This is a genomic window from Gillisella terrae (genome assembly GCF_004801395.1).
Lineage (GTDB): Bacteria > Pseudomonadota > Alphaproteobacteria > Rhizobiales > Rhizobiaceae > Allorhizobium > Allorhizobium terrae.
In genome coordinates, this window is the sequence record NZ_SSOA01000002.1 from 230687 (window position 1) to 287831 (window position 57145).

Sequence of the window (57145 nt, forward strand, 5' to 3'; positions counted from 1 at the left end):
TTGCGTTTTGAAAACACCGACAATCAAAGGGTCAATTTAACGTGACTCCTTTGGACCGGCGCATCGTTAACACAGAGGTAAGGTTAAGCCGCCAAATCGTTAACATTCAGTAACCATATTACGCAAAGCGTACAAAAAACACTCACATTTGCGTTGTACCGATACCTTTGACGCAGCGATCAAAAAGATGCATTAAATACTCATCTTTTCCATTGGGAGCATAACACCTCCCTCGCCTGATCATGAGGAAAATGCCATGACATCCAGCCGTATCGAGACAGACACCTTTGGCCAAATTGAGGTGGCCAGTGACAAATACTGGGGCGCACAGGCCCAGCGCTCTCTTGGAAATTTCAAGATCGGCTGGGAGAAGCAGCCTTTGCCGGTAGTTCGTGCGCTGGGCATTGTGAAGCAAGCAGCAGCGCGCGCCAATATGGCCTTGGGGCAGCTCGATGCAAAGCTGGGCGAGGTCATCATTCAGGCCGCGCAAGAGGTGATCGACGGCAAGTTGAACGAGCACTTTCCGCTGGTGGTGTGGCAGACTGGCTCTGGCACGCAATCAAATATGAATGCCAATGAAGTGATCTCCAATCGGGCCATTGAATTGCTCGGCGGCGTGATGGGCTCAAAAAAGCCGGTTCATCCCAATGATCACGTCAATATGAGCCAATCCTCCAACGATACTTACCCCACCGCCATGCATATTGCTGCTGCGGAATACGTGACCCATCATCTGCTGCCGGGCTTGCGCCATCTGCATGACGCACTGGATGCCAAGGCCAAGGCCTTTGCCCATATCATCAAGATTGGCCGCACACACACACAGGATGCCACACCGCTGACCTTGGGGCAGGAATTTTCCGGCTATGCCGCGCAAGTGGCCTCCAGCATCAAGCGCATCGAACTCACCCTGCCCGGTCTGTATGAACTGGCACAAGGCGGCACCGCTGTTGGCACCGGGTTGAATGCCCCCATTGGCTTTGCCGAAAAAGTAGCGGAAGAAATCGCCAAGATCACCGGCCTGCCCTTTGTCACCGCCCCCAACAAGTTTGAAGCGCTGGCGGCGCATGATGCCATGGTGTTTGCCCATGGGGCCATCAATGCAGCCGCAGCCGCCTGCTTCAAGATTGCCAATGACATCCGCTTCCTTGGCTCCGGCCCGCGTGCTGGCCTTGGCGAATTGGCCCTGCCGGAAAACGAGCCGGGTTCCTCCATCATGCCGGGCAAGGTCAATCCGACCCAATCGGAAGCCATGACACAAGTGTGCGCCCATATCTTTGGCAACAATGCCGCCATTACCTTTGCGGGCAGCCAAGGCCATTTCGAACTGAATGTCTATAACCCGATGATGGCCTATAATTTCCTGCAATCGGTGCAATTGCTTGGTGATGCTGCGGTCTCGTTTACCGACAATTGCGTGGTGGGCATTGAAGCGCGGGAAGATAACATCAAAAAGGGTGTCGAAAACTCGCTGATGCTGGTCACAGCTCTCAACAGCAAGCTCGGTTATGATGCCTGCGCCAAGATTGCCAAAACCGCCCACAAGAATGGCACCACCTTGCGCGAAGAGGCGGTTGGCGGTGGCTATCTAACCAATGAAGAGTTTGATGAATATGTACGGCCGGAATTGATGATCGGGCCCAAATGATTTTTCTGTTTTGCAGTGCGGGCGATAATCCTGCACTGCAAACTCCACTTTAGAATCGTTTGCAAATCCACCTTCGCGGGACTAGACGGATGTTCGGAAAAATACCGATCCGGCAAGAAAGGTCCTTTGATGGCAGACGATCTCTTTCCCCTTGGCGCAGACAACACTCCCTATCGTAAGATTACCTCGGATTACGTCTCGGTTGAGACCTTCAAGGGGCAGGAAATCCTGACCGTTGAGCCGGAAGGCCTTCGGCTTTTGGCAGAAACCGCACTGTCGGACATCAACCACCTGCTGCGCCCCGGCCATTTGAAGCAATTGGCGTCTATTCTTGAAGATCCCGAAGCAACAGACAATGACCGCTTCGTCGCCTTTGACCTTCTGAAAAACGCCAATATTGCCGCAGGCGGCATTTTGCCCATGTGTCAGGACACGGGCACCGCGATTGTCATGGCCAAGAAGGGTCGCAAGGTCTGGACCGATGGCGGCGATTACGAAGCCCTGGCCGCTGGCGTGCGCGATGCCTATGAGCGCAAGAACCTGCGCTATTCGCAGCTTGCACCCCTCAAGATGTTTGAGGAAAAAAACACCAAAACCAACCTGCCCGCCCAGATCGACATTTATGAAGAAGGCGAGGACGCCTATAAGTTTTTGTTTATGGCCAAGGGCGGCGGCTCTGCCAACAAAACCTTCCTGTATCAGGGCACACCTTCGCTTCTCACCCATGATCGGATGATCGACTTCCTCAAGGAAAAGATCCTGACGCTGGGCACGGCAGCCTGTCCTCCCTATCATCTGGCCATCGTCATTGGCGGCCTTTCAGCCGAGATGAACCTGAAGACCGTCAAGCTGGCCTCGGCCCGCTATCTCGATAACCTTCCAACAGAGGGGTCCGAGAGCGGCCATGCGTTCCGCGATGTGGAGATGGAAAAGGAAATTCACAAGCTCACCCAGTCCATGGGCGTCGGCGCGCAGTTTGGTGGCAAGTATTTCTGTCATGACGTGCGGGTGATCCGCCTGCCGCGCCACGGCGCATCCTTGCCAATCGGTCTCGGCGTTTCCTGTTCCGCCGACCGTCAGGCGATGGGCAAGATCACCAAAGACGGCATTTTCATTGAGCAGCTTGAAACGGATCCATCGAAATACCTGCCGGAGATTGATGAGGCCGCCCTCTCCTCTTCCATGGTCAAGATTGACCTGAACCAGCCAATGAGTGCTGTTCTGGCTGAACTTGACAAGCATCCGGTGAAAACCCGGTTGTCGCTCACGGGCACCATCATCGTTGCCCGCGACCTGGCCCATTCGAAAATCCGCGAGCGGCTAGAAAAGGGCGAAGGCATGCCCGAATACATGAAAAACCATCCGGTTTATTATGCAGGCCCGGCCAAAACCCCGGAAGGCTTTGCTTCTGGCTCGTTTGGGCCAACAACCGCCGGCCGTATGGATAGTTATGTCGATCAGTTCCAGTCGTTTGGTGGCTCGATGATCATGCTGGCCAAGGGCAACCGCTCACGCGCGGTGCGCGAGGCCTGCAAGACACATGGCGGCTTCTACCTTGGCTCGATCGGCGGACCCGCCGCACGCCTTGCGCAGGACTGCATCAAGAAGGTCGAGGTATTGGAATATCCAGAACTTGGCATGGAAGCTGTGTGGAAAATCGAAGTGGAAGATTTTCCCGCCTTCATCGTAACAGACAACAAGGGCAACGACTTTTTCCAGGAATTCAATTTGGGATAAATCAAGAAAAAGCGAGCAGCCGCAGGTTGCTCGCTTTTTTCATTGCTAACTTGCCCAAAATAGCTTTATTGAAACCCTTGGATGTTTACGACGGGGCACTGCTCTTTATCAAATGTGCATAGAAGCAATGAAACACTTAAAATTTGCCAGATAACGTCCCACTTAAATTCATTCCAATTTAAGAAATTGTATAGTATAATGTATCATGTACTTGCATTCTTAAATAGTTATTGAATAAACTCTTAAGTTGAAATCGATTTAAGATTTTATGCAGCAGATTAAATTATTCAAAGCGTCCTATGTTCACCATAGATGGTGAGGGGCGCTTTGATCGTTATTTAATAATAATAACGAGTACTGGTCACTCTCGTGGGGGCGCGAATGAATACGACAACAACACCGAAGCCGCAGGGTCTCGATATCGCCGGGCAAATTACCTTTGCGATGCGCTCCATGGGCTTGCCACCTTTGCCGCGCAACTATGCCGTATTCTACGAAGCCTATATCGGCTCCAACCCTGCATTGACCCGCAAGCTCGCAGCTCTCGGCAGCCATGCCACGCAGGCCGATATTGACGTGATTGCCGAAGAGTTTTTCGGCCATAACTCCAACCGCATTATTGAGAACGCCCATTCGCGGCTGGTTTCAGAGCTGGACGGCCTTGTGCGCCTGATGAAGCAGGAGCAAAGCTCGCTCGAAACCTATAATAAGCTGCTGGACGAAACATCCCTTCGCATCAATGCCAAAAACACGGCCAGTGTTGATTTGCTGCGCAATGCCATTCAAATTCTGACACTGGCAACCGGCGACACATTGGCGCGAGGCGAAAAGACGGCGGAAAGTTTCAACCAGAAATCTCAGGAAATGGAAGCTGTACGCCGCGAGTTGGACGAGTACAAGCGCATAGCCAATACGGATTCGCTCACCCGCCTTGCCAATCGCCGCGCCTTTGATGAAAAGCTTGCCGGGCTTTTCAGTTTTCCGACCAATTTGTCAAAAGCAGCTCTTATCCTGATTGACGTCGACCATTTCAAACGGATCAATGACACCTATGGTCATCCCGTTGGTGATAAAATACTGGCAACCGTTGCCAGCGTCATTCGGGCCAATGCACCACGCGAGGCATTTGTAGCTCGCGCAGGCGGCGAGGAATTCGCCATTATCCTTGAAGGCTCCATTGACGAGGACATTCACACCCTGTGTGAGCGCATCCGCGTCAATCTGGAAAGCACACCCTTTCGCAACTCACGCACGGGCATCAACTATGGCCCGGTAACGGCATCTATTGGTTACTCGTCGGCGGCAGAATGCGAAGATTCGGGCGAGCTTTACAGCCGCAGCGACATCGCCCTCTATTGCGCAAAAAACTCCGGGCGCAACTGCACGCGCGAGTTTGAGGCCGGAATGCGCAAGGAATTCACCAAAAACTGGCTGCTCTACAAGTAATTTTGAGCATGTTTCACATCTTGTCAAGGCTCATGCTTGCTGTCGTTTGATGCCTCAAAAACGGCAACAAGCCGTTTGTCGGGTATGATCCACAGCAGCGCCACCAGCAGGAAAAGCCCGTAAGACAGAAAAGGCGAAACATAAGCAAGTCCCATTGCGATGAGATAGAGAACCGGCGACGCAACGCCCTTGAAATCGCGACCGAATGCCTGTTTGAATTTCTCCGGGTGCGCTGTGGTTATGCCTATTTGCCATTGAAGGATGTGATAAGCCAGCGCACACAGGGCAAAAACGGCACCGTACGCCATGATCGGCTCTGGTTGGAAGCTCTGTTTTCCCATCCATTCGGTAACAAACGGCGTCAGGGTCAACCAGAACAACAGGTGCATATTGGCCCACATGACTCCCGGTGTGACGCGGCTTGCCAGGGTCAGCAAATGATGATGATTGTTCCAATAAATCGCCACATAAACGAAACTCAGAGCATAGCCCAGCAAAAGCGGTAGTGACGGAATCAGCCCGGCAAAGCCAGCGTCGTCCGGCACTTTCAACTCCAACACCATGATGGTGATCACGATGGCCAGAACGCCATCGCTAAATGCTTCCAGCCGCCCTTTGTTCATCACAGCGTTCTCCCTATCAATGCCCCTATCAATGCTTGTCGCGTGACAGGTTCTTCACTTCCAGATCCTGCAGATAGGCGGCAAAAAGCTCATCGCCCTTCTGGCCGAGTTCGCGCAGGTATTTCCAGGTGAAAATCCCTGTGTCGTGGCCATCGTCAAAGGCAATTCGAACCGCATAATTGCCGGTTGCAACCAATTGAGCAATCTGCACATTGCGCTTGCCGGGCACGGTGATTTTCTGGCCGGGGCCATGGCCTTGCACTTCGGCGGAGGGCGAAAGAACCCTCAGCATTTCGGCAGGCAATGCAAAGCTCTCGCCATTGTCAAAAACCACCGTCAACACACGGCGATCGGATGACACTTTCAATTCATTTGGCCAAATCTCGGTCATTCCTCGATAGCTCCCAATGCAAACAGACGGTATGCGCTACACAGCGGCGCGCGCCATATATGGCGCACAAAGGACGCTGTAAGACTTTTAATGCACTGCATAATGCCTTAAATCGATTCCGACTTAAGGAATTATGCAGTAGACCGCAGACTGATGATGCGCAAGCGCCGCGACCAATGCAATGTGGCCGCCACCGCTTGACTATCCAGGGCTTCATCGCCAAATACTAAAGCGAATGAAGGAGATTACCGTGGATTATAAGCCCGGCCTTTTCAGCGCAGCGGACCCGATTGCCCAACAAGCGGGGTCCATGATTGACCCATTTGGTCGGGCCGTTACCTATCTTCGGGTTTCGGTCACAGACCGCTGTGACTTTCGCTGTACCTATTGCATGGCAGAAAACATGACATTCCTTCCCAAGAAGGATCTGCTGACCCTCGAAGAGCTGGATCGTCTCTGTTCGGCCTTCATTGCCAAGGGTGTGCGCAAGCTGCGCCTGACCGGCGGCGAACCCTTGGTGCGCAAAAACATCATGTTTTTGATCCGCAGTCTGTCGCGCCACTTGCAAAGCGGCGCGCTGGAAGAATTGACGCTGACCACCAATGGCTCACAGCTCGCTCGCTATGCCACCGAGCTGGCAGAAGCCGGTGTGAAGCGCATCAATGTATCGCTGGATACGCTTGATAAGGAAAAATTCCACACCGTCACCCGCTGGGGTGATCTGGACCGCGTACTCGATGGCATTGATGCCGCCTTGGCTGCCGGCATCAAAATCAAAATCAATGCCGTTGCACTGAAAGGCTTCAACGAAGCAGAAATTCCGCAGCTTTTGCGCTTTGCGCACGCCCGAGCCATGGATCTGACCTTGATTGAAACCATGCCGATGGGCGAAATCGATGAAGATCGGACGGATCAATACCTGCCGCTTTCCCGCGTGCGGCAAACACTGTCTGAACAGTTTACCCTGACCGATCTGGATTATAAGACAGGCGGCCCTGCCCGCTATGTGAAGGTCGAAGAAACCGGCGGCAAGCTTGGCTTTATCACACCGATGACCCATAATTTTTGCGAGAGCTGCAATCGGGTGCGGCTTACCTGCACAGGCACACTGTATATGTGCCTGGGTCAAGATGACGCCGCCGATCTGCGCACAGCCCTGCGCGCAAGCGATGACAATGCCTATCTCTCCACAGTGATTGACGAGGCAATCACCCGCAAACCCAAGGGGCATGATTTCATTATTGATCGCACCAGCCAGCGTCCCGCCGTGGCGCGCCACATGAGTGTGACAGGCGGATAAGGCAAATCAACCGCTTTGCAACCTGTCATTTTCTGCGTATGACATCATGCGCGCTTTGCGCAACCTTCCCTGTGCAGAAAGCATTTCTTCATGGCATTGACCCGAAACATGAAAGGCGCGTTGTTCATGGCATGCGCCATGGCCGGATTTACCATCAACGATGCCTTGGCCAAATCCGTCACGCAAATGGCAAGTGTCGGCCAAATCATGTTCATCCGCGGTGCCTTAGCGACATTGCTGATCTATATCGTCGCGCGCCGCGCCGGTGCCAGCATGTCTCTGCACGTTCTCAAAGACCCTTTGATTTTGACGCGCGTCATGTGCGAAATTCTGGGCTCCATCACCTATCTCACCGCGCTGTCGCTGATTCCGCTGGCCAATGCGGCCTCTATCCTGCAATCCCTGCCTTTGGCAGTCACTCTGGGAGCGGCGGTGTTTTTGCGTGAGCCGGTCGGCTGGCGTCGCTGGATGGCAATTCTGGTTGGCTTCCTTGGCGTGATGATCATCATTCGCCCAGGTGTGGAAGGCTTCACGCTGTCAGCGCTCTATGTGCTGGGCAGCGTGTTTTTCGCCGCCACCCGTGATCTGGTCACGACACGCATCAACATCACAACGCCGACCATTATTGTGACCTTGCTCACCGCCGCTGGAAACTCGCTGGCAGGATTGCTGCTGATTCCCATGCAAGGTGGCTGGCAGCCGGTGTCTCTGACCATGTTTACAGTCTTGCTGTTGGCGGCTGCCATGCTGTTTATCGGCTATCAAACCGTCATTCTGGCAATGCGCACCGGAGAAATCTCGTTTATCGCGCCCTTTCGCTATTCCAGTATGCTCTGGGCCATTGGCCTCGGCATTATCGTGTTTCAGGATTGGCCAGAGCCAATCATGCTGCTTGGCATGGCCATTGTCATGCTCTCAGGGCTTTACACATTCCACCGGGAGCGCCAGAAAAAAATCGCAGTGGAAGCATGATGACAGGTCGCAGCCGTTCCCATACGCTCCCCGGCGTGGTTCTCGCCGGAGGGCTCTCGCGCCGAATGGGGCAGAGCAAAGGGGCCGCTCTTTTAGCCGGTAAACCCATGCTGGACCACATCATTGCGCGGCTTTTACCACAAGTCTGCACCCTTGCCATCAACAGCAGCCACCTATCCCATCCCGATTTCCCAACCATTGCCGACTCGGTGGCAGACCAACCCGGCCCTCTGGCTGGAATTGCCCGCGCCATGCAGTTTGCCCAAAAAGTGCCAGATGCAAGCCATGTCCTGACGGTGCCAGTAGACACACCTTTCCTACCGCATGATCTGGCCACCACGCTGCTGGATGCGCTGCCAGGCAAAGAGACCGTCGTTCTGGCGCGCTCAAACGGGCGCGCGCATCCTGTCATTGGGCTTTGGCCCGTTACATTGGCAGAAGAGATCACCCTCTGGCTCAAAAATCCGCAAAACCGCAAGCTGATGGTCTTTTTGCAAACTCTGAATGTCGTCAGCGTCGATTTTGACGCGATTGAAACGGCGATTGGTCCGCTTGATCCATTTTTCAATGTCAACACGCCAGACGATCTCGCTCAGGCGGAACACTATCTCAAAGCCCTCCAATCATGACCCATCCCCGCATATTTGGCATTTCCGGCTGGAAAAACTCGGGCAAAACCGGTCTCACAGTCCGCCTAGTTGAAGAATTTACCCGACGCGGTTACACCGTCTCAACCATCAAACATGCCCACCACGATTTCGACATCGACAAGCAAGGTGCAGACAGCTACCGGCACCGGCAGGCAGGCGCACAGGAAGTGACCATCGTTTCGGGTGCACGGTTTGCGATTATGCACGAATTGCGCGGCGCAGCTGAGCCAACACTTGCCGATATTCTGCCACGGCTGGCACCGTGCGATTTGCTTCTGATTGAGGGCTACAAACACGAGCCGATTGCGAAAATCGAGGTCAGGCGGCGTGACGCAGCCAGGCAAACGCCCCTTTCAGAGCAAGATCCACATATCATGGCGATTGCCGCAGACCATGCAATCGACAGCAGCGCCATTCCCGTCTTCGACCTTGATGATACGGTTGCTATTGCCAACTTCATTGCACAGGCGGTGAACCTTCCTGAAATCCGCCCATGAAAAAGCCGCCGGATCACTCCGGCGGCGGATTGGCTACCATTTGGCTTACTGTACGGGGCGCACCAGAGGTGTGACACGACGAATGGTGACACGACGGTTCTGCTGTTCTGGCCCGTAGGTCATCACCTTCAAGAACTGCTCGCCATAGCCCTGCGTCACCATATTTTCCGGCGGAATACCGTAAACCTGAGTGAGGACATCAGCCACGGCCTGCGCTCTTCGATCGGAGAGAACAAGGTTCGATTCGGCTGAACCAACCGCATCCGTATGTCCTTCGATCAGGAAGGTTTCTGCCGGATTGTTGCGCAGCACCTTTGCCATGGCATCGGCCACTTTTTTCAACGTTCCAGCCTGGTTCATCGAAATATCCCAGCTGCCCGTGGCAAACGTGATCGTATCCAGGTCGATACGGCGCATCTTGTCACGGATACGGGCCGAGTTACGCACTTCATCGATGGTGTAAACCCGCTCCACTGGCTCAACCGGCGGCTGCTCGATAAAGTCGTAGTAATCGCGGTTTGGCTGACTGCCGACATCAACGATGTAATCATTCAGCGGAACACGCAGACGCATGGGTGGCAGGCTTGCACCCGGATCACGGTAGATCACCTCGCGGCTATCATCGGCTTCGTAGAGCGCCGGTGAGTAGAACAGCACGATTTCACGGCCATTAGCATCGATGCGTGAGCGCTGGATCAACTGACCATAACGGTTGCGCAAAGTGACAATGCGATCACCGTTTTTCTTGAACACCGTTTCGCGAATGCGCTGGTGATCCACCTGCTCGTAAATCACTGGGCGGCCATATTGCTCAAAGCGACGGTTATCATCACCGCGAACAACAATCTGCCCGTCATAGTCCATCACGCGGCGGTCATCGTCAAACTCCTGACCAACGCGCACATCTTCCGGATAGAGAAATTGCGGTGGCCGTTGCAGGCGGCGGCCCTGATATTGATCGATCGATTCGATCTCAATCGGCGGGCGCTTGCGGTTGCCGTAATACTCCTGTTGCGCCTGTTCGTCTGAGGTGGGCACTGCATAGTTCCATTGCTGAGCCGAGCGCTGACGAAGTTGCCGCAGTTGATCGTTGGTCATGCCCCGACGCCAATTGGCATCCTTGTCGCTGTCCAGCACAGGCGCGCCGTTATCAACCGGCAAGACGATCGTATCGTTGGATTGATCCGGCCGAGCGGCCAGAGCCTTCAAACGCTGCAATTCTTTCGGTGTGAAAGGTTGCTGCTCCTGAGAGAATTGCGGGCGCGCAGCTTCCGGCACCTGAGGGGGTTGGCCGGGCTGGCCCGGACGTCCGGGTTTGCCAACCACACCGCCTTTACCACCTTGGCCAGCTTGCCCACCTTGAGGAGGCTGATTTTGCTCACGCGATTGCACGGTGTTCAAAGGCGGCAATATTGCAGCAGGTGCCGCACTGCCTTTGGCCGCATCGCCGGGAGCCGGTGCCGGTGGCACTGGTGGCGGAGAGCCGGACGCTGCATTGGGAGCCGGTGGCACTGGCGGCGGTGCGGCTTGTCCCGCAGGCGCAGGTGTGTGAGCATCAGGCCCTGGCTGGCCCGGTTTAGCCGGTCTCTGCTTCACAGGCGCTTCACCGGCGGGAGCAGCAACCGGAGGGGGGGCTACCTTGTTTGGCTCGGCAGGCTGCTCGGCAGGTGCAGGTTGCGTCTTGGTGGGTGCCGCAGGTGCCGTCACGACAGGTGGCTTCTCACCGGGTTTTTCACCCGGCTTCTCCTCAGCCTTGGCCGGAGGTGCCTCTTGCTGTGAGGCAGCAGGTGGCTTTGGTTTCGGCACAGGTTTTTCAGCTGGCGTCTCCACGGGAGGTGCCAGTTCGGCGGGTGCAGGAGCCTTCTCGGCCTTTGGTGGCTCGGCGTCCTTGTGTTTACGCGCAGGCGCTGCGCCCTCAGGAGCCTGCTCTGGTGCCGCTTTCGGCGCTACTGGCTCTTTGCCCTCAACAGGCGGCATCGGTGCCGCCGGTTCAGCAGGTTTTTCATGCTTTGGCTTTGGTGCAACAGGGGGCTTTTCGGCGTCAGGTGCACGATGCTTGACCTCCGGCGGCTCTGCCGGTGCCATCTCGGCGGGTGCCGCTTCAAGCACCTTGGGCTTGGGCTGCTCGGGGGCAGGCTCGGCTCTCGGCGGCGGTGGCTCGGCATGCTTGGGGGCAGCATTCTGCGGCTCAACTTTGGGAGCCTCCACTTTAGGCGGTTCTGGCGCGCGCGGCGGTGGTGGCTCTTTTGCTTCATGAGGCGGCGGTGCTTCATGCGCAGGCTTTGGCGCGGCCGGCGCTTCATGGGGCTGCGCGTGTTCGGGCTTGTGCGCCTCGCCTTCATGTTGTTTCTTCAACAGCAGCTCAGGATTTTCCTGCCCGCCAGCCGGCGGCTCCTGCGCCTGTGCCAAAAGCAGTGCGGGTTGCCCCACTGGGCGCACAGCAGCGCGGCCATCCAGCATGGTACCGGACGCCATGGATCTCGTATTTTCGCTGAAGCTGTCAGCACTGCGCGCTGCATCCAAAGTATTGGTCGCAGCGAGTGCATGACCTGCCGTAAAACTTGCAAGTGCAATCAGCACTGATGCTGTTATGTCAATTTTTCCAGCCATAGATATTTCCTCACGGCGAGGCATTTCACCTCGCATTATTAAGCGTTACAGCCACGTAACATTGCAAATGCACGCTAAATTTCAGGCACAAAGATGACCTCAGGGGCGTGAACCCGCTGTGAACGACATGTTCATCATCAATGCGTGGGGGAAGCCTTCATTTTAGCGGTTGCAATTTGGCTAAAAACGGGAAAACTGGAAAATCGTTCCAGTAAAAAAAGACATTGAATTTTCTGGAGCCTCGCCATCGCGATAATCCAATGTCCGATGGTACCCAACAGAGAGGATCTCATGCGTATCTCAATTCGTTTTCTCGCCGCTGCCTCCATCACCGCGCTGTCGCTGTTCGCAGGCAATGCAATGGCTGAAGAAAAGCTCATTATTGCATCTGAAGGTGCTTACCCTCCGTTCAACAGCCTCACCACCGATGGCAAGCTGGAAGGCTTTGACATCGATATCGCCAAGGCGCTCTGCACCGAGATGAAGGTTACCTGCACTTTCGTCAGCAATGATTGGGACGGACTGATTCCCGGCCTTCAGGCCAAGAAGTTCGACGCCATCGTCGCCTCCATGTCGATCACACCGGAGCGCTTGCAGAAGGTTGACTTCTCCAAGAAATATTACAACACGCCGCCAGCTATTGCCGTGCCAAAAGATTCCAAGATCAAAAGCGTGGATGACCTGAAGGGCAAGATCATCGGTGCGCAATCGGCAACGACTCACGCCAACTATGCTGAAAAGCATATGCCCGGCTCTGAGCTGAAGCTCTACCCAACCGCAGACGAATACAAGCTGGATATTGCCAATGGCCGCGTTGACGCCGTCATCGATGATATCGTTGTGCTGACTCAGTGGACCAAGAGTGACGCTGGCGCCTGCTGCAAGATCCTCACCAAACTGCCCGTTGATGTGGCAATCAACGGCGAAGGCGCAGGTATTGCCGTCCGTAAGGGTGAAACCGCTCTTGCTGATCGTTTCTCCAAGGCCATTGCCGCCATCCGCGCCAACGGCACATATCAGAAGATCAACGCAAAGTATTTCACCTTCGACGTTTACGGCGACGAATAAATCTGGTTAAGACGCCTCTGGCGGGTGAAAACTCATCCGCCAGAGATTTTGACCCAACAATAAAGCGGCAAAGACCGTGCGGGGATTTGGCTAAATGAGCGGACTGGCTTCCGCGCTCGACGCTCTATGGGCGCTCGTTTCGCATATTTTCGATCCATTTTGTGGCAGTGTCGGGGTTTTTTCGCTGTTTGCGAACAATACCCTTCTTGCCTGTGGCGATTCTGGTTGGGGTGATGAAATTGGCTTTGGCTTCAAAGTCACTGTCACGCTTGCCTGCGCCACCTTGCCCATCGGTTTGACCATCGGTTTTTTGATTGCTCTTGCAGCCCAGAGCCAGGAAAAATTATTGCGTCGCGCTGCCGCCATTTACACCACGATTTTTCGTGGTCTGCCCGAATTGCTGACGCTGTTTATCGTCTATTACGGCCTGCAAATTTTTCTGCAAGCAGCCCTCGCCGCGATTGGCTTTCAGGAACGACTGGAAATCAACGCCTTCTTTGCTGGCATGATTGCTCTGGCCTTTGTGTTCTCGTCTTACTGCGCAGAAGTGCTGCAATCGGCATTCAAGGCCATTCCCAATGGCCAATATGAAGCGGGCGCAGCCATTGGCCTGTCCAAAACCAAAACGATGCTGCTGGTTATTTTGCCGCAGCTCATTCGCATCGCTCTGCCGGGCATCGTCAATTTGTGGATGAACCTTTTAAAAGACACGGCCCTCGTTTCCGTTGTGGGCCTCACCGACATCATCCGCCAGACCGGCATTGCAGCGCGCGTCACCAAGGAAGCCTTCCTGTTTTATTTCATTGCCTGCGCCCTCTATCTGGTGCTGGCCATTCTGTCGTCGATTGCCATTGGCTTTATTGATCGCTGGACAAAACGCGCAGGAGTAAGCCGGTGAGCTATTCACAAGACCTTATTCCGCCGCGCCCAGCCCCGCCCGTAGCGCATACGCGCCTCAACCCGGCGCGCGTGCTTGGTATTGCACTTTTGCTGATCTGGGCCGCCCTTGGCCTTGGGCTGCTGGCCATGATGATCACCAATTGGGATCAGGATAAATTTGTCAAATATGGCCCAAGGCTTCTTGATGGCTTGATGACCACATTGGCCATCGTCGCCGTATCCATTGTCTGCGGCGCGGTGTTGTCTGTGCCGATTGCCATTGGCCGGATGTCAAAAAGTCGAATCGCCAATGCCATCACCTTTGCTTACGTCTATGTTTTTCGCGGCACCCCGCTGCTTGCACAGGTGTTCATGATCTATTACGGCCTCGGCGGGTTTCGCGATGCCTTTGAGCAGGTCGATCTGTGGTGGTTCTTCCGCGATGCATGGTATTGCGGTGTTCTTGCCCTCAGTCTCAATACGGCAGCCTATCAGGCCGAAATTTTGCGCGGCGCGATTGAGAGCGTGCCTCGCGGTCAGCGCGAAGGTGCTGCATCGCTCGGGCTTTCAAACAGTGTCACCTTTTGGAAAATCATCGTGCCGCAGGCGCTGATTGTTGCCTTGCGTCCCTATGGCAACGAAATCATTTTGATGGTGAAGGCTTCCGCAATTCTGGCGATCATCACCGTGCTCGATCTGATGGGGCAAACCCGCTACGCCTTTTCGCGCACGTTTGATTACCAAACCTATTTATGGGCGGCAATTTTCTATCTCGCCATCGTGGAAACCCTTCGCCACGTCTGGGCAGCCATTGAAAGATACCTGACCCGTCATCTGAAACGTTAGCAGCACTCACATCAACACGCTGCTAACGTACTGATATTAAGATTATTTTTTCGATTGTGACAGTTCTGTTAAGCCTCAATTAAGCCTGACATGGAACCATCCTTCTATCGGCGCAGCCGATGTGAAGCGGGCGCTTCTCCGCTTCACTCGAAACCTGTGGGATTGAAAGCGAGGTCACCATGAACGAAGACATGGAAATGATGCTGAAAGGCTACGGCCTGACAACCGCACACATTCTCTACCGCATGCCGGACCACCCAAGCGTGCTGCAAACCTATCTTTGGCAGCACTATGATCTGGCACCGGATTTTCCCGAAATGCAGAGCTTTTTAAAATTCTGGCAGGAAAAACTGGATGGCCCGCTGCATTCGGTGCGCTATGTCCACCGCAAGCTGATTGCTGCCAACGAATGGCGCGCCCTGAAGGGAGAGTTCATTCTGCACTGAGCCCGCTTCATGTTGCCAAATGCCATATGAGCCGGTATTCCCTCCAACAACACAGCGCCTTTGCGCCCTTTATGGTGCTCAAAGGTTTGCTGTATCATTTATAGTTGCTGCGTAATGTCCGTCTTAAATCGATTCCGATATAAGACATCATGCAGTAGCCGCCGAGCAGCACGCGCGTTGAGGGTTTCGCAATGGCAAAAATTGATGAAGAAAAGCTGTCCGAGGCCTATAACCGGGCCTTGGCACTTGAAAAAGCGGGCAAGATTGACGAAGCCGTCAAGGCCTATGAAGAAGTGTTGGCAATCGACCCCGAAGACCACGGCGGTGCAGCGGTACGGATTGCCTCCATGGGCCGGGGCGAAACGCCTCCGCGCGCGTCTGACGCCTATGTTGAAACGCTTTTCGATCAACACGCTGAAGATTTCGAAGATATTCTGGTCGAACAACTTGGCTACGCGGTGCCCGCCATCGTGCGCCAACGTTTGCAGGAACTGGGTCTCGGCCCCTTCAAGCGCATGTTGGATCTGGGCTGCGGCACAGGCCTGACCGGCGGTACGCTCCGCGACATGGCAGAAGACATCACTGGCATCGACCTTTCTGAAAACATGGTCGAGATTGCTCATGAGAAAGACGTCTACGACACACTCTATGTGGCCGAAGTCGAGGATTTTCTCGAAGACAATGATGAAGAACTGTTTGATCTGATAACGGCCACAGACGTGCTGCCCTATCTCGGCGCACTTGAGCCCTTGTTTTTCGGTGTGTCTGAAAATCTGGCGCTGGGCGGCATCTTTGTATTTTCGTCCGAAACCATGGGCGAGGATGTGCCCTATAAAGTGGGTCCACACCAACGCTTCGTGCATGCGCAAAGCTATGTGCGTGAGCGGCTTGCGGCCACGGGTTTTGTGGTGCTGGAAATCTCCGACATCAATGTGCGCATGCAAGATGGCGAACCATCGCCCGGCCATCTGGTGATTGCTCAGCTCAAAACTCTGAACTAAAATAAGTTGGCGGGAGAGGATAATTTTGGAGCTTTCCCGCCGCTGACACCCTTTAAAACCGGATAAATTGATTCATGAACCGGCAGCAAGTGCCTGGTGCAAATGGGAAAATTCCGTTCTTGTCACAACGCCCGGCCATACACCCAATCCACGCTGGGGCGATTCTCTTTTTCGCCTGCGTTTTGCCAAACTGGTCACCCATTATTGGACGAGCTTGGCATGGTTGCCGGATGGACAAATTCTGAAAAATCTCAGCAGACTAGCCGATATTCCTGCCATCTTGATTCATGGCCGCCTCAATTTTGGCAGCCCGCTGAAAACCGCATTTCAGCTCAATCAGGCATGGCCGGGCAGCCGATTGATTGTTGTCGAAGATGGCGGCCATGACAGCAGTGCGCCCAACATGGCATCGCGCATCGTCGAAGCTGTTCACTCTATCCAGTTGATCCAAAGTGAATTTGATTGAGACGGTTCAACATGCCATTGGCAATTTCGCGCTCGCCCATAATCACCGTGTCTGCGCCCTGTTTCATCAAATGATCAATCTCGGCATCGGAATGGGCGCGTCCTAGAACCAGCAGACCGGGATTGGTCGCCCTCGCCTTGGCCACAACATTGCCAGCCTCAAACACATTGGGAATAGCAACGGCAATGCTTTTTGCAGCCTCAAGATTGGCGAGTTTCAACACCCGCTCAGACGTCGCATTGCCACCAATGACCGGAACCTCCATCGCCATCAATTCCTGCACCCGCTGTTCGGAATCCTCAATCACCAGCATTGGAATATTGGACGCCTTGAGATTGGACACAAGAATTTGCCCGACGCGACCATAGCCGACAACCACCGCATGACCGGTAAGCACACTTCGCACCACATCGCCCTCATCCCCTGCCGAGGTGACAACATGGGCATCATCACGATTGTTTTCGCCAGTCGACACCCGCCCATCCGACACGACAACTTCTGTCTCACCAACCGGTGCAAGAGAGCCGGATTGCGGCACCGCTGCTCCCGGAGCCTGATCGAGTCTGGTTTCCAGCCAATCTTTAATCCGGTCACATACGAAGAACATCACCGGATTGAGCACTATGGAAATAATCGCACCGGCCAGAATCAGATCGCGCCCTTCTTCTGGCAATATCTTCAAGCCAACGCCTAACTCGGCAAGAATGAAGGAAAATTCGCCAATTTGCGCGAGACTTGCAGAAATCGTCAGCGCTGTGGACGCGGTTTTACGAAACGCGATCACAATCAAAAACGCGGCCAGCGATTTGCCGACCACGATGATGAAAATCGTGCCCAGAATCAGCCACGGCTCGGAAAGAATGATGGCCGGATCAAACAGCATCCCCACCGAGACGAAGAACAACACGGCAAAGGCATCACGCAGCGGCAGACTCTCCTGCGCTGCGCGATTGGAAAGCTCACTTTCCGACAACACCATGCCTGCAAAGAACGCGCCTAGCGCCAGGGACACGCCAAACAGCTTGGCGGCACCAAAGGCCACGCCCAAAGCAATGGCCAAAACACCAAGTCGAAACAGCTCTTTTGATCCGGTATGAGCGATATTGTGCAGCAGCCATGGAATCATCCGACGGCCGAACACCAACATGACGGCAACAAACAAGGCGACCTTCAACAAGGTCAGGCCGATTGCGCCGCCAACGCCAAGATCAATACCCAGCATGTTTTGAATCATCACGGACATCGGATCGGCATGGGCGCTATCACTTGGCCCCTTGGCCAAAGCCGGAATGAGAACCAGCGCCAGCACCATGGCAAGGTCTTCAACAATCAACCAGCCAACCGCAATTTTGCCCCGCTCTGTCTCAACAATTCGCCGCTCTTGCAACGCTTTTAGCAACACGACGGTGGAGGCAACCGACAGGGCCAAACCAAACACCAGACCGCCAGCAATGGGCCATCCCATCAGATAGCCCATGCTCACGCCCATCAGCGTTGCAACGCCAATCTGCACAACGGCACCCGGCACGGCGATAAAGCGAACGGACAATAGATCTTTTAGCGAAAAATGCAGCCCCACGCCAAACATCAGCAAGATCACGCCGATTTCCGCAAGCTCGGGTGCAAGCCCCTGATCTGCCACAAAGCCGGGCGTGTGCGGACCCACCAGAATTCCGGCAACCAGATAGCCGACCAAGGGTGGCATCTTAAACCTGTGTGCCACAACACCAAAAATAAACGCCAACACGAGACCACCGACAATTGTAGAAATCAGTGGCGTGTCATGGGGCATGGAATATCCTTATCTCAGGCTGGAAAGCAGATGGAAACATTGCTATGAGGAAGCTATGTTGACCAATATGGGCAGTATAGAGACATGGGTCAAGGTGATAAAAGCGGTATTTTAACACCCGCACTGTGCAGGGCCGCACGAGGCATGTTGAATTGGACGCAAACTGAACTCGCGGAACATTCCGATGTTTCCCGCAGCACCATTCGTGATTTCGAAGGGGGGCGGCACGATATTCATCGCACCACGGCAGAGCAATTGCGTTTGGCGCTGGAAACCGGCGGCGTGGCTTTTCTTGAGATACCCGTCCACGGCTTGGGCATTTTTTTAAGAAATAGCACCTCGATAAGTCCGATTGCCGACCTTTAAGCCTTTTGATTGCGCCCACCGCGAGATAATTTGCGATGAGTAATCAGGCTCCACACACAGAGTCGCAACGCCTGAAACAAGCAAGGAACAGAGCATGGCCAAAGTTGCATTCATCGGATTGGGCGTCATGGGCTATCCCATGGCCGGACACCTGAAGACCAAAGGTGGACACGACGTTACGGTTTATAACCGCACAACGGCCAAGGCAGAAAACTGGGTCAAACAGTTTGGCGGTGCCCATGCTCTAACGCCAGCAGATGCCGCCAAAGATGCCGATTTTGTTTTTACCTGCGTTGGCAATGATGATGACCTGCGTGCCGTCACCATTGGGGCTGAGGGCGTGTTTTCCAGCATGAAGCCAGGCGCTGTGCTGATTGATAACACCACAGCCTCTGCCGATGTTGCCCGTGAGCTTTACGCTTTCGCCAGGGACAAAGGCTGCGGCTTTATTGATGCACCGGTGTCAGGCGGCCAAGCCGGTGCGGAAAACGGCGTGCTCACCGTGATGTGCGGCGGCGATGAGGCGGTGTTTGCCGCAGCCAAGCCCGTGATTGAAGCCTTTGCCAGAATGATTGGCCTGATGGGACCGGCAGGCTCCGGCCAATTGGCCAAGATGGTCAATCAGATTTGCATTGCGGGGGTTGTGCAGGGGCTGGCCGAGGCTGTGCATTTCGGCAAAAGCGCAGGCCTGGACATTGAAAAAGTTGTCGAGGTCATCTCCAAGGGTGCCGCCGGATCGTGGCAGATGGAAAACCGTCACAAGACCATGAATGCGGGCAAGTATGATTTCGGTTTTGCCGTCGACTGGATGCGCAAGGATCTGGGCATTGTGCTCAATGAAGCGAAGAACAATGGCGCAAGCTTACCCGTAACCGCCCTTGTCGATCAGTTTTACGCAGACGTGCAAAAGCTCGGCGGCAATCGCTGGGATACGTCTTCGCTGTTGGCGCGATTGGAAAAGTAACAATTATCGGAAGCGGGCGGTCATCTGCCCGCTTCTGATCCCGCTTATTCCTCGCCGGATTTATTGTTGTCCAGCGTCATATAATCCAGCGGCAGTTGCGTGGTGTATTTGATCTGCTCCATTGCAAACACCGAGGACACGTCGCGAATTTCGATCTTCGCGATCAGGCGCTTGTAAAAAGCATCATATGCCGCAATATCAGGCACCACGACGCGCAAAAGATAATCGACATCGCCGCTCATGCGGTAAAATTCGACCACTTCCGGGAATTCGCCAACCACTTCAGAAAAGCGCTTGAGCCATTCAATCGAATGGGTGTTGGTGCGGATAGACACAAACACCGTGACCTTGGTGTTGACCTTGGATGGGTCCAGCAGCGCCACACGACGCATGATCACGCCGTCTTCTTCCATCTTCTGAATGCGCCGCCAACAGGGTGTCGTCGACAAACCAACTTTTTTGGCAAGATCAGCGACAGCAAGAGTCGAATCCTCTTGCAAAATACGAAGAATTTTTCTGTCCAGACGATCCATATGCGATCCAATCGAAATTTTTTTCCTGTATATCCCAAAAAAGCACAGATGACAGCCAAATGCTCTCACCGAATGAGATGATCCACTTCCTTTTTTAACACCGGCAGAACATCGGCCTCAAACCACGGATGCTTTTTAAGCCAGCCAGAATTGCGCCAGCTTGGATGCGGCAGTGGCAACATTTTCGGCCCGGCTTCATTGCTGAAAAAATACTCGCGCCATGCCTCGACCGTTTCCGTCATTCCATGCTTTCGGCGTTTTCCCAGATGCCATTTTTGCGCATATTGGCCGATCAGCAAAATGAGCTCGATCTGCGGAAGCGCCTGCATGATGCGTTCACGCCAAAGCGGAGCGCATTCGCGCCGGGGCGGCAAATCATGCCCATATTCATCATACCCCGGAAAGCAAAAGCCCATCGGCACGATGGCAAATCGGTCTGGATTATAAAAGCTTTCACGATCAACGCCGAGCCATTGTCTGAGCCTGTCGCCCGAGGCATCGTTAAAAGGAAGTCCGGTCTCATGCACCCGTTTGCCGGGAGCCTGCCCGGCAATCAAAATGCGCGCTGAGGACGATAGCGTCACCACGGGCCGCGGCTCATGGGGCAGCCTTTTTTCCGGGCCACCCGCCGGACATTCATAACAAAGCCGACAGGCCTTCACGGTTTGCACCAGCGCTGCAAGCTCTCGCCTTCGTTGATCGTCTGTCATTATCACCTATTCGCTGTGGCCACATTGCGGCCCATTTGGATAACAGCCCGTGTCTAAAATTGGCAAACAAAACCTTTCCAGAAAGCAACTCTTAAGGTTTCACCGCTAGTGTAAGGGTCACTTTGGAAAAAATGCAACCATATCATGGGTAACACCGTCTCAAACGCGTCAGACAAACACATTGTCGACCTCAAGCGTAACCGCCGCAACGACGCGACGGCCAAAGCCTTACGCGCGACCCGAGACCGGCTGCAATCCACCCATGGCGGCACTCCGGCTTTTGAAAAAGAGCTGCTTTCGATGCATGCGCAATCGAGCTTGCAGGGCGCAGCGATAACGCCGTTTGTGACCGTGATCTTTGCTGCCGCTTCCGCCTATTTTTCGCATGATCCAGCCTATGTCATGTGGGCGCTTTTAACCCTCTGCGCTCACGCGGGAAACATTCTTCTCATTCGTAAGGCCGCTCAACGCATTCCAATATCCAAACATCAAGAGCATTGGCGGCATCTGCTGCTGGCTGGCCACGTGATGATGGGCTGTTGTTGGGCAATCTTTGCCTATCAAAGCTGCGACGTCTGCGGCCCAACCGCCGATCTTTTGCTGAAAGGTGCCGTTCTTCTTATTGTTCTGAGCGTCACCGCCATGTGCAACATCCTGCTCAGACAGGCTGTGCTGTATGCGGCAGCGCCCATTGTCGTTTCGCTCAGTGTGCAGGCGGCCACCAGCCGCGCCATCGACAACATTGTTCTGGCCGGTAGTTTCATTATCTGCGTTGGCTTTTTCACCTATATCACCGGTCGGCTGTACACCTCCAATCTCAAACTCCTGTCATTTCAAAATGAAAAGGACGATTTGATAGCCGAGCTTGAGGTGGCAAAATCTATGTCGGACGAAGCAAGGCGGCGGGCGGAAGAAGCCAACATGGCCAAGTCACGGTTTTTGGCCTCCATGTCCCATGAGTTGCGCACACCTCTCAATGCCATCCTTGGCTTTTCTGAAGTGATGGCCCATGAGGTGCTGGGGCCACTCAACAACCCGCTCTACAAGGAATATTCCGGAGACATCCATCGCTCTGGCCAACATCTTTTGGCCCTCATCAATGAAATCCTTGATCTTTCTCGCATTGAGGCGGGCAAATACGATCTTTCAGAAGAAGCAATTTCGTTGCGCGACGTTGCCGAAGATTGTGTGGGCATGGTGCAAATGCGGGCAAAATCCAAAGGTATCAAGATCCGGCCTCAGTATGAAACCAATATGCCATCAATCTGGGCTGATGAAAAAGCCATGCGTCAGGTGGTGCTTAATCTTCTGTCTAATGCCGTGAAATTCACGCCCGAAGGCGGAGAAGTTGTCGTGAAGGTCGGCTGGACCGTAGGCGGCGGCCAATATCTGTCGATTAAAGACAATGGGCCTGGCATTGCCGAAGAAGAGATTCCTGTGGTGCTTTCTGCCTTCGGGCAAGGCTCGGTCGCGATCAAGAGCGCCGAACAAGGCACGGGGCTTGGATTGCCGATTGTGCAGGCCATTTTGATCAAGCATGGTGGCGAGTTCAAGCTGAAGTCACGATTGCGCGAAGGCACAGAAGTCATTGCGATTCTGCCCGCCAAGCGCGTCATGCAAAGCCTGCCAGCCGTTTCAACTGCCCAGGCCGTAGAACCCCGCAAAAAATATTTCGCCTAGCCAGTCCGTGAACAATTCAACAAAGCCACTTACCGCTTATTGCTTGCCTTGTTCTTTTGACGCCATTTTTGATAATTCAGCCCCCACCGGGCAATCTTGACACCGGTCTTTCGACGAATTCGCCTCGCTACAGCGAAATCATGCGATAACACCACAAGACCCAGCGGCACCATCCAAAACCCTAGAACAGGCAAAAAGCCCAGACAGCCTCCAGCAACCAAGCCAGCGCCGACAGCCACGCGTCCGGCCTTGGACTGCGGAAACGGCACCGAGATTACTCCCATATGCAAACGCCCGCTGTCATTATCGATCCGATATTTACGGGCTTTTTGTGCGCTCACTCTTTGCTGCCTCGCTGAAATTTTTTGATTTTCCCCTCAAACCTGCAATGATTTAAGGATAAAACCTCGCGTATCACCGCAAGCTCTTGCACCTTCCATATGGTGACGGACTTTGCAGTTATCCACATCTACCGATGGGAAAAGTCGCGAAACCAGACAACTTGTCATTTTTTCAAAAAAAACGCTCTGGTTTTCAAAAAAAAGACTTGGCAAATCGATCAACGCTCATTAGAAGCCCACTCACACCAACTGAAGCGGTTCAAACGTCTTCAAGCGGTTTATTCCTTGGTAGCTCAGCGGTAGAGCATTCGACTGTTAATCGACAGGTCGCCGGTTCGAATCCGGCCCGAGGAGCCATATTCCAACCGGATGGTTGATTTTAAAAGCCACGCTACAGCAGCGTGGCTTTTTTTATTCCATCAGAGCGGTTCACTGTGGCATTTGGGATGAACGCCCCTATCAAGCCCCACTGTTTCATCTGGGGCTCATCTGGTCGCTGTGCGAAAATCTTTTTTATAAAACCTTGTGCAAAATTGCGATAAAAGACTTGGCAAATCAATCAAGGCCCACTAGAAGCCCACTCACGCCAATTGAAGCGGAACACACGTCTTCGAACGGTTATTCCTTGGTAGCTCAGCGGTAGAGCATTCGACTGTTAATCGACAGGTCGCCGGTTCGAATCCGGCCCGAGGAGCCATATTCCAGCGTTATAGCTGATGCAAAAAGCCAGATCGTCACCGATCTGGCTTTTTCATTTTCAATACAGGTTTGGAAGTTTAGCGGCAGACCGTGCGACGCTCAACAACCCAGCGGCCGTGATGGCGGAATTTCACGGTGCTTGTACGGCAACGTTCACCACGGAAATGACGGACGCGCTCACGGCCATAAAAACGTCTGTCGTGATAGCGCTCAAACCGGTCGTGATGACGATGTGGATAATAGCCACGGTCGGAGATGACAACGGTTGCACTTTGCGCCAGAGAAGGTGCTGCTGTCGCGGTTAAGCAACCAATGGCGATCAAGCCAGCAACAATAATCTTTTTCATTTTTGTCTCCTAAGGTCTTATCCGTGAAGTCGATGGCTCACAATTAGCAATCTCTTGATGAATTAACGCTGACGATACTGTTCATGTTCCAGACAGATTTTGAAAATACTGAAATGGGCGACCTTTGCGTTGGCGCACATCCGTTTCGCACAAACCAAGTTTGCGCAGCACCGCCAGCGATGCCGCATTGTCCACATGTGCAAAGGCTATAAACCGTTCATGTGGCATGCGCTCCGAAAACCATTGGCTTAGGCCCTTGCCGATTTCGGTGGCAAAGCCCTTGCCCCATTCTTGCCGCCGGATGGAATAGCCAAGCTCAAAACTGGAGGATTCCTCCGACCATGAGAAACCAGCACGACCGATGAAACGCCCATCATCCTTGGCAAGCACCTTCAGCTTGCCAACGCCGCTCTCTTCATAGGCATCCAACCAGCCAGAAATGCGCTGGGCTGAATATTGCGCACTCCAAGGTTCGCCTGTGCTGACAAACTGACTGGTCTCGGCTGTCGAATGCAGATCAGCCAGCAAGGCCTCGTCGCCTGCCCGCCACGGGGTCAGAATCAAACGTTCCGTCTCGCAGACTACCGGGATCTGATGCACACCGCCGGACACCGCCGCGTGCACACCCGTCGTGCCCGGAAACGTCAGCGGCAGGCCTTTGAGTGATCGCACAGCCAGATAAGCCCAGGCTTCCGCTTCCATTGCGTCACCGTCGAGTGCCAGGTCGTCTGCGTTGATCACCACGGCACCCTCATGCCCTGCCATCATATCCAAATCGGCCATGATGGTCGCATTCAAGCGGCCACCACCGCAAATAACATAGGTCTTTGGCCTTTGTGGAAGATGGCGGGCGGAGGCAAAAATCGAGGCCGCGGCCACATGCGCCAGTGTTCGGGCTCCATCGTGCAAACTTGCCTCGCCAACCTTTGGCGGTGAAAAATCGTTGCGATCCAGCGAGCGCCGGGTGTTTGAGGTAAAAAATGGATGTTTAAGATAGCGATCCGCCAGCGCTGGAAGCACCTTACCCTGTGCTGCAATCTCACCGCCCGCATCATAGGCTTTGCCGGTCTGCGCCTCGACCCATTGGTCAATCAGCGTATTGCCCGGCCCGCTATCAAAGGCAGCAATTGTCCCATCCTCGCCAATGAAGGTCAGGTTGGAAATACCGCCAATATTGACAAAACAAACCGGCATGGCCGACGTGCCGATCAATGATGCAAGTGCGGCATGATAGGCTGGCACCAGCGGAGCGCCCTGCCCGCCATGCGCCATATCATTGGCGCGCATATCATAAACCACATCAATGCCGATTTCGCGCGCCAGCAAGGCTCCATCGCCGATTTGAACGGTCAAAGCCTGATCTGGCCTGTGAAGCACCGTTTGCCCATGAAATCCCACCACATCAATATCGCGCGGACGAATCGCATTGGCCTTGAGAAAAGCTTTGACGGCCTCCGCGTGGCGCAGCGTCAGTGCCTGCTCCAGTGATAACAAACTTCCGGGCCGCTGTCGCCGCTCGGTGATGCTCTTCGCATCTTCAAGCCCCTGGCGAAGCTGGGCGCGGAAAGCATCGTCATATTCAACAGATAAAAATGGTCCACGTTCAAGCTTGCCCGAGCCATCCGTGGTGAGCATGGCCACGTCGATACCATCCATGGAGGTGCCACTCATCAGCCCGATGGCGCGATAGATTTTGCTCAACGTCCAGATTCCTTCTCTCACAGGCCCATAAACCACGTAATTCATGGCCGAAATGGGTGCAATTTCAAAAGAACAATGCTAAAGCCGCCTCAAATTCCACAAGTCTGATACCAGAAGGCGTGACGATCATGTCAAAGTTCAAGTCCGATTTCCTCCACACAATGCATGAGCGCGGTTTTATCCATCAGATTTCTGATGAAACCGGCCTTGATGATCTGTTGTCGAAGGAAAGCGTGACGGCCTATATCGGTTATGATCCAACCGCATCCTCGCTTCACGCTGGCTCCCTCATTCAGATCATGATGCTGCACTGGTTTCAGGCCACAGGTCATCAGCCGATTTCGCTGATGGGCGGTGGCACCGGCATGGTGGGCGATCCATCCTTTAAGGAGGAAGCCCGGCAATTGATGACCCTGGAAAAGATTGAGGACAATATTGCCTCGATCAAGCGCTGCTTTGCCCATTACCTCGATTACGATAATGGCCCCAAGGGCGGCGCATTGATGCTGAACAATGCCGAATGGCTGCGTGAGCTGAATTACCTCGAATTCCTGCGCGATGTCGGCCGCCATTTCTCGGTCAATCGCATGTTGTCATTCGATAGCGTCAAGACCCGTCTGGACCGCGAACAGTCTCTCTCGTTCCTGGAATTCAACTACATGATTCTCCAGGCCTATGACTTTGTGGAACTGAACAAGCGCTACGACTGCCGTATGCAAATGGGCGGCTCTGACCAATGGGGCAATATCATCAACGGCATTGACCTTGGCCACCGCATGGGCACACCACAGCTCTACGCGCTGACCTCGCCGCTGCTCACCACATCCTCAGGTGCCAAGATGGGCAAGTCGGCCACGGGTGCTGTGTGGCTGAACGCCGACCTGCTCTCGGCCTATGATTTCTGGCAATACTGGCGCAACACGGAAGATGCTGATGTCAGCCGCTTCCTGAAGCTCTACACAACGCTGCCGATGGATGAGATTGCCAAGCTGTCTGCCCTTGGCGGTGCGGAAATCAACGAGGTCAAGAAAATCCTCGCCACCGAAATCACCGCCATCCTGCACGGTCGCGAAGCCGCTGAAGAAGCAGCCGAGACCGCCCGCAAGACTTTTGAGGAAGGCGCACTGGCCGACAACCTGCCCTCCATCGAGATCGCAACCTCCGAGCTCGAATCCGGCATCGGCCTTCTGGCCCTGATCGTCAAAGCCGGCCTCGCCTCCTCCAACGGAGAAGCCCGCCGCCATGTGCAAGGCGGCGCTGTAAAGATCAATGATCAAGGCGTGTCAGACGAGCGCATGAGCATTGGCACAGGCGAAGTGACGGCGGATGGCGTGATCAAGCTGTCACTGGGCAAGAAGAAGCATATTCTGGTGCGCCCGGTTTAATGTGGTGGGCCTTCTGTGCTTGAGTGAGCGCAGAAGGTTCTCACCTCACCGAGGCTCGATACGACATTGTGATCCGTATGGAGCAACTGAGCGGCAAGACTCACATTGACAGGAATAGTCCAAGCAATAATATTGCCTGCAAGGTTGATGTTACCGGCCGCTCACACCCTTTGGTATGGTGAAAGCATCGAATTGACGATCAATTTCCTTGCGAGAGGTCGATCCGTCAGCAACGTGAGCACTGGCCTTTGGGATTGACCTATCACAGGGAAACTAAATGTATACCTACCGAGACGCCAAGCGTATGGCGAAGGTTCTCGTGACTTCTCTTCGTGAGAAAAGTGTCGATATATCCCATGGCGAAAGCCTGAATATTATTGCAAAACAATTTGGCTTGGATGATTGGAATACACTCTCCGCCCGGATAAAACGGGCAGAAGCATCCGATGAACGCCGCCTGCAAGGCATTCAGGCGTGGAATTTCGTTGGTGAATACCCAACTGAATTCGATTATGGCGTTGATGAAAACGCACTGGGTTCAAGCCGCAGGGCAGCGCTGATCAGCTACACGCAGGCCATACCAACACGATACAGTCATACGGCAAAAGTCTTTGGCACACTTATGCAATCCGTATCTGCGGTACCTTATCATGGGAAACGGCTGGAAATTTGCGCTGATCTGGCCACCGAGCGCGTGTCCCATGGTGCAACCATATGGATGCGCGTCGATAAATCCCCAGGCCACGTACTCGTCTTTGATAACTTGAAGCAACATCCTGATGGTTGGCTGTTCGGTGATAATAGCTGGACAAAGCGACGAATCATTCTTGACGTTCCGCCGGAGGGCGTTTCACTTCACTTCGGTTTTTTCTTGAAGGGAAAGGGCAGCGTCTGGGCCGCAAATTTTGATCTCACTGTCGTGGATAATTCCGTTCCACTTACGGCGCAGGCGATAGAGACTGTGCGGGAGCAAACATGGACCGCGCCTCAGAATCTTGATTTTGCGAAAGTTATTGATTTAACCCAGTGACAAGAGAGAACGGTGAGTGGGAACGCCTTCGCACTTACCGCTTATCTTGATGCAAATCGCCCTGTGTCAGCAAAGCCGAAGTAAGGTACATTACGTCGCAAATTTGTCGCAGAACATGGAGTCTAGCGATTGGTCCCAACTGTAACCATTTTGATCTTCCTGCGGCCCTGAAGGTGCACAGTTCCAGTCTCATACCGTTTCTCGCCACCCCTCCTCAAACACCAAATCCTCCAGCGCCAACCGCTTGCGCCAACCTTTCACCTGCAATTCCGGCTCATCATAAAGCTCAGTGACTTTGCCGAGACAAAGGTAGCCGACAATCTCAACCCGGTCTGGAATATTGAGAATGGCGCGTAAATCTGCATCGTGAAAAATGCTGACCCAGCCCATGCCGATGCCTTCTGCACGGGCGGCAAGCCAGAGGTTTTGGATGGCGCAGACGGTGGAGTAGCTGTCCATGCGGGGGTTATGGGTTCGGCCCAACACCACGGGGCCTGCGCGGTCTGGATCGCAGGTGACACAGATGCCGAGGGGGGCTTTGAGAATGCCTTCCAGCTTCAAGTTCCGGTAGAGAGTGGCTTTTTCGCCTTCAAACAGGCTTGCCGCCTCATCATTGGCCTTGGAGAAGGCTTGCCAGACGGCTTGGCGTCGGGCGGCGTCGCGCACCAGAATGAAGTTCCACGGCTGCATGAAGCCCACCGAGGGCGCGTGGTGGGCGGCGGTGAGGATGCGCCAGAGCGTGTCATCGTCGATTGGGTCGGGCAGAAATTCATCGCGCACGTCGCGGCGGGTCATGATGGCCCTGTAGACGGCGGCGCGTTCCTGTTCAGAAAATGCCCCGGCGGAAACCAGAGAATCGTTTGGTGTGTCTTGCATCGTTTGATCCCCAACAATGCGCCTTCCGCGATTCGAGACGAATCACGGTCGAGCAAAACGCGCCTGCCGTCCATGCAGGAGCATCTATCTTGTCAGGCCGGTCTTCTGACTGGGCTTCGTCTGATTGCCTCACCTTCCCGGTTCTCACCAGTGGCATAAAAAGCAACCATCCACCTCACAGCGTTGGGCACGTTGCGGAATTTCACCGCATTCCCGATTCTCTCATCGTAAAATGAGCACCTGACAAAAGCTATCTAATGGAAAGAGTGCGGTCCGACTAGGCACTGACCGGAAAATACCGAACATAGGCAAACTCTTCACCGGATGGTGACCAGCTTGGCACGTTGATGCTGCCCTGCCCGCCAAACAGCTCAAACAGGGTTTCCAGATTGCCGCCATCCATATCCATCAGGCGCATGCGCACATTGAGATCGCGCGGGTGGTCAAACACCTCAGGATCATAGGAGATCAGCACCACTTTGCGATTGTTGGGGCAAGGATGCGCAAACCAGTTGCCGTAATTATCGTTGGTTATCTGCTGCAAGCCCGTGCCGTCCGGGTGGATGCGCCAGATCTGCATCAAGCCGGTGCGGCTGGAGTTGAAATAAATCCACTGCCCATCCGCTGACCAATCCGGGCCGTCATTGCGGCCCTCGCCTTGGGTCAGGCGGCGCTCGTCACTGCCTTCAACCGTGATGGTGTAGATATCAAACACCTGATTACGGATGCCGCAATAGCACACCCGCTGCCCGTCCGGCGACCAGCCGTGCCAATAGGATGGGAGGTTATCGGTGATTTGGATGGGCGTGCCACCCTCAGCGGGCAAAATGTAGATGCAGCTCTTGCCATGCTCGACCTTATCGCTGATCGCCAGCCACTGACCATCGGGCGACAGCCCATGGTCATTGTTGCAACGGGTGGCAAAGCCTGTGTCGATTTTAACGGGCACCGGCGCACCGAAAAGCGGCAACCGATACATCAACCCATCATCATTGATGATCAGGAACTGACTATTACGTGACCAGTTTGGCGCTTCTACCAGCCGTTCCGTCTGCCAGACAATGCGGCTCTGGCGGGTCTTAATGTTGTAGATCTCGACAGAGCTTCGCATCACGTCACCTGTCCCGGAAACGGTTGGTGATCGGATAGCGGCGGTCCCGGCCAAAATTCTTCTTGGTGATTTTCACACCCGGAGCCGACTGGCGGCGCTTGTATTCGGCCAGATAAAGCAGATGCTCCACCCGATGCACGGTGGCAATGTCATGGCCACGGGCCAGAATGTCCTCTACAGACATTTCCTTTTCCACCAGACATTCCAAAATATCATCCAGCACTGGATAAGGCGGCAAGCTGTCCTGATCGGTCTGGTTGGGCCGAAGCTCTGCCGAGGGTGCTTTGGAGATAATATTGGCAGGGATAACCTCGCCCGCAGGCCCAAGACCACCCACCGGCACTTGCGTATTGCGCCAGGCCGACAGTGCATAGACCTGCATTTTGTAAAGGTCTTTAATCGGGTTAAACCCGCCATTCATATCGCCATAAAGCGTGGCATAGCCTACCGACATTTCGGATTTATTGCCGGTTGTCACCACCATGGAGCCAAATTTGTTGGATACCGCCATCAGAATGGTGCCACGGGTACGGCTTTGCAGATTTTCTTCGGTAATGCCGCTTTCGGTACCCTCAAACATATCACCCAGGCTGGAGAGGAAACCTTCAACCGGCTCGGCAATCGGCACAATATCGTAATGGCAGCCGAGCGCTTTGGCGCAATCCTCAGCATCCTTGAAGGATTCCTGAGATGTGTAATGATAAGGCAGCATGATCGTGCGCACGCGCTCCCGCCCAAGTGCATCCACCGCCATAGCCGCGCAAATGGCCGAATCAATGCCGCCAGACAGGCCAAGCACAACGCTCTTGAACCCATTCTTGTTGACATAATCGCGAAAGCCCAGCATGCAGGCGCGGTAATCGGCCTCCTCGCCTTGCGGAATGTCTGCAACCACGCCCGCTTCGCAGCGCCAGCCATCCTTGCCGCGCTGCCAGGTTGTCAGTGTCAAGGCTTCCTCAAATTGCGGCATCTGAAATGCCAGCGATTTATCGGCATTTAGGCAGAAGCTGGCTCCATCAAACACCAGCTCATCCTGTCCGCCCACCTGATTGGCAAACACCAGCGGCAGGCCGCTTTCAATCACCTGCTTTAATGCCACCTGATAGCGCACATCCAGCTTGCCGCGATAATAGGGCGAGCCATTGGGCACCAGCAAAATCTCTGCGCCGCTTTCGGCCAGCGTTTCGCACACGCCCAGATCATTCCAGATTTCTTCGCAGATCGGCACGCCAATGCGCACGCCCCGGAAATTCACCGGCCCCGGCATCTCGCCTTCAACGAAAACCCGTTTTTCATCAAATTCGCCATAGTTGGGCAGATCGATCTTGTCGCGCAGCGCCAGAATTTTGCCGCCATCAATGATGGCAACGGAATTATGCCGTCCTTTTTCCCCCTGACGTGGAAAACCGATGATCATACCGGGGCCACCATCGGCAGTATCGGCGGTAAGCTGATCAACGGCCGCCTGACACGCTTTCAGAAAAGCGGGTTTCAACACCAGATCTTCTGGCGGGTAGCCAGACAGAAACAACTCTGTCAACAACACGAGATCAGCACCGAGAAAAGCCGCCTGCGCGCGCGCATCCCGCGCTTTCGCAAGGTTGCCAGCCACATCGCCGACGGTCGGGTTAAACTGTGCTACCGCAATGCGAAGCGTTTCGGGTCTGGATATATCGGTCATGCTTGAGGTTTAGCGCGGAGCGGGCGCGTTCGCAACGGTCGAAATTCCGAAATTGCCGCCCGCTGGTTTCAAGAGGCCTGAAGGGTGTTTTTGATGTTCCAGCGGTCGTGATACCAAAGCCATTGCTCGGGATATTCCCGCACCCAGCTCTCCACCTTGTCATTCAGCATTTGCGCCGTGGCCTGCACATCGAGGTTGCCTTTGTCATCCAAGGGCAGAGCAATTCTGGGCTCTATTTCCAGCCGATAGCGGTTTCCCGGCAAACGAATGCAGCGGGCGGGAAAGACATCGCAATCAAACTGGCGAACCAGCTTGGCCAACAGCGGATTGGTACGCACATCCTGATTGAAAAAGGTTGTTGGCTTTCCACGCGAAAACTTTTGATCCACCAGAATGCCAACGCCATTGCCACCTTCCAGCTGGCTGGCAAGATGAAAAGCCGAGCCAGCATGCGATGGCACCAGATTTCCCATCCGTGCTTTTCGAAAGCCAAACACCATATCGGCGATATACGGATTGTTGGGCGGACGAAACAGCACGGTTACGTCCAGACCATAGGCAGCACCAGCCACCGGCAGCATTTCAAAATTGCCGGTATGGGCGGTGAAAACAATGAAGGGGCGGCGCGCGTTAAGCAATTCCATAAACACCGGAATGCCGGAGACTTCTATGCGCCCTTCACCCGGCTTTGCCGGATCAAAATCAAACAGCTTGTCGAGAAACACATATTCCGCCGTCTGACGACCCATGTGGCCCCAGGCATCTGAGGCAATTTTTTCGATCTCTGCCGCCGTTTTTTCCGGAAAGGCATTGCGCAGGTTGGTCAACATCAGTTGATGGCGGGCCAGCTTCGGCCCAACAAAGCGCACCACACGATCAGCAAAATTCAAGGCAGCATCCGCTGGAAACACTTTCAGCGTCATCAGCAATATCAGCAGCAGTTTGGCCACCAACCATTGCGGAAACGCGCGAAAGCGCAAAACCAGCGGCGTGAGAATTCGTCGCAACAGCCGTTTCACGGCATTAATCCATTTTCAGAATGATCTTGCCGAAAATCTGTCGGCCTTCCATGCGCTTCAGCGCAACATCAATATCTTCAAACGTCACTTCGGTATCGATCACCGGATGCACAATGCCGCGCGCCATTTTCTGCATGGCATTGGCCATGTTTTCCATGCGGCAACCAAAGGAGCCAAGCAGCTTTAGCTGCTGCTGGAACAGCATCATCAGGTTCATCTCGGTCGAAACACCCGAGGTGGAGCCGCAGGTCACAAGCCGCCCGCCGCGCTTCAGGCACAGCATCGAGCCTGCCCATGTGTCTTTACCGACGTGCTCAAACACCACGTCAACGCCCTTTTTCTTGGTCAGCTTGCGCACCACGCCTTCAAACCGATCTGTGCGATAATTGATGACGTGGTCTGCACCCAGCGCTTTCGCAGGCTCAATCTTATCGTCCGAACCGACCGTGGTGATGACCGTGCAGCCAATTTTCTTGGCCAATTGAATCGCTGCCGTACCAATTCCTGAGCCACCGGCATGGACCAAAATCGTCTCGCCGGGTTCCAATTTGGCATTGTCAAACAACATATGCTCAACGGTGCCAAAGGTCACAGGGGCAAGCGCTGCCGCCACGGCATCCACACCCGGAGGAGCGGGCACCAGCAAACGGGCCGGAATATTGATCTTTTCCTGCGCAAAACCATCAAGATGGAAGCCGTGCACGCCGCCTACATGTTCGCACAGATTGTCGCGACCTTCGCGGCATGGCTTGCACAGCCCGCAGGTGCGCGCGCCATAAACCGCTGCCAACTGCCCGGGCAGGATATTACCAACGCCCGGACCAATGGCCTCAACCACGCCCGATGCTTCAGCGCCAATTACCAGCGGCATTTTGCGCTTGGCAAAGGCCATGCCGCGCCAGCCCCAGACATCAATGTGGTTCAGTGCGACCGCCTTGACGCGCAGCGTCACTTCACCCGGACCGGGAGCGTCTGGCTCTGGCAGGTCGGTGATTTCCAGCTTACGGTCTTCGATCAGTTGCAATGCGCGCATAGGTCTTAATCCTTCTTGCCCGAAGGCCTTACTCTCTCAATTTTTTCTCAGCACCAGCTTATGCTGGCTCCAACGCCATGATCAGGCTGGCATTTTGCCCGCCAAAGCCAAAGCTGTTTGACAAAACAGCACTGACCTGCGCATCGCGCTTCACATTTGGCACCACATCCATAACGATGCTTGGGTCCGGGTTGGTGTAGTTGATGGTTGGCGGCAAGGTGCCGGTCAACATGGTTTGAATGGAAAAGACCGCTTCAACAGCACCGGCTGCCGTCAGCGTATGACCAATCATCGACTTGTTGGATGACACAGGAATTTGGTCGCTCAAGCGCTCACCAAACACTGAGAGCATGGCACCATATTCCATCTTGTCATTTTCAGGGGTCGAGGTGCCGTGGGCATTGATATAGCCAATAGCATCTTCCGCCAGCCCTGCGTCATCCAATGCAGCCCTGATGGTGGCAATCGCTGGCCCGCCATCTGGTGAAGAGCGGGTGCGATGGAAATGATCGGCCTTTTCGCCACAGCCCTTCATGATGCCCAGCACCTTTGCGCCACGCGCAATGGCCGATTCCAGCGATTCCAGTACCAGCGTTGCCGAGCCTTCGGCAATCACAAAGCCATCACGGTCCTTGCTGAAAGGCTTGGAGGCCTTTTCTGGCGGATCATTCTGGGTGGAGAGTGCCGACAACAGCGCAAAACGGATCAGCGCTTCCGCACCCACAGATCCATCTGTTGCCACCGTCAGCGCACGATCGGTGCGGCCCTGACGAATGGCTTCAACACCAAGCTGGATTGCTGTTGCACCCGATGCGCAGGCCGTCGATAGCGTGACGGGCAAGCCACGGGTGCCAAAGCGGTCAGCCAGACGCTCCGAAATCGAGCCAAACTGTACGGCCTCCAAAAACACAGGGTCAGCTTCTGCCCGCACTGCGGCCAAAACCTGCTGATATGCGTGAGCATATTCACCCTTGGGTGCGCGCTCGGCCAAAATGAAACGATCTTCCCACTCAGGCTCAACCGGCGGGGCGGCGAGGAAAAGTGGGCCGTTAAACTCGCCGGAAATACCGGCCTGCGCCAAGGCTTCGAGCGTTGTTTCGCGTGCCATGGCATAGGAGCGCTCAACTGCGTTGTTGGCTGGCACGTCAATAAAATCCACCGTGCCGCTGATGCGGGTGTTCAGGCCCTCCGTGGGAAAGCGGCTGATGGCGTGAATGCCTGAAACACCGCCGGTGAGCTTGGCCCAATTGTCAGCGAGCCCCTGCCCCAACGAGGTAATGACCCCCATGCCGGTGACGGCAACGATGGGGCGGCCCAAATGATCCTTGAAACGAGAATTCGTCATGTGTCTCAACTCCTCAGGCTTCAGCCGACAGGCGCGCCATGCCTTCGCCGCGCACATAGCCAACCGTTGTGACAATCGCCTCGCTGGCAGGCTCGCTCATCACAGCCTCGGCCTTTTCATCAAAAGCCGGAACCGTGGTTTTTGAATCCAGCGCCAAGGCTGCCAGCGCCAGACCAACCGGGAACTGTGCTTCCAGCCCATGCCCTGTCACGCCACCAAAACCGCGCACCACCGAGCCTGGGAATGCAGCGTCCAGCACTGCCTTTTCCCGCGCAGAAATATCGTGCATGCCGCTGGCACCGGACAACACCAGAGCACCAGAGGCCATATCCTTGCCAACGGCCTCGGCAATGCGGTTCAGGCGCTTTTCCAGGCCGCCCTCATCGCGACGGCCACGATCACTCTCAATGGCGTCAATCGTTGCATAGATATGCGCACCGCGCGCTCGCGCATGTTCCCGCGATTCCAGCACCAGGAATGCCCCAACGGTGCCAAGAATCATGCCGCCGCCATCCGCCTGCTCACGCTGCCACAGCGGCTTCCATTCGCCCTTGGCATGGGCTTGAATGCCCTCGACCAGCAGAAAAATATCATCGCGGCCAGCAACAAATGCGCCACCCACCAGCGAGTGCGTCGATTGCCCGGCACGGATGCGATGAAATGCGGTTTCAATGGCTGACAGGCCGGCCGCTTCTTCACCCATAAATGTGCGCGACGAGCCTGTGACCTTATGAACAATTGAGATATTGCCCGCCATCAGATTCGAAAGCTGCGCCAAAAACAGGGTTGGCCGCAATTCTGTGGTCAGCTTCTCATTGACCAACTGCTCACGATCATTGCGCTTCAGACCTTCGTTGATGATCAATGTATCAACGGCAACGTCACGCTCACCACCACCAGCCGCGACAATCATATCCATCGTGGAACAGGCTTCCACGTTATCTTTCAGCCCGGCATCATCCAAAGCAAGGCCGGCAGAATAAACACCAAGCCGCTGCCAGTTTTCCATCTGGCGCTGATCACCGCGCTTGGCGATTTGCAAAGACCAGTCAATCTCGGGCATGGGGTGAATGGGGTATGGCTTGAACTTTTCCGACTCAATCGGTGGAACAGGCGCATTTTTGCCCGACAGCAGCGCAATATGCGGCTCTTTACCCGTACCAAAGCAACTGACAATACCGATGCCGGTAATGACCACATCCTTGGGCGTCTTTTGCATATCATACCTCTTCAGCAACACCGTGCTTTGAAACCAGCAGCACCGTACATAGGGAGTCTGCCGCGTTCATGCCAACCGGCACAGCCTCTCAATTGTCTTCTCTGCGTTTATCATTGGAGAAAACTGGCAGCCACTCTTCCCAAATAAACTCTTACAGCTGAACACCTGACCCAAGCGAAAACCTCAGGGTCAGGGTTATAGACCTGCCGTACTCCGACAGACGAATTTACGCAATAAGGCCGCGCGCAAAAGCGGCGGCCTTATTGACGAATTCCTCAGAATCTCACTTAACCAGCAGCGGAGATTGCAGCCATAAGGCCGATATCTTCGGCCCGCCTGCGCACGATATCTCCGAGCGGGATCTCGGAAAAGGACATGGTGCGCAGTTTAAGCTGGCAATCCGCCACTTTCTTGCCGTCGCAGGTTATTTTTGCTTTGGTGACAGCGAAGCCGGAGCCTTCGTGCTCGAGATAGGCTTCGATATCCAAAACGGCATTCGGCTCAACAAAGCTGCGCATTTTCGCACCATCGACCGACATCAAGAACGGCATGGACGCAAAATCCGTAACAGCGAGAACCAGAAGCCCCGAGGCCTGCGCCATCGTCTCGATCAGCAACACGCCAGGCACAAGCGGCATTCCAGGAAAATGCCCTTCAAAAACCGGGCTTTTTTCCGGCACAACCGATCGCGCCTTCAAAGTTGGACCACTGAGATCGACGGATTCAACCTTATCGACCATCTGGAAATATTCCAAAAGCATCAGATACCCTTTGCCTTTCGCACAAACATCAAGCGTCGCTTGCATCAAGCGCCGCCTGAGGTTTTGGTCATCAAGCTTTGGCGGCTTTCAGCTCATCAATCTTGGCACAGAGGTTCTTGAGCACGAAATATTCTTCCGTGGTCACCTTGCCTTCATTGACTTCCTGAGTCCACTTTTCCAGCGGGATCTTGATGCCGAATTCCTTGTCGATCGCAAACACGATGTCGAGGAAATCGAGGCTGTCGATGCCAAGATCATCGATGGTGTGGCTTTCAGGCGTAATGGTTTCCCGGTCGATCTCGCTGGTTTCAGCAATGATGTCGGCAACTTTATCGAATGTAGCGGTCACGCCATTTTTCCTTCACAAATTCAAATTCAGCGTTTCACATAGGCAAAACTCAAACAAAAGCCAATGGCCTGTTTAGCCCGTTAGCCGCAAATTTTCGATCATCATGGTTCAAACTGCGATGGAATGTCGTGCTTTGCCGTTCGAAAGGTAGCAATCGAACACGGCAGCCACGCTACGGGCAAAGGTTCTTCCAACTCTGGTCAGAGCAAAATAGTCCTGCTCGATGCTGCATAGGCCATCACGATCGCTGCCTGCAAAAACCTTTGCCTCTGTGATGATCAGCTCCGCATCCTGCGGAAAAGCCCTGCGCAATTCGGCAAACGAAAAGCCGAAATCGCACATGATCTGCTCAATCACCGCAGCGCGGGCGCGATCATCGGTGGAGAGCGCAATGCCACGCACCGCTGCCAAACCGCCCTGCTTGACCATCCGCTGATATTCGCCCGTGGCTGCCATGTTTTGCACATAGCCCTGCGGCAACTGGCTGATGGAGGATGCGCCAAGGCCGATCAGGGCGTCGGCTGCATCTGTGGTATAGCCTTGAAAATTACGCCGCAAGCGGCCTTCCCGCGCAGCCGTTGCCATAGAATCATCGGGCAGAGCAAAATGATCGATACCGATTGCCTGATAACCGGCATCGACCAGCATGGATGCTGCCCGCGACATTTGCTCAAACCGCTGGCCGACACCCGGCAACGCATCCTCGGCAATCATGGTTTGGTGCTTCTTCATCCACGGCACATGGGCATAACCGAAGAGTGCAACGCGATCCGGAGCCAAAGACAGAATATCGCGCACAGTGCTTTGCAAGGTTTCAACGGTCTGATGGGGTAATCCGTATAAAATATCACAGTTCACCGAGGTAACGCCGCGCGCCCTCACCGCCTCAACCACTGATTTTGTCTGCTCAAATGTCTGGATGCGATTAATGGTTTTTTGCACGACGGGATCAAAGTCCTGCACCCCAAGGCTGGCGCGTGTCAGACCTATGGCTGCAAGGGCGTCAAAACGCCCCTCATCGAGATCATTGGGGTCCATCTCAACGCTCAACTCCACCGCCTCGGCAAAACTGAAATGCGCGCGCAAATGCGCCATCAGAGCAACCATGTCTTCGGGGCGCAACATGGTGGGGGAACCGCCACCCAAATGCACTTCTACGACTTTCGACTCAGCGCTCACACGAGCGCCAACCTGCTCGATTTCAACAAAAAGCGCTTCAAGATAGGTCTTTATCGGTCCATATTTCAGCGTATGCCGTGTGTGACAGGCACAAAACCAGCAAAGACGGTCACAGTAGGGAATATGAATATAAAGGGAAATGGACTGCCCTGCTGAAAGGGTTGAGAGCCATTGCGAATATTTGCCGCAGTCTACGCCACTGTGAAAATGCGGCGCGGTGGGATAGCTCGTGTAGCGAGGAACGGCAGCAGAATATTTGTCCAGCAGGTCTTTCACAATCATCAGGCTCAGCCTCGTGTAAACGCATCTTGGCCTCATGAATTAGAGCATCGGCAATAACAGCGCTTTGACTTCGATCAATTTCTTGATAGTCTCGTTTAAGTAGAGATATTGACGTAAATCGGGTCGTGGCAAAGGCTCGATATCGACAATGGATGGTGCATCCATTCATACGTTAGCGTGGGGCGAACAATGGATACGCAAAGCAAAAGCAACATCACGGCTGTGTCCGACGCACCGCCGACCGTCTGTAGCGCATGCGAAGCACGGCATGGTGGAGTATGCGCGGCACTCTCCAGTGCGCAATTGATCGAGCTCAACCGCACATCAACAAAACGCCATTTCGACGCCGGGAGCGAAGTGATTGGCCAGGGTGAACAAACTGTCGGCTACAGCAATATTCTACACGGCGTCGTGAAGCTCTCGAAAATGATGGCAGATGGCCGCCAGCAGATTGTTGGCTTGCAATTTGCCCCCGACTTCATGGGCCGCCCTTTCCTCAAGGAAAGCAATCTGACCGCAGAAGCTGCCACAAATGTGGAAGTCTGCGCTTTCCCACGTGTCGGGTTCGAACGGCTGGTGAGTGAAACACCGGATCTTGAGCACAAATTGCATCAGCAAGCCCTCAAAGAGCTTGATGAAGCCAGAGAATGGATGCTCACACTGGGGCGTAAAACCGCGCAGGAAAAGGTGGCAAGCTTCCTGTACCTGATCGCCACCCATATTGATCCAACCCAGCCGTTTAAAAAGACGTTTGACCTGCCCCTCTCCCGCGCCGATATCGCCGATTTTCTGGGCTTGACCATTGAAACGGTCAGTCGACAAATGACAAAACTGCGTAAAGAGAACGTGATTGTCATTGAAAACAATCGACATGTCATCGTGCCCGATCAGCGCCGCTTGCGCATGGCTGGCGGTGTTGATTAAGCAAGCATCATGTCATTGAAAATCTTGCGATACCCCGATTCACGCCTGGATCAGCCATGCCAGCCAGTGCAGTGTTTTGATGAGGCGCTCGGTCTGTTTTGCGATCAGCTGTATAATGCGATGCGCGAAGCACCCGGCGTGGGCATCACAGCGGCCCATGTGGGCGAATTAAGGCGCGTGGTGGTGCTTGATTTGCCCGAGTTGGGCGGCCGCAAAACCTATGTGAACCCCGAAATACTCTCTCTTTCCGAAGAAACCATGGAGCATGTGGAAGGCAGCGTCTGCATGCCCGGCATGACGGAAACGGTCACCCGGCCTCGCATGGCCGTGATCCGCTATCAGACGCTGAATGGTAGCGTGGTGGAAGAGGAGATGCGCGATTTTGCCGCCATCTGCATGCAACACGAGATCGACCAGCTCGACGGAAAATTCTGGATCCACCGTCTTTCCCGCCTGAAGCGCGAGCGACTACTCAAAAAATGGCAGAAAGTGAGCCGCGTCTGATTCCAAACGGATCTCCATGTTTTGGCAAGACGGTGTTTTGACCAGAATCTGGATTCAGCAACGTATGCTATAACACCAATTGAACAAAACCGTCGTTCACACGTTCTCTCTTCAAGATCATCATCAGGCCATCAAGCATGGCCCGAAAATCAGGGAGAGCACGCAATGACCTACCCGAGACATGAAAACGCAGCTCCGAGCGAAGACGACCTTCGTGACCTCGAATCGCGCAATATTCGCGACGGCTGGCCTTATTCCGATACGCCGGGCGCAGGTTCGCTTCCACCCGAAAATCGCCCTTACGGCTCCACAGCTGGCAATTTTGATCGTGACCACAATGACGGCTATCGGATTGTCAATGTCGATGGTGTTGGCGAAGAAGAGAGCCTGAAAGACGGGCTGCGGCCAGAAACAGTGGGGCGCGAAGAAAGCGATGACATCGAGAGCAAGATCTCGGAACGCTTTGACGCCGCATCCAGTGGGACGCTGAGCAATGTCGAAATCTTCGTCGATGGCCACACCGCCACCCTGACCGGAATGGTTGACACCGCAGGCGAGCGCAGCATGGCCGCGCGGCTGGCCCTCAGTGTGCCGAATGTCCATCACGTGATCAACAATATTGAAACCATCGGCGTGGACAGCCACGAACCGGAAGACGATTGACGCTCATCAAGAGCATAGGATTTTCTGAAAACCTTCGCTGCGTTTCGCTTCGACGTTATGCAGCCAGAACACGTATCGCATTCAACAAAAAACCCGGCTTAAAAGCCGGGCTTTTTTGGTGCGGTCGAGAAGACTCGAACTTCCACGGGTTGCCCCACAGCGACCTCAACGCTGCGCGTCTACCAATTCCGCCACGACCGCATCGTGGTAGTGTCTACCGTTTTGCGGCGACGAGCTGCATCTAGCAAATGCCTTTCGGGTGCACAAGAGCGGTGTGCAACATTTTTTTGAAATCCCGCACTTTCACTTTCAATTACACCTTTAACCATTGAAATATATGGGATTTTAAATTTCATTACCAAGGGGAAAATTTACCAATTCCGCAGGCAGTTTTTGACTGCCGTCCGAATCCAATCTAAACCCTTGATGGTGACGCGCTAAAAAACACACCCATAAGCGTCAAGCGACATTTTGTTGATACTTCGAATGCAATGTCAGCAACAAGGCACCGGCCTGCATTAGAAAGCGTACAGACACATGAGACCTGAAGACGTTCGCAAAAACGCATTTTCCATGCCTTTGACCAATCCGACCTATCCCAAGGGGCCGTATCGGTTCATCAATCGCGAATATATGATTATCACCTACCGCACAGATATGGACGCCCTTCGCGCCGTGGTGCCGGAACCATTGGAAATTACCGAGCCAGTGGTGAAATTTGAATTCATCCGCATGCCCGATTCCTTTGGATTTGGCGATTACACCGAGTCGGGCCAGGTCATCCCCGTATCATTCAATGGACAAAAGGGCGGATATGTTCACGCAATGTATCTCAATGACGATGGGCCAATTGCTGGCGGGCGTGAGATCTGGGGCTTTCCCAAGAAGCTGGCCGAACCAAACCTGCATACAGAGAAAAACGCAATCATCGGCACACTGGATGTTGGCTCCATCCGCGTTGCCACGGGATCTATGGGCTTTAAACATCGCGCCCTTGATCCTGAACCGGTGAAAGAGAGTTTAAGTGGTGCCAATTTCCTTTTGAAAATCATTCCGCATGTCGATTGCTCACCGCGCATTTGCGAGTTGGTGCGCTACTATATGACCGATATTACCGTGAAGGGTGCATGGGAAGGCCCCGCAGGCTTGCAACTGGTCGATCATGCGCTTGCGCGCGTGGCAGAGCTGCCCGTCCTCAAGGTTATCTCAGCGGTCCACATCATTGCTGATCTCACGCTTGGTCTGGGCGAAGTGGTGCATGATTACCTCGCACCTCCTGCATAATTCCTTCAATCGGAGTGGATTTAAAGTGGAAATTATCCAGCATATTTGAAGGGTTACAGCGTCCTTTGTGCGCTTTATAAAATGCACGGCGCTGTAACACACCGTAAGCCCGGCGGTTGATGAATACCGGCAATCGATACTGACAGAATCGAAAGAACGTCCTACAACGCCGTGTGCTTGATAAATCGCACGGCGTTGTATCATTTTACGGCGCGACGTACCATATAAGGCGCACAAGGGTTCACTGTAACGCTTTAAATCTACTGCATACCATACAGGACTGCCTCCGATGCTCCGTACCGATCTTGATACTGATATGTTCGCAAAACCCGGCCACCCCCCCGTGCGCTGGCGCATCAGTGATCACCTTGTGCCTTATGAAGAGGCCATTGCGACGATGGAGCGCGAGGTTGCAGCCATTGCCAACGGGCAAGCAGATGAACTTGTCTGGCTGGTGGAGCACCCGCCGCTCTACACGGCCGGGACCAGCGCAGACTCAAAAGACCTGATCGACGCCCAGCGATTTCCGGTTTTTTCCACCGGTCGCGGTGGCGAATACACGTATCACGGTCCAGGCCAGCGCATCGCCTATGTGATGCTGGACCTGAAGCGCCGCCGCCAGGATGTGCGCGCCTTTGTGGCCGCTCTTGAAGATGTGGTTATTCGCACGCTGGACATGATGAACGTTCGTGGCGAGCGGCGTGAAGATCGTGTGGGCGTGTGGGTACGCCGTCCGGAAAAGCCCGCCCTGCCCGATGGCACCATGGCTGAGGATAAGATTGCCGCATTGGGCATTCGCCTGCGCCGCTGGGTGAGTTTTCATGGTTTGTCGCTGAATGTGGAACCAGACCTATCCCATTATGGCGGCATTGTGCCGTGTGGCATATCCGCTTATGGCGTGACCAGTCTGGTCGATCTGGGATTGCCTGTGACCATGGCAGATGTCGACGTTTTGCTCAAAGACGCATTTGAAACCGTCTTTGGCCCCACAGTGGTGGATTGATCGTCACTACATTGATCATCACTGCATTGACCGGCACCCCGCCATAAGGCGGGGCAATCACTTTAAAAACTTGCGTTCTGCTCCAGATCACCGATCTGGCGGTGCAGCATATCAATCATTTCAGCCGTTTCCTGATGCAGTCTTGTCAGGCGCTCCAACTCCCACCGCATGAAATTTATCATGTCGGAGTTTTCATTCTGCGCCTGCGGCCCGACACCTTCGCCTGTCAACAACCAGGTAGACGACACATTTAAAAGCGCCGCCACTTTCTCCAGGCTTTTGCCATCAATATTGCTCTTACCTGCCTCCCAAGCACGCAACGTGCGCTCGGACACATTGGCCGCAACAGCCAAATCCGAAAACTCCAGACCAGCAAGGTCACGTCCTACATTGAGACGATCGCCAAACGTTTCATGGCTGCTCCGGAACAGGCCCCTAATATCGAAACGAGTCATGAACCAAGATCCCTTTTAAGTTCGATTTTGCGACCCCTCGCCCAAAAGAAAATTTACGAATCCTCATGGCCTGCATGCGCTTGATGAGTTGCCCAATTGCAACAAAATGAACCACGAGCCCAAATGTGCGACGGGACACTTGCTCAAAAAACCAGCTATAAAATGACGCAATCACGTTTTTGTTCCCGAAGTTTTGAAAAACAAACGCTGCATTGCCGAAACGTTACGAGAAGATGTGAAAGCAAGCAACAGTCTGTTCACTTCCAAATTGCATCGCGCGCCTCTCAAAGCCTGCGCTCGTGAGGCAAGTGGGCGCGATTTTCACGCCTAAGAACTCTAAATAATATTATTATATATCAATAAATTATCTCGAAAATTAGGCCAAAATCACCAAGCCTTCCGACGGACAATTCATCCAAAATGCCTCCCAAAAAAGGAGAGCGCAGAGCGCGTTTTTTTTCGGTTAAATATTAAACCTGAGTTAATGACTTTTATCAATGTGATCCAAAATGATACACATTTCCACCATTGGGACAAAACAAGACAACAAAGAATCTGCACCGTTCCATTGTCGCACAGCAGATGCGATGGCTAGACTTTCAGCGATGGGCATAAAAAAAATGCATGACTGCCAAAAGGACAGTCATGCATCGAAACAGCTTTACTGCACCGCGCGCGCTCTACAGCGCCTTGCGTTTTATAAAACGCACAAAGGTCGGCAGGTTTATTCTGCGGCCTTCGGCGGCTCGATTGGCGCGTCCGAAAAGGCACCCGCCTCAGAATCATCGCCCTCGGGAGAAACATTGTTGTCCTCAGGGCGCTCTAAAGGCATCAATTCATAAGAATAGCCTTCCAGCATTTCATAGGCGCGCTCTATGGCATCAATTTGCGCTTCTGCGGCTTTGATGGCCTCCGAGATGGATTGCGTGCGGGCACGCAGCATAGACCCCAGCACATCCTTTTCCGGACGGCGGCCAAGGCGATCAACGTGCTGGCGAATCCGGCCACGATGACGCTCGAGTTCCAGAATGTTAAAGCGTGACTTCAACACATCGTCGGTCAGCTTGCGCCGCAATGCCGCCACCGGATCAAAGCTGCCCGGTTCGCGCTCATCCAGAATCATATCGTTGATCAGAGATTCGAGAACAACCAGCCCCTTGAGATCGGCCACATCAGCCAATTGCGGGTCATAGCCAGTGTCATCGTAGACCTTGCGGCGCACGGGATCTTTCAGCAGATCATAAGACGTCGTGATCCGGCCAAACTCATCCGGATCTCCGCCTGTATCAGGATGCGCGCTCTTGACCTTCTTACGGTAAGCCGCCTTGATGGCCGTCTCATCGGCGTCGCGCTCAAGTCCGAGCATGGAATAAGGGTCGATCACAGGGCCACCTGTTTTGTATCTTTGCTACATTGGATCAACAGAACCAAATCATTCATCGCCTGAGTTTAGCGCAAGGTTCAGCGAAAAGGTGAAAAGAAATCCACAATCCCCAAACAGATTATGCTTACTGCATAATTCCTTAAATCGGAATCGATTTAAGGTGAAAATTATGCAGCAGGCTTAAAGTGTTACAGCGTCCTTTGTGCGCCATATTTGGCGCACGGCGCTGTAGGCACCAAAATCGCATTTAGCAGACCAAGGACAACATCTCAATGTGGCAAAGAAACAGCAATTTGGCTGCAAATCCTGGAAAGGCCGCATTTTCCAGTGGCACCACACATTTTCCAGTCGCGCGAATGAATTGCCTGTTATAAAAGGTGCGCAAATTCCCACTGCCGGATGAAGAGAGAACCATGACGATCCCGAATGCAATCCAGATCACCCCGGAACTGGTCGCCTCCCATGGCCTGAAGCCAGAGGAATATGACCGGATCCTGCAACTGATCGGACGGGAGCCGACCTTCACGGAACTCGGCATCTTTTCCGCCATGTGGAATGAGCACTGCTCTTACAAATCCTCCAAGCGCTGGCTGCGCACCCTGCCCACCACCGGCCCGCGGGTGATTCAAGGCCCCGGTGAAAACGCGGGCGTGGTCGACATTGATGATGGCGATTGCGTAGTTTTCAAAATGGAAAGCCATAACCACCCCTCTTATATCGAGCCTTATCAGGGCGCTGCCACGGGTGTTGGCGGCATTTTGCGCGATGTGTTCACCATGGGCGCGCGGCCGATTGCTGCCATGAATGCCCTGCGTTTCGGCGCACCTGATCACCCAAAGACCCGCCATCTGGTCTCTGGCGTTGTTGCGGGTGTTGGCGGCTACGGCAACGCCTTTGGTGTGCCAACGGTTGGCGGCGAGGTGGAGTTTGACGAGCGCTATAACGGCAATATCCTTGTTAATGCCTTTGCGGCTGGCCTTGCCAAGTCCGATGCTATCTTCCTGTCTGAAGCCAAGGGCGTTGGCCTGCCCGTCGTCTATCTGGGTGCCAAGACGGGCCGCGATGGCGTTGGCGGTGCAACCATGGCCTCGGCCGAATTTGACGAATCAATCGAAGAAAAGCGCCCAACCGTGCAGGTCGGCGACCCCTTCACCGAAAAATGCTTGCTGGAAGCCTGCCTTGAGCTGATGAAGACCGGCGCTGTTATCGCCATTCAGGATATGGGCGCGGCTGGCCTCACCTGTTCGGCGGTGGAAATGGGTGCCAAGGGCGACCTCGGCATTGAGCTTGATCTCGACACCGTGCCGGTACGCGAAGAAAACATGACCGCCTATGAAATGATGCTCTCTGAAAGCCAGGAGCGCATGTTGATGGTGCTGGAGCCTTCCAAGGAAGAGGTTGCCAAAGCCATTTTCGTCAAATGGGGTCTGGACTTTGCCATCGTTGGCAAAACCACCGATGATTTGCGCTTCCGCATTCTGCATCAGGGCGAGGAAGTCGCCAATCTACCCATCAAGGAGCTTGGCGATCAGGCCCCGGAATATGACCGCCCTTGGCGCGAATCGGACAAGCGCGGCGCGTTGCCTGCCAATCTGGTAGAAGAGCCAGCCGATTATCGCGAGGCTATCCTGTCCATCGTGGGTTCTGCCAACCAGTCCAGCCGCCGCTGGGTCTATGAGCAATATGACACCCTGATTCAGGGCAACTCCCTGCAACTGCCCGGCGGCGACGCAGGCGTGGTGCGGGTTGAGAACCACCCCACCAAGGCGCTGGCCTTTTCCTCGGACGTAACACCACGCTATGTTGAGGCCGACCCGTTTGAAGGTGGCAAGCAGGCCGTTGCCGAATGCTGGCGCAATATTACGGCCACGGGTGCCGAGCCTTTGGCATCGACGGACAATCTGAACTTCGGCAACCCTGAAAAGCCTGAAATCATGGGGCAGTTGGTTGAGGCCATCAAGGGCATTGGCGAAGCCTGCCGCGCGCTCGATTTCCCGATCGTGTCGGGCAATGTCTCGCTCTATAATGAAACCAATGGCGTTGCCATTCTGCCAACACCCACCATTGCCGGCGTTGGACTACTTCCCGACTGGAGCCGTATGGCCAAGATTGGCACCGCCAATGAAGGCGATCATGTTATCATGATTGGCGTGGACGGATCGCATCTCGGCAGCTCGATCTATCTTCGCGATCTTTTGGGCCGCACCGATGGCCCAGCCCCCGACGTGGACCTGCATGCTGAGCGCCGCAATGGTGATTTTGTGCGCTCTGCCATTCGCAATGGTCAGGTCACCGCTTGCCACGACATTTCCTCGGGTGGCCTTGCCATCGCATTGAGTGAAATGGTGATTGCATCCGGCAAGGGCATGGAAATTGACCTGTCTGAAAGCCGGGGTTTGAACCATGCCCTGCTGTTTGGTGAAGATCAGGCCCGTTATGTCATGACCGTACCGGCTGAATTGGCCAATTTCTTCTGTGCCAATGCCGAAGGCTCAGGCATTCCGTTCCGTCGCCTTGGCAAGGTTGGCGGCGATTCGCTGGCGATTGCCGAAGTGTGCACAATCTCGACTGAAGAATTGCGCAATGCCCATGAATCATGGTTCCCTGAATTTATGGATGGCAAGGCACCGAGCCTTGCAGCCGCAGAATAACGAAAATTGGGAGCAAAACCATGGCGATGAAACCCGGTGATATTGAAGACATGATCAAGGCTGGCATTCCCGGTGCCAAGGTGGTCATCCGCGATCTGGCGGGAGATGGCGATCATTACGCGGCCGAGGTTGTGGCTGAAGCTTTCCGCGGGAAAACCCGTGTGCAACAGCACCAGATGGTCTATGATGCTCTGAAGGGCAACATGGGCGGCGTGCTGCATGCGCTTGCATTGCAAACATCCATTCCCGACGCTTGAGACAGATAGCAAAAGCCATGAGCAATCCAATCTCTTCTTTCATCAAATCGCTTCTCGGCTCTATCAAGGGCGAGATGACAGATAGAAGAAAATACAAAGAAAAGCGCCTGCAACGCGCAAGCGCCGTGCAGACGGATAAGCCCGCAGAGATTGCCAAGCCGGTTCATCGCAGCAAATCTGCAAGACAGGCGCGGCGCAGAACCCGCAACAACGGCTGATGTAAAAATCAGCCATTCGGTTTTGCAAGTTTGGCACACGGTGCTTATATATAGAAATCAAACTGCGGCCTTGACCCGCATGTGAAAGGATAAATCCATGAGCGGTGTGAATGAATTCATCGACAATGAAGTGAAAAGCAACGATGTCGTGCTCTTCATGAAGGGAACACCCCAGTTTCCGCAATGTGGTTTTTCCGGACAAGTGGTGCAAATGCTCGATTATCTGGGCGTTGACTACAAGGGCATCAATGTCCTGTCTGATCAGGAAATCCGCGAAGGCATCAAGACCTATTCCAACTGGCCAACGATTCCTCAGCTCTATATCAAGGGCGAATTTATCGGCGGATGCGATATCGTGCGCGAAATGTTCCAGGCTGGTGAGCTTCAGGCCCACATGCAGGAAAAAGGCATTACCGTTCGCGGCGCGGCCTGAGATAGCGTTTCAGAGTCTGCGAGGTTCAGATCGAACCAGACAGATTCTGGATTGCTTTGATGGTGCTTGTCTTTTCGGGAAAACCACCAATCATGTTCCCCGACACCTTCTAAAGCCGGTTGTTATTTAAGTCCGGTGTCGTTATTGTGAATCATCACTTTCTGATAAAGGCGTCGCGCCCTGCGACGCCTTTCGGCTGTTTGTAGGACATATTTCATGACGGATTCCCACCGTTCTTTGCCTGCCGCCCTCAAGGGGATGAGCAAGCTCGAATTTGTTTTTCTTTGCGCTGCATTGATGGCCATGAATGCCTTGGCAATCGACATTATGCTGCCCGCTTTGCAACAAATTGGTACGGCATTGAATGTCGAAAATGAAAATCACCGGCAATATGTTGTCACCTCTTACCTCATCGGTTTCGGCTGCGCACAACTGATCTACGGTCCTTTGTCTGATCGGTTCGGGCGGCGCAATCCGATGTTGATCGGTCTTGTCATCTATATTCTCGCAGCGCTGGCCATTATCATTGTGCCGAGCTTTGCCGGTCTATTGATTCTGCGTTTCATTCAGGGTGCCGGCTCTGCGGGCACACGCGTCATTACCATTTCCATCGTGCGCGACATCTATGGCGGGCGGCAGATGGCCGAAGTCATGTCCCTGATCATGATGGTGTTCATGATTATTCCGGTCGTTGCCCCTGGCTCCGGTCAGTTGATCATGCTGTTTGGCAATTGGCATCTGATCTTTTTGATGATCGCCATCGGTGCCACGCTCACCAGCATTTGGACCTATAAGCGCCTGCCAGAGACACTGGACCCGGCAAATCGACGCGAATTCACCCCAGCGGTCATTCTGCAGGGCTTCAAGATTGTTTTGAGCAATCGGATAGCGCTGTGCTACACGCTGGCCAGCACCTTTGTGTTTGGTGGCCTGTTTGGGTTCATCAATTCGGCGCAACAGATCTATCAGGGCATTTACCATCTCGGTGAATGGTTTCCGGTGGCCTTTGCAGGCGTCGCCATCTTCATGGCGCTCTCATCCTTTGTGAATTCGAAACTGGTGGGCCGTATTGGCATGCGCAAGCTGTCCCATGGCTCCCTGTTTGGGTTTATTACCGTAAACACCTTATGGCTTGTTGCTGAACTTTACGGTCCTCAGCCCCTGCCCTTTGCGCTGTTCATGATGTTTTTCTCCCTCTCCATGTTTCAGTTTGGCTGGATCGGTGGCAATTTCCAAACGCTGGCTATTGAGCCTCTGGGCCATGTGGCTGGTACCGCATCATCCGTTCTGGGCTTTATTTCCACCGTTGGCGGCTCAATCCTCGGTGCCATCATCGGGCAGGCTTTCGACGGCACGGCACACCCCTTGGTGTTTGGATACTTCATCCTTGGTGTGATTGGCCTTGTGTTTGTGCTGATCGCTGAAAAAGGCAAGCTTTTCCAGCCGCACAACCCGAAAGTCTGAAGCATGATCAAACAAAAAAGCCAGAACATCGCTGTTCTGGCTTCAGCTTATTGACAAACCTCTCGCTCGACGTTTCGTCACCCTCGGGCCTGTCCCGAGGGTCTGCCGTGGCTGGATAAGCAATTGACTTTGCTTGTGAAATTAGCGTGGTTAGATGCTCGGCACAGGGCCGAGCATGACGTCGAGGATAAATTTAGGGTTTGTCAGCAGTCTGAAGCCAGAACATCGCTGTTCTGGCTTTTTTGTTAAGCAGTAGGATTATTATACGGTGAAAACCTTCTGCTTCAGTTCAAGCCAGGTTTCTTCGTCCGGCGCAATCAGCAAACCACCGGTGGTGTGGTGCGGCAAATAGGGTGAGCCATCAAAACGGGCGGCATACCCGCCCGATTCCTGCGCCATCAGCGTTCCCGCTAGATGATCCCAAGGCATCAGTTTATTGTACATCGCGAAATGCAGATGACCTTGGCACAGGGCACGGTATTCGTGCGCAGCACAGCGATAGCTGGTGAAAATGCGAACTTCAGCGAGATTGACCAGAATCTTGCGCCGCGTTTCCAGATCGAAGAAGCCAGTGTTGGCAATGCCCACCATTTGTAAGAGCGCTGGTGCCGCCACCATTTCCATCTTTTCCTGATTGCCATCGGGCTTGCACAGCCAAGAACCGCTGCCTTTCTCGGTAATTGCCCAATCATTGCCCATGGGATCATAAATCAGACCGGCAATGGTTTCGCCCTTGTGCACCACGCTCAGCATGACGCCAAACAGCGGCAAACCGGCGGCAAAATTAAATGTGCCGTCAATCGGGTCCACCACAACGGCTAATTCAGCATCAGCCAGTTTGCCCAGCAAGGCCGGATCACTGGCCACCGCCTCTTCACCAATAAACACCGCCTCCGGCATGAACTCTTCGATACGGGCGCGGATCAACCGCTCTGCGGCTTCATCCGCTTCCGTCACCAGATCAATGGCTTCCGTTTTCATCCGCACATCGCCCTCACCCAAGTTGCGAAAGCGGGGCAGAATTTCTGTCTCCGCCGCTTCTTGCAACAGATTGGCAAGGGTTGCGATATCAACGTTCGCCATGGTGTTTCCTTTCAATAGATAAACACAAAATCTGGTAATGGTTTATGCCAGAACAATTTCCTGCAAGATCTCCTGCCAGCTCTCAACGTCTGGTGCTGACAAAATCCCACCCGTTGTGTGGCCCGGAAGGTAGGGCGTACCATCAAATCGAGCAGTAAAGCCACCGGCTTCAAGATGAATCAAGACACCAGCCAGATGATCCCATGGCATCAGTTTATGATGACCGATGAAATGAACCTTGCCGGTGGAGGCCATCCAATATTCATAGGCGGAACAATTATAGGCAAAAGCCATCTGGGTCTTGGCAAGATTGCCAGCAATGCGCCGCCGCTGTTCATAGCCTATATCATTGATCGAAATGGTGCCAACCGTGGAAGACACCGGCACAGGCTTTGCGACTGCAATGGGTGCTTGATGGCCATCAGCGCGCAGCAGGTGCGCGCCTGCGCCCTTGGATGCCACAAGCGTGTCACCCAGCACCGCCTCATGGATGATGCCCGCCACCGTCTCACCGCGCACCACAACGGCCAGATTGGTGCCAAAGGTGGGCAAGCCTGCCTGAAAATTAAAAGTGCCGTCAACGGGATCGATGACAAAGGCAAGCTCGGCATCCCTCAATGCAGAGATTAACCCCGGATTGGTTTCGCAGGCCTCTTCGCCCACCACCAGCGCATTGGGCCACCGGGCGCGGAATGCCTCGGTCATGCGCCGCTCAGACAGAAGGTCAGCATCGGTGACCAAATCAATTGCGGATTTCTTTTCCGTCACATCACCCATATCAGGGCTGCGAAAGCGGGGTAAAATATCGAGACGGGCAGCTTCTTTGACAATCTCAAGGACGGCACCGATATCATGGTCATCAAACACAGAGAATCTCTCTTGGCTATGGGAAGTTTCGCTGCCTGCCTGACTCTTCCCTATGAAGACTGTGTGACAGTCAATGCAGAAAAATCGAAAAGCTTGGGATCGAGGAGATGCGACGCATTCACATGGGAGAGCGCGCGCAGCATTGTATCTTTTCGGCCCGGCATTTTTGCCTCGATGCCTGCCAGCATTTCCTTCATGGCATTGCGCTGCAAGCCATCTTGCGAGCCACAAAGATCGCAAGGGATAATCGGAAACTGCATGGCGGAGGCAAATTTTGCCAGGTCATCCTCGGCCGCATAGGCCAAAGGCCGCATCACAAACAGATCACCTTCATCATTCAGCAATTTGGCTGGCATGGTTGCCAAACGGCCGCCATGGAAGAAATTCATGAAGAAGGTTTCGAGAATATCTTCGCGATGATGGCCGAGAATCAAGGCGTCACAGCCTTCTTCGCGGGCGATGCGATAGAGATTGCCCCGCCGAAGGCGTGAACAGAGCGAACAATAGGTGCCACCCTGCGGCACTTTTTCTTTCACCACCGAATAGGTATCACGATATTCAATCCGGTGAGGAACGCCTATGGATGTCAGATATTCTGGCAGGATATGCTTTGGAAAATTCGGCTGTCCCTGATCAAGATTGCAGGCCAAGAGCTCGACCGGCAGCAGGCCGCGCCATTTCAGATCCAGCAGCAGCGCCAGCAGACCATAGCTGTCCTTGCCACCCGACAGGCCAATGAGCCAGCGTTTCTGGCCCTTCAACATGTCGAAATCATCGATCGCCTGCCGCACCTGACGCAACAGCCGCTTGCGCAGCTTGTTGAACGACACCGAGCGCGGCGCATGATCAAACAAGGGATGGCTGGCCGCTCCGTCTGCTCCGTCCTCGGCAATCGGTGTGTCGGCATCTGCAAGCGCGAGGGTCATGATCAATAGGGCCTTGTTTTAGTTTGATACTGGCTGTTATTGCCGCATCAATTCGGCAAACTCAACCTCGCGGGCATCAACAAGGCTATCACGCGCCGCCAAAAGCGCATCACCATGGCCGGGATGACACATGACAATGGCACCCTCTGGCGCATTTTCTTTAAAGTGTTGCAGAGCGGCGGGAAAGGTTTCTGGCTTGCGCCAATCATAAAACCCCACCAACGGCCCGCGAACGCGATAGCCAGCAGCCTCCATCTCGGCCGTAAAACCATTGGCAATACGCTCAACAATGGAAATTTTACCGCGCAACGCAATGCTGCTGGCAAGGCCTGCATCGGGCGCGCCGCGCAGCCATGGACCTGTGCCGCGGGGGCTGATCAGCAAATCACGTCTGGCAATCAGCCAGTCCCGAACCACCGGGAAAAAATGAACATGCTGATGTCCGTCAATATAGTCCGGCACGCGGCCAACCACATCGATAAAAGCATTCAACTGCGCATCCAGCTCGCGCTGGAGCTTGCCTTTGTCGATACTGCCCAAAATCCATTGGGCAATGCGCTTGCGCATTGAGCACATGACACGCACGCCGCTGAGTGGCATAAAATCAGTCAGGGTAAGATGCAGGCCGATTTCAGCACCGCTCTTCTCAATTACCGGCATAAGCAAAGCCGCAGCATCCGGCCATTCCGGAAACAACGTCATGCAACTTGTACCAGAGATTTTACCCTCAGACAGCAGCGATCGAATGGCTTTATCGACACCAGGCGACAAGCCGTAATCATCTGCCACGAGATAGAGCGGCTTTTCCTGCATAGTCACATCAACCATTATTTTCTTTTTTATCGGAGTGGTGCAAGCGCCGCACGAGATACAAAGGCCTGTCCTTCACTTCGCCAACGGCAACCCATATATATTCTCCCAGCAAACCAAGCAATGCCAGATTGAAGCCGCCCAAAACCGTGATGGCCGACATCAAGCTGGGATAACCCGGCACATCTGCACCGTAGAGCAAAGCGGTCACGATGATATGCAGGCCATAGATGATGCCGCCAAGACCGACCAGCAGGCCAAAAATTGACGCAAGGCGCAACGGAATGGCTGTAAACGAGGTGATTCCTTCGAGCGAAAGCGTCAAAAGCGCCAGTTTGGACCATTTCGTCGCGCCCGCGACACGCTCATCGGGGATATAATGAATGGCTTTTTGCCGAAAACCCAGCCACGCATAAAGCCCTTTGTTGAAACGGCGCTTATCACGCACCTTCAACAGCGCATCGACAGCGGAGCGGCGCATAATGCGAAAATCACCGGCATTGGGCGGAATGTTAAACCGCTGCCGCGCGTTGATCAGCCAATAGAACATTTCACCCAGCACGGCTTTGCGCATCGACTCGTCGCGCCGGTCATCACGGATGGTATAGACCACATCCAGTTGCGGATCGGCCATCAACGCATCAATCATCTCAAGACAAACATCATAGGGATGCTGCAAATCGGCATCGACCATCATCACGTAATCGCCGCGACTTTCTTCGATACCGGCAAACAGCGCTATCTCCTTGCCGAAATTGCGTGATAGCTCGACAATTCGCCAATCGCCTTCAAGTGCGGCACTGTAGCGCTCAATGCTATCGTCACGGCTGCCATCGTCCACCAGCACGATTTCAAGATCAAGCTGGTGGCGCTGCTTGATTTCCGCTTTCAGCTTGGCACCAAAGGCTGCAAATTGCTGCACGGTGTCGCGCTCATTCAAAAATGGAACGACTAGCGAGAGGAGTGACACATTCGTTTCCTTCAACATCTTTTCTTGCTCAGCCGGCCCCGTCATGACTTTTGCGGGGATGCCAGAACAGCGCGAAACTGCCATGTCTTCGCACCTCTGAAATCCGGCAGATTAAAATCCACCACAAACGTATCGCTACGGCTGCCGCGTAGCCTATTGACCATCTCAAGACAACTGCGGTCGTCTTGCTGGCAAATCAACACAAAGCCTCGCTTATCAAAAGCCTGTCTATCAAGATATCCTTTGGAAACCTCAAAGGAATTATCTTCAAGTGTAATTGCCTTATGGTGCGAATAAAAATTGTATGAATTGGCCAGCAAGGGTTCGCCGCCAATGACAAAATTATCCGATCCCGCAGCATATTTATCCCAGTATTCATCCAGCACGGCACTCATCTGTTGCAGCGGCATGGTTTTGCTATAGCCGCCGCGATCCGTCAGTTGACCTTTGAGCAAAGGTGCAATCGCAACAATGACAACGAGATAGGCGAGCGCCATCAGGAGCGCACTGGAAAGTCGCAGCTCCAACGCCTGCGGCGGCACAAGCTTGCCCAGCAGAATCACCAGAGACAAAAACACCGGTATGGCCCAGACGACCGAGAGATCAGCACCCGCGAGCGCGGCAAAGATGATAGTGACGGGAATTGTCAAACCACCAAAATACAGCAGCGCCCTGCCCTCAACCGTTTGGCGAAGCTCCGTCAGAGACGCAAGCCAAAACAGCGGATAGCCATCACCGGGCCTGCGGGTCAATCCAGCGAGGCCCAAGGCAGGCAGCATATAGCCAACCACGCCGAGGAGAAATTTGAACAGCGCCAGAATGAAGGTTTTGATGCCACCCTCACCCTGCTCATCGGCATAGATAATCGGCGAGAAGTCGTTGTGCACCAACCAGATGAAGTGCGGCAAAAAGGCAAGGATGGAAACGGCAGCAGCCACTGCACCGAATTTCGACATCAGGATTTTGCGCGCTTCAGCATCGACAATGGCGTGAATGAGCAATGTTACCAACAATACGGCCGAATAATATTTGGTCATCATTGCGGCGGTGGCCAACAGCCCCAGAACAACAGCATCAATCAGCCTCTGCCTTTCCAGTCCCCGCAGGTAGAACAGAAAAATGGCCGCCCAAATTGGTGTCATTGCCGTATTGGCATTGTATTTGATTGTCTGGAACGAAAGGGCCGGAACCACAACCGCGGCCAACACCACGAACAACTGGTAGTTTTTGCTGCCAAACCGGGCGGCAATGCGCCACATGAACAGCAAGGTCACAGCCGCATTCAGGGCCGAAAAAATAAAGTAGAAAACGTCAGTTTTCGGAAAAATCGAAAACCAGCCAGCCACCAGCCAGCCGAAGAAGGGCGGGTGTTTGAAATAGCCCCACTGCCACAAAACACCCCAGGCATAGTTTTCGGCCATGTCGCCAAAGCCATCGAGATTAACCCGCGACAATGTGGCATGCAGTGTCAAAGCAACAAAAAACGCGCCAATAAACAGCAGGATTGCCCGCTGGCCATACTGCTTTCCCGTGCCCATCATTCTCATTCATCCTCTTGACGCTGCGCAACATGCGTCTTCCGCAACGCTCTATATGGTTTTTTTGGGGTCGCAGCGACATATCAGTCGTTGTGTTCAATCACAAACGAGTTTTCGACCCCATACAGGCGAACGTTAATGGCCAAAGACCGACCAGCCGGTGCGAGTGGTCAGCATCTCCAGCGCCTCAGAACCAAGAGCAGAGTTGCCAACCTTATTAAGCCCCGGCGACCAAACCGCTATCGATGCTTTGCCGGGCGCGATGGCCATAATGCCACCACCGACACCACTTTTGCCCGGCAAACCAACATGATAGGCAAAATCGCCAGAGCCGTCATAATGGCCGCAGGTCAGCATCAGGGCATTGATACGGCGGGCGCGTTTTGGCGATACGACAGAAAAGCCCGTGAGCGGATTGGTGCCGCGATTGGCGAGATAAAGGCCAGCACGCGACAATTGAACGCAGTTCATGGCCAGAGCACATTGGTGGAAATACACACCCAGCACCAGCTCAACGGCATGTTCAAGATTGCCAAAGCCGCGCATGAAATTGGCCAGAGCGAAATTGCGATAGCCCGTCAAATGCTCGGACTTGGCAACTTTTGCGTCAATGATCACCGTATCATCGTCGGTCAGATAGCGCATGAAACGCAAAAACTCGCCAATGGCTTCGCGCGGTTTGTGACCCGCAAGAACCATGTCCGTCACCACGATTGCGCCCGCATTGA

General features: G+C 54.0%; 55 protein-coding genes, 3 tRNA genes, 2 pseudogenes and 1 riboswitch (1 of these 61 only partly in view). Of the genes and pseudogenes, 30 read left to right on the top strand and 30 right to left on the bottom strand.

The features are described 5' to 3' along the window. Nucleotides 1–256 precede the first annotated feature (256 nt). The 3 genes from fumC to E6C51_RS04775 all read left to right on the top strand — a co-directional run bounded on the left by fumC (nucleotide 257) and on the right by E6C51_RS04775 (nucleotide 4831). Nucleotides 257–1648, top strand: coding sequence for a class II fumarate hydratase (gene fumC / locus E6C51_RS04765; RefSeq protein WP_146929469.1), 1392 nt, complete (start codon nucleotides 257–259; stop codon nucleotides 1646–1648). Between the two features lie 129 nt (nucleotides 1649–1777). Continuing rightward, nucleotides 1778–3385, top strand: a complete 1608-nt coding sequence (locus tag E6C51_RS04770) for a fumarate hydratase (RefSeq protein ID WP_146929466.1) — start codon at nucleotides 1778–1780, stop codon at nucleotides 3383–3385. A gap of 381 nt (nucleotides 3386–3766) precedes the next feature. Continuing rightward, entirely contained in the window at nucleotides 3767–4831 is a 1065-nt protein-coding gene (locus E6C51_RS04775; protein WP_146929463.1) for a GGDEF domain-containing protein, read from the top strand. 23 nt (nucleotides 4832–4854) lie between these two features. Here the strand turns inward: E6C51_RS04775 and E6C51_RS04780 are convergent, their stop codons facing one another. Then, a complete protein-coding gene (locus E6C51_RS04780; RefSeq protein ID WP_146931150.1) occupies nucleotides 4855–5454 on the bottom strand; it encodes a TMEM175 family protein in 600 nt (199 codons plus the stop codon). 28 nt (nucleotides 5455–5482) lie between these two features. Continuing rightward, nucleotides 5483–5845: a gamma-butyrobetaine hydroxylase-like domain-containing protein gene (locus tag E6C51_RS04785; protein ID WP_146929460.1), complete on the bottom strand. Its 363-nt coding sequence runs from the start codon at nucleotides 5843–5845 to the stop codon at nucleotides 5483–5485. 310 nt (nucleotides 5846–6155) lie between these two features. Here E6C51_RS04785 and moaA point away from each other — a divergent pair, with 310 nt between their 5' ends. The 4 genes from moaA (at nucleotide 6156) to mobB (ending at nucleotide 9264) form a co-directional block, all read left to right on the top strand. After that, nucleotides 6156–7145, top strand: a complete 990-nt coding sequence (gene moaA, locus E6C51_RS04790; RefSeq protein ID WP_230987089.1) for a GTP 3',8-cyclase MoaA — start codon at nucleotides 6156–6158, stop codon at nucleotides 7143–7145. A 90-nt stretch (nucleotides 7146–7235) separates the two neighbouring features. Further along, nucleotides 7236–8117 carry a DMT family transporter gene (locus tag E6C51_RS04795; RefSeq protein ID WP_190235225.1) on the top strand — a complete coding sequence of 294 codons (882 nt, stop codon included), beginning with the start codon at nucleotides 7236–7238 and terminating at the stop codon, nucleotides 8115–8117. Then, nucleotides 8114–8746 (top strand): molybdenum cofactor guanylyltransferase MobA, encoded by a 633-nt coding sequence (gene mobA, locus E6C51_RS04800; protein WP_190235226.1) that lies wholly within the window; start codon nucleotides 8114–8116, stop codon nucleotides 8744–8746. Before E6C51_RS04795 ends, mobA begins: the two co-directional genes overlap by 4 nt. Further along, on the top strand, nucleotides 8743–9264 hold the full coding sequence (gene mobB, locus E6C51_RS04805) for a molybdopterin-guanine dinucleotide biosynthesis protein B (RefSeq protein ID WP_190235227.1): 522 nt from the start codon (nucleotides 8743–8745) through the stop codon (nucleotides 9262–9264). Before mobA ends, mobB begins: the two co-directional genes overlap by 4 nt. Nucleotides 9265–9309: 45 nt before the next feature. On the opposite strand, the gene E6C51_RS04810 is transcribed toward mobB, so the two are convergent. Next, the gene (locus E6C51_RS04810) at nucleotides 9310–11874 is read right to left on the bottom strand and encodes an OmpA family protein (protein WP_230987067.1); all 2565 of its coding nucleotides are present in this window, start codon (nucleotides 11872–11874) and stop codon (nucleotides 9310–9312) included. Between the two features lie 291 nt (nucleotides 11875–12165). On the opposite strand from E6C51_RS04810, the gene E6C51_RS04815 reads away from it, so the two are divergent. From E6C51_RS04815 to E6C51_RS04840, 6 genes are all read left to right on the top strand, one after another. Continuing rightward, entirely contained in the window at nucleotides 12166–12942 is a 777-nt protein-coding gene (locus E6C51_RS04815) for an ABC transporter substrate-binding protein (protein ID WP_146929441.1), read from the top strand. A gap of 94 nt (nucleotides 12943–13036) precedes the next feature. After that, entirely contained in the window at nucleotides 13037–13840 is an 804-nt protein-coding gene (locus tag E6C51_RS04820) for an ABC transporter permease (protein WP_146929438.1), read from the top strand. After that, on the top strand, nucleotides 13837–14667 hold the full coding sequence (locus E6C51_RS04825; protein ID WP_190235228.1) for an ABC transporter permease: 831 nt from the start codon (nucleotides 13837–13839) through the stop codon (nucleotides 14665–14667). Before E6C51_RS04820 ends, E6C51_RS04825 begins: the two co-directional genes overlap by 4 nt. Nucleotides 14668–14846: 179 nt before the next feature. After that, entirely contained in the window at nucleotides 14847–15113 is a 267-nt protein-coding gene (locus E6C51_RS04830; protein ID WP_075640725.1) for an usg protein, read from the top strand. 191 nt (nucleotides 15114–15304) lie between these two features. Beyond that, nucleotides 15305–16114 (top strand): methyltransferase domain-containing protein, encoded by an 810-nt coding sequence (locus E6C51_RS04835; protein ID WP_146929431.1) that lies wholly within the window; start codon nucleotides 15305–15307, stop codon nucleotides 16112–16114. Nucleotides 16115–16181: 67 nt separating this feature from the next. Then, nucleotides 16182–16580: an alpha/beta hydrolase family protein gene (locus E6C51_RS04840; RefSeq protein WP_190235229.1), complete on the top strand. Its 399-nt coding sequence runs from the start codon at nucleotides 16182–16184 to the stop codon at nucleotides 16578–16580. Here the strand turns inward: E6C51_RS04840 and E6C51_RS04845 are convergent. Further along, nucleotides 16549–18372 (bottom strand): cation:proton antiporter domain-containing protein, encoded by a 1824-nt coding sequence (locus E6C51_RS04845; protein ID WP_190235230.1) that lies wholly within the window; start codon nucleotides 18370–18372, stop codon nucleotides 16549–16551. The two genes, E6C51_RS04840 and E6C51_RS04845, sit on opposite strands and share 32 nt — an antisense overlap. A gap of 84 nt (nucleotides 18373–18456) precedes the next feature. Here E6C51_RS04845 and E6C51_RS04850 point away from each other — a divergent pair, with 84 nt between their 5' ends. Together E6C51_RS04850 and E6C51_RS04855 are read left to right on the top strand one after the other, a co-directional pair. Next, entirely contained in the window at nucleotides 18457–18738 is a 282-nt protein-coding gene (locus tag E6C51_RS04850) for a helix-turn-helix transcriptional regulator (protein WP_146929421.1), read from the top strand. An 88-nt stretch (nucleotides 18739–18826) separates the two neighbouring features. Beyond that, nucleotides 18827–19702, top strand: a pseudogene (locus tag E6C51_RS04855) (NAD(P)-dependent oxidoreductase); the annotation flags it as partial. A gap of 44 nt (nucleotides 19703–19746) precedes the next feature. Here E6C51_RS04855 and E6C51_RS04860 read toward each other — a convergent pair. Continuing rightward, nucleotides 19747–20235, bottom strand: a complete 489-nt coding sequence (locus E6C51_RS04860) for an Lrp/AsnC family transcriptional regulator (protein WP_146929416.1) — start codon at nucleotides 20233–20235, stop codon at nucleotides 19747–19749. Nucleotides 20236–20300: 65 nt separating this feature from the next. Further along, nucleotides 20301–20945, bottom strand: coding sequence for a uracil-DNA glycosylase family protein (locus E6C51_RS04865; RefSeq protein ID WP_190235232.1), 645 nt, complete (start codon nucleotides 20943–20945; stop codon nucleotides 20301–20303). Between the two features lie 144 nt (nucleotides 20946–21089). Here E6C51_RS04865 and E6C51_RS04870 point away from each other — a divergent pair, with 144 nt between their 5' ends. Further along, entirely contained in the window at nucleotides 21090–22625 is a 1536-nt protein-coding gene (locus E6C51_RS04870; protein ID WP_190235233.1) for a sensor histidine kinase, read from the top strand. A 29-nt stretch (nucleotides 22626–22654) separates the two neighbouring features. Here the strand turns inward: E6C51_RS04870 and E6C51_RS04875 are convergent, their stop codons facing one another. Beyond that, nucleotides 22655–22909 carry a PGPGW domain-containing protein gene (locus tag E6C51_RS04875; protein WP_190235482.1) on the bottom strand — a complete coding sequence of 85 codons (255 nt, stop codon included), beginning with the start codon at nucleotides 22907–22909 and terminating at the stop codon, nucleotides 22655–22657. A 339-nt stretch (nucleotides 22910–23248) separates the two neighbouring features. Here E6C51_RS04875 and E6C51_RS04880 point away from each other — a divergent pair. Together E6C51_RS04880 and E6C51_RS04885 are read left to right on the top strand one after the other, a co-directional pair. Then, nucleotides 23249–23323 (top strand) — tRNA-Asn (locus E6C51_RS04880). A gap of 265 nt (nucleotides 23324–23588) precedes the next feature. After that, nucleotides 23589–23663 (top strand) — tRNA-Asn (locus E6C51_RS04885). Nucleotides 23664–23742: 79 nt separating this feature from the next. Here the strand turns inward: E6C51_RS04885 and E6C51_RS04890 are convergent. From E6C51_RS04890 to E6C51_RS04895, 3 genes and pseudogenes are all read right to left on the bottom strand, one after another. Continuing rightward, a complete protein-coding gene (locus E6C51_RS04890; protein ID WP_146929407.1) occupies nucleotides 23743–24012 on the bottom strand; it encodes a hypothetical protein in 270 nt (89 codons plus the stop codon). A gap of 81 nt (nucleotides 24013–24093) precedes the next feature. Then, the gene (locus E6C51_RS20125) at nucleotides 24094–24636 is read right to left on the bottom strand and encodes a GNAT family N-acetyltransferase (protein WP_230987090.1); all 543 of its coding nucleotides are present in this window, start codon (nucleotides 24634–24636) and stop codon (nucleotides 24094–24096) included. Next, nucleotides 24613–25713, bottom strand: a pseudogene (locus E6C51_RS04895) (anhydro-N-acetylmuramic acid kinase); the annotation flags it as partial. The pseudogene E6C51_RS04895 and the gene E6C51_RS20125, both read right to left, overlap by 24 nt. 128 nt (nucleotides 25714–25841) lie before the next feature. Here E6C51_RS04895 and tyrS point away from each other — a divergent pair. Further along, on the top strand, nucleotides 25842–27098 hold the full coding sequence (tyrS, locus tag E6C51_RS04900) for a tyrosine--tRNA ligase (RefSeq protein ID WP_190235235.1): 1257 nt from the start codon (nucleotides 25842–25844) through the stop codon (nucleotides 27096–27098). 277 nt (nucleotides 27099–27375) lie between these two features. Then, complete coding sequence (locus E6C51_RS04905; RefSeq protein WP_190235236.1) at nucleotides 27376–28128, top strand: glyoxalase superfamily protein; 753 nt, start codon at nucleotides 27376–27378, stop codon at nucleotides 28126–28128. A gap of 189 nt (nucleotides 28129–28317) precedes the next feature. Here E6C51_RS04905 and bluB read toward each other — a convergent pair whose 3' ends face one another. The 10 genes from bluB to hemN form a co-directional block, all read right to left on the bottom strand. Further along, nucleotides 28318–29004: a 5,6-dimethylbenzimidazole synthase gene (bluB, locus tag E6C51_RS04910; protein ID WP_190235237.1), complete on the bottom strand. Its 687-nt coding sequence runs from the start codon at nucleotides 29002–29004 to the stop codon at nucleotides 28318–28320. A 78-nt stretch (nucleotides 29005–29082) separates the two neighbouring features. Beyond that, a riboswitch (cobalamin riboswitch) is annotated at nucleotides 29083–29263 on the bottom strand. Between the two features lie 18 nt (nucleotides 29264–29281). Then, nucleotides 29282–30115, bottom strand: a complete 834-nt coding sequence (locus E6C51_RS04915) for a TolB family protein (protein ID WP_190235238.1) — start codon at nucleotides 30113–30115, stop codon at nucleotides 29282–29284. A gap of 4 nt (nucleotides 30116–30119) precedes the next feature. Beyond that, a complete protein-coding gene (locus tag E6C51_RS04920; RefSeq protein WP_190235239.1) occupies nucleotides 30120–31796 on the bottom strand; it encodes an NAD+ synthase in 1677 nt (558 codons plus the stop codon). Nucleotides 31797–31864: 68 nt separating this feature from the next. Next, on the bottom strand, nucleotides 31865–32806 hold the full coding sequence (locus E6C51_RS04925; RefSeq protein ID WP_230987091.1) for a lipid A biosynthesis lauroyl acyltransferase: 942 nt from the start codon (nucleotides 32804–32806) through the stop codon (nucleotides 31865–31867). 13 nt (nucleotides 32807–32819) lie between these two features. Further along, complete coding sequence (locus E6C51_RS04930; protein ID WP_190235240.1) at nucleotides 32820–33848, bottom strand: zinc-binding dehydrogenase; 1029 nt, start codon at nucleotides 33846–33848, stop codon at nucleotides 32820–32822. A 58-nt stretch (nucleotides 33849–33906) separates the two neighbouring features. Next, nucleotides 33907–35193: a beta-ketoacyl-ACP synthase gene (locus tag E6C51_RS04935; RefSeq protein WP_190235241.1), complete on the bottom strand. Its 1287-nt coding sequence runs from the start codon at nucleotides 35191–35193 to the stop codon at nucleotides 33907–33909. 13 nt (nucleotides 35194–35206) lie between these two features. After that, nucleotides 35207–36412: a beta-ketoacyl-ACP synthase gene (locus E6C51_RS04940; protein ID WP_190235242.1), complete on the bottom strand. Its 1206-nt coding sequence runs from the start codon at nucleotides 36410–36412 to the stop codon at nucleotides 35207–35209. Nucleotides 36413–36699: 287 nt separating this feature from the next. Further along, nucleotides 36700–37173 (bottom strand): 3-hydroxyacyl-ACP dehydratase FabZ family protein, encoded by a 474-nt coding sequence (locus E6C51_RS04945; protein ID WP_190235484.1) that lies wholly within the window; start codon nucleotides 37171–37173, stop codon nucleotides 36700–36702. Between the two features lie 70 nt (nucleotides 37174–37243). Continuing rightward, nucleotides 37244–37522: an acyl carrier protein gene (locus E6C51_RS04950; RefSeq protein ID WP_075640705.1), complete on the bottom strand. Its 279-nt coding sequence runs from the start codon at nucleotides 37520–37522 to the stop codon at nucleotides 37244–37246. A gap of 108 nt (nucleotides 37523–37630) precedes the next feature. After that, a complete protein-coding gene (gene hemN / locus E6C51_RS04955; RefSeq protein ID WP_190235485.1) occupies nucleotides 37631–38980 on the bottom strand; it encodes an oxygen-independent coproporphyrinogen III oxidase in 1350 nt (449 codons plus the stop codon). Nucleotides 38981–39172: 192 nt separating this feature from the next. On the opposite strand from hemN, the gene E6C51_RS04960 reads away from it, so the two are divergent. The 3 genes from E6C51_RS04960 (at nucleotide 39173) to E6C51_RS04970 (ending at nucleotide 41074) form a co-directional block, all read left to right on the top strand. Next, nucleotides 39173–39907 carry a Crp/Fnr family transcriptional regulator gene (locus tag E6C51_RS04960; RefSeq protein ID WP_146929376.1) on the top strand — a complete coding sequence of 245 codons (735 nt, stop codon included), beginning with the start codon at nucleotides 39173–39175 and terminating at the stop codon, nucleotides 39905–39907. A gap of 9 nt (nucleotides 39908–39916) precedes the next feature. Next, nucleotides 39917–40411 (top strand): peptide deformylase, encoded by a 495-nt coding sequence (locus E6C51_RS04965; protein WP_146929373.1) that lies wholly within the window; start codon nucleotides 39917–39919, stop codon nucleotides 40409–40411. A 165-nt stretch (nucleotides 40412–40576) separates the two neighbouring features. Further along, nucleotides 40577–41074: a BON domain-containing protein gene (locus tag E6C51_RS04970; protein WP_190235243.1), complete on the top strand. Its 498-nt coding sequence runs from the start codon at nucleotides 40577–40579 to the stop codon at nucleotides 41072–41074. Nucleotides 41075–41190: 116 nt separating this feature from the next. On the opposite strand, the gene E6C51_RS04975 is transcribed toward E6C51_RS04970, so the two are convergent. Next, a tRNA-Leu gene (locus tag E6C51_RS04975) sits at nucleotides 41191–41275 on the bottom strand. Nucleotides 41276–41611: 336 nt separating this feature from the next. Here E6C51_RS04975 and E6C51_RS04980 point away from each other — a divergent pair. Both E6C51_RS04980 and lipB read left to right on the top strand, forming a co-directional pair. Then, nucleotides 41612–42358 carry an acetoacetate decarboxylase gene (locus E6C51_RS04980; RefSeq protein WP_146929367.1) on the top strand — a complete coding sequence of 249 codons (747 nt, stop codon included), beginning with the start codon at nucleotides 41612–41614 and terminating at the stop codon, nucleotides 42356–42358. Between the two features lie 289 nt (nucleotides 42359–42647). Next, on the top strand, nucleotides 42648–43361 hold the full coding sequence (lipB, locus tag E6C51_RS04985; RefSeq protein WP_146929364.1) for a lipoyl(octanoyl) transferase LipB: 714 nt from the start codon (nucleotides 42648–42650) through the stop codon (nucleotides 43359–43361). Between the two features lie 62 nt (nucleotides 43362–43423). Here the strand turns inward: lipB and E6C51_RS04990 are convergent, their stop codons facing one another. Both E6C51_RS04990 and E6C51_RS04995 read right to left on the bottom strand, forming a co-directional pair. Continuing rightward, on the bottom strand, nucleotides 43424–43816 hold the full coding sequence (locus E6C51_RS04990; protein ID WP_146929361.1) for a helix-turn-helix domain-containing protein: 393 nt from the start codon (nucleotides 43814–43816) through the stop codon (nucleotides 43424–43426). A 724-nt stretch (nucleotides 43817–44540) separates the two neighbouring features. After that, entirely contained in the window at nucleotides 44541–45182 is a 642-nt protein-coding gene (locus tag E6C51_RS04995; RefSeq protein ID WP_146931136.1) for a J domain-containing protein, read from the bottom strand. A gap of 431 nt (nucleotides 45183–45613) precedes the next feature. On the opposite strand from E6C51_RS04995, the gene purL reads away from it, so the two are divergent. From purL to E6C51_RS05020, 5 genes are all read left to right on the top strand, one after another. Further along, entirely contained in the window at nucleotides 45614–47851 is a 2238-nt protein-coding gene (purL, locus tag E6C51_RS05000; RefSeq protein ID WP_190235244.1) for a phosphoribosylformylglycinamidine synthase subunit PurL, read from the top strand. 20 nt (nucleotides 47852–47871) lie between these two features. Beyond that, nucleotides 47872–48108 (top strand): BolA/IbaG family iron-sulfur metabolism protein, encoded by a 237-nt coding sequence (locus tag E6C51_RS05005; protein ID WP_075640695.1) that lies wholly within the window; start codon nucleotides 47872–47874, stop codon nucleotides 48106–48108. Nucleotides 48109–48125: 17 nt separating this feature from the next. After that, complete coding sequence (locus E6C51_RS05010) at nucleotides 48126–48326, top strand: hypothetical protein (protein ID WP_190235245.1); 201 nt, start codon at nucleotides 48126–48128, stop codon at nucleotides 48324–48326. A 97-nt stretch (nucleotides 48327–48423) separates the two neighbouring features. Then, nucleotides 48424–48759, top strand: coding sequence for a Grx4 family monothiol glutaredoxin (gene grxD, locus E6C51_RS05015; RefSeq protein ID WP_146929352.1), 336 nt, complete (start codon nucleotides 48424–48426; stop codon nucleotides 48757–48759). 216 nt (nucleotides 48760–48975) lie between these two features. After that, a complete protein-coding gene (locus tag E6C51_RS05020) occupies nucleotides 48976–50223 on the top strand; it encodes a multidrug effflux MFS transporter (RefSeq protein ID WP_186827636.1) in 1248 nt (415 codons plus the stop codon). Nucleotides 50224–50484: 261 nt separating this feature from the next. Here E6C51_RS05020 and E6C51_RS05025 read toward each other — a convergent pair whose 3' ends face one another. The 7 genes from E6C51_RS05025 to E6C51_RS05055 all read right to left on the bottom strand — a co-directional run. Then, complete coding sequence (locus E6C51_RS05025; RefSeq protein ID WP_190235246.1) at nucleotides 50485–51306, bottom strand: inositol monophosphatase family protein; 822 nt, start codon at nucleotides 51304–51306, stop codon at nucleotides 50485–50487. Nucleotides 51307–51348: 42 nt separating this feature from the next. Further along, nucleotides 51349–52173, bottom strand: coding sequence for an inositol monophosphatase family protein (locus tag E6C51_RS05030; RefSeq protein WP_230987068.1), 825 nt, complete (start codon nucleotides 52171–52173; stop codon nucleotides 51349–51351). Nucleotides 52174–52223: 50 nt separating this feature from the next. After that, on the bottom strand, nucleotides 52224–53099 hold the full coding sequence (ttcA, locus tag E6C51_RS05035; protein ID WP_146929342.1) for a tRNA 2-thiocytidine(32) synthetase TtcA: 876 nt from the start codon (nucleotides 53097–53099) through the stop codon (nucleotides 52224–52226). 36 nt (nucleotides 53100–53135) lie between these two features. Further along, entirely contained in the window at nucleotides 53136–53927 is a 792-nt protein-coding gene (locus tag E6C51_RS05040; protein WP_146929339.1) for a ChbG/HpnK family deacetylase, read from the bottom strand. Then, entirely contained in the window at nucleotides 53920–54897 is a 978-nt protein-coding gene (locus E6C51_RS05045) for a glycosyltransferase family 2 protein (RefSeq protein ID WP_190235247.1), read from the bottom strand. The genes E6C51_RS05040 and E6C51_RS05045 overlap by 8 nt, the downstream gene beginning before the upstream one ends. Before the next feature lie 23 nt (nucleotides 54898–54920). Then, on the bottom strand, nucleotides 54921–56420 hold the full coding sequence (locus tag E6C51_RS05050; protein ID WP_190235248.1) for a glycosyltransferase family 39 protein: 1500 nt from the start codon (nucleotides 56418–56420) through the stop codon (nucleotides 54921–54923). Between the two features lie 132 nt (nucleotides 56421–56552). Continuing rightward, nucleotides 56553–57145, bottom strand: the 3' portion of a protein-coding gene (locus E6C51_RS05055; protein ID WP_190235249.1) for a glutaminase. The gene runs 334 nt beyond the window's last position; only the last 593 of its 927 coding nucleotides appear in the window; its start codon lies off the right edge, out of view; its stop codon occupies nucleotides 56553–56555.

What these genes read in the sequence shown, in the direction of transcription:
- E6C51_RS05050 (WP_190235248.1), bottom strand. Translation starts at nt 56,420, where the DNA reads ATGATGGGCACGGGAAAGCAGTATGGCCAGCGGGCAATCCTGCTGTTT.
- E6C51_RS05010 (WP_190235245.1), top strand. Translation starts at nt 48,126, where the DNA reads ATGAGCAATCCAATCTCTTCTTTCATCAAATCGCTTCTCGGCTCTATC.
- E6C51_RS05045 (WP_190235247.1), bottom strand. Translation starts at nt 54,897, where the DNA reads ATGTTGAAGGAAACGAATGTGTCACTCCTCTCGCTAGTCGTTCCATTT.
- tyrS (WP_190235235.1), top strand. Translation starts at nt 25,842, where the DNA reads ATGTCAAAGTTCAAGTCCGATTTCCTCCACACAATGCATGAGCGCGGT.
- E6C51_RS04870 (WP_190235233.1), top strand. Translation starts at nt 21,090, where the DNA reads ATGGGTAACACCGTCTCAAACGCGTCAGACAAACACATTGTCGACCTC.
- E6C51_RS04850 (WP_146929421.1), top strand. Translation starts at nt 18,457, where the DNA reads ATGGGTCAAGGTGATAAAAGCGGTATTTTAACACCCGCACTGTGCAGG.
- E6C51_RS04905 (WP_190235236.1), top strand. Translation starts at nt 27,376, where the DNA reads ATGTATACCTACCGAGACGCCAAGCGTATGGCGAAGGTTCTCGTGACT.
- E6C51_RS04995 (WP_146931136.1), bottom strand. Translation starts at nt 45,182, where the DNA reads ATGCTCGGACTTGAGCGCGACGCCGATGAGACGGCCATCAAGGCGGCT.
- E6C51_RS04965 (WP_146929373.1), top strand. Translation starts at nt 39,917, where the DNA reads ATGTCATTGAAAATCTTGCGATACCCCGATTCACGCCTGGATCAGCCA.
- E6C51_RS05040 (WP_146929339.1), bottom strand. Translation starts at nt 53,927, where the DNA reads ATGGTTGATGTGACTATGCAGGAAAAGCCGCTCTATCTCGTGGCAGAT.
- E6C51_RS04980 (WP_146929367.1), top strand. Translation starts at nt 41,612, where the DNA reads ATGAGACCTGAAGACGTTCGCAAAAACGCATTTTCCATGCCTTTGACC.
- E6C51_RS04945 (WP_190235484.1), bottom strand. Translation starts at nt 37,173, where the DNA reads ATGCTTTTGGAATATTTCCAGATGGTCGATAAGGTTGAATCCGTCGAT.
- E6C51_RS04770 (WP_146929466.1), top strand. Translation starts at nt 1,778, where the DNA reads ATGGCAGACGATCTCTTTCCCCTTGGCGCAGACAACACTCCCTATCGT.
- E6C51_RS04815 (WP_146929441.1), top strand. Translation starts at nt 12,166, where the DNA reads ATGCGTATCTCAATTCGTTTTCTCGCCGCTGCCTCCATCACCGCGCTG.
- E6C51_RS04820 (WP_146929438.1), top strand. Translation starts at nt 13,037, where the DNA reads ATGAGCGGACTGGCTTCCGCGCTCGACGCTCTATGGGCGCTCGTTTCG.
- E6C51_RS04890 (WP_146929407.1), bottom strand. Translation starts at nt 24,012, where the DNA reads ATGAAAAAGATTATTGTTGCTGGCTTGATCGCCATTGGTTGCTTAACC.
- E6C51_RS05005 (WP_075640695.1), top strand. Translation starts at nt 47,872, where the DNA reads ATGGCGATGAAACCCGGTGATATTGAAGACATGATCAAGGCTGGCATT.
- E6C51_RS04865 (WP_190235232.1), bottom strand. Translation starts at nt 20,945, where the DNA reads ATGACAGACGATCAACGAAGGCGAGAGCTTGCAGCGCTGGTGCAAACC.
- E6C51_RS04915 (WP_190235238.1), bottom strand. Translation starts at nt 30,115, where the DNA reads ATGCGAAGCTCTGTCGAGATCTACAACATTAAGACCCGCCAGAGCCGC.
- E6C51_RS04780 (WP_146931150.1), bottom strand. Translation starts at nt 5,454, where the DNA reads ATGAACAAAGGGCGGCTGGAAGCATTTAGCGATGGCGTTCTGGCCATC.
- ttcA (WP_146929342.1), bottom strand. Translation starts at nt 53,099, where the DNA reads ATGACCCTCGCGCTTGCAGATGCCGACACACCGATTGCCGAGGACGGA.
- E6C51_RS04875 (WP_190235482.1), bottom strand. Translation starts at nt 22,909, where the DNA reads ATGGGAGTAATCTCGGTGCCGTTTCCGCAGTCCAAGGCCGGACGCGTG.
- E6C51_RS04970 (WP_190235243.1), top strand. Translation starts at nt 40,577, where the DNA reads ATGACCTACCCGAGACATGAAAACGCAGCTCCGAGCGAAGACGACCTT.
- E6C51_RS04830 (WP_075640725.1), top strand. Translation starts at nt 14,847, where the DNA reads ATGAACGAAGACATGGAAATGATGCTGAAAGGCTACGGCCTGACAACC.
- E6C51_RS04795 (WP_190235225.1), top strand. Translation starts at nt 7,236, where the DNA reads ATGGCATTGACCCGAAACATGAAAGGCGCGTTGTTCATGGCATGCGCC.
- mobA (WP_190235226.1), top strand. Translation starts at nt 8,114, where the DNA reads ATGATGACAGGTCGCAGCCGTTCCCATACGCTCCCCGGCGTGGTTCTC.
- mobB (WP_190235227.1), top strand. Translation starts at nt 8,743, where the DNA reads ATGACCCATCCCCGCATATTTGGCATTTCCGGCTGGAAAAACTCGGGC.
- E6C51_RS05025 (WP_190235246.1), bottom strand. Translation starts at nt 51,306, where the DNA reads ATGGCGAACGTTGATATCGCAACCCTTGCCAATCTGTTGCAAGAAGCG.
- moaA (WP_230987089.1), top strand. Translation starts at nt 6,156, where the DNA reads ATGATTGACCCATTTGGTCGGGCCGTTACCTATCTTCGGGTTTCGGTC.
- E6C51_RS04835 (WP_146929431.1), top strand. Translation starts at nt 15,305, where the DNA reads ATGGCAAAAATTGATGAAGAAAAGCTGTCCGAGGCCTATAACCGGGCC.
- E6C51_RS04935 (WP_190235241.1), bottom strand. Translation starts at nt 35,193, where the DNA reads ATGACGAATTCTCGTTTCAAGGATCATTTGGGCCGCCCCATCGTTGCC.
- E6C51_RS04960 (WP_146929376.1), top strand. Translation starts at nt 39,173, where the DNA reads ATGGATACGCAAAGCAAAAGCAACATCACGGCTGTGTCCGACGCACCG.
- E6C51_RS04930 (WP_190235240.1), bottom strand. Translation starts at nt 33,848, where the DNA reads ATGCGCGCATTGCAACTGATCGAAGACCGTAAGCTGGAAATCACCGAC.
- E6C51_RS05020 (WP_186827636.1), top strand. Translation starts at nt 48,976, where the DNA reads ATGACGGATTCCCACCGTTCTTTGCCTGCCGCCCTCAAGGGGATGAGC.
- E6C51_RS04810 (WP_230987067.1), bottom strand. Translation starts at nt 11,874, where the DNA reads ATGGCTGGAAAAATTGACATAACAGCATCAGTGCTGATTGCACTTGCA.
- E6C51_RS04920 (WP_190235239.1), bottom strand. Translation starts at nt 31,796, where the DNA reads ATGACCGATATATCCAGACCCGAAACGCTTCGCATTGCGGTAGCACAG.
- E6C51_RS04940 (WP_190235242.1), bottom strand. Translation starts at nt 36,412, where the DNA reads ATGCAAAAGACGCCCAAGGATGTGGTCATTACCGGCATCGGTATTGTC.
- E6C51_RS04785 (WP_146929460.1), bottom strand. Translation starts at nt 5,845, where the DNA reads ATGACCGAGATTTGGCCAAATGAATTGAAAGTGTCATCCGATCGCCGT.
- E6C51_RS04845 (WP_190235230.1), bottom strand. Translation starts at nt 18,372, where the DNA reads ATGCCCCATGACACGCCACTGATTTCTACAATTGTCGGTGGTCTCGTG.
- purL (WP_190235244.1), top strand. Translation starts at nt 45,614, where the DNA reads ATGACGATCCCGAATGCAATCCAGATCACCCCGGAACTGGTCGCCTCC.
- E6C51_RS04990 (WP_146929361.1), bottom strand. Translation starts at nt 43,816, where the DNA reads ATGACTCGTTTCGATATTAGGGGCCTGTTCCGGAGCAGCCATGAAACG.
- bluB (WP_190235237.1), bottom strand. Translation starts at nt 29,004, where the DNA reads ATGCAAGACACACCAAACGATTCTCTGGTTTCCGCCGGGGCATTTTCT.
- E6C51_RS04860 (WP_146929416.1), bottom strand. Translation starts at nt 20,235, where the DNA reads ATGGATCGTCTGGACAGAAAAATTCTTCGTATTTTGCAAGAGGATTCG.
- fumC (WP_146929469.1), top strand. Translation starts at nt 257, where the DNA reads ATGACATCCAGCCGTATCGAGACAGACACCTTTGGCCAAATTGAGGTG.
- lipB (WP_146929364.1), top strand. Translation starts at nt 42,648, where the DNA reads ATGCTCCGTACCGATCTTGATACTGATATGTTCGCAAAACCCGGCCAC.
- grxD (WP_146929352.1), top strand. Translation starts at nt 48,424, where the DNA reads ATGAGCGGTGTGAATGAATTCATCGACAATGAAGTGAAAAGCAACGAT.
- E6C51_RS04775 (WP_146929463.1), top strand. Translation starts at nt 3,767, where the DNA reads ATGAATACGACAACAACACCGAAGCCGCAGGGTCTCGATATCGCCGGG.